Source organism: Spirosoma soli (assembly GCF_042684525.1).
GTDB classification, from domain to species: Bacteria; Bacteroidota; Bacteroidia; order Cytophagales; family Spirosomataceae; genus Spirosoma; species Spirosoma soli.
The window spans coordinates 56,947-97,763 of the sequence record NZ_JBHULN010000026.1; the positions used below are offsets into that span (position 1 = coordinate 56,947).

At 51.8% G+C, this 40,817-nt stretch carries 33 protein-coding genes (1 of these 33 running past the window's edge); 21 read left to right on the forward strand and 12 right to left on the reverse strand.

Annotated features, from left to right (window positions below; translation table 11 throughout):
* Positions 1–794: the 3' portion of an aminotransferase class I/II-fold pyridoxal phosphate-dependent enzyme gene (locus ACFSUS_RS27090; RefSeq protein WP_381527878.1), read on the forward strand. 511 nt of this gene lie to the left of the window's left edge; the window shows 794 of its 1,305 coding nt (coding positions 512–1,305); its start codon lies off the left edge, out of view; the stop codon is at positions 792–794.
* A 144-nt stretch (positions 795–938) separates the two neighbouring features.
* Positions 939–1,124: a histone H1 gene (locus ACFSUS_RS27095; protein WP_381527880.1), complete on the forward strand. Its 186-nt coding sequence runs from the start codon at positions 939–941 to the stop codon at positions 1,122–1,124.
* A 92-nt stretch (positions 1,125–1,216) separates the two neighbouring features.
* On the opposite strand, the gene ACFSUS_RS27100 is transcribed toward ACFSUS_RS27095, so the two are convergent.
* Positions 1,217–1,630 carry a MaoC family dehydratase gene (locus ACFSUS_RS27100; protein WP_381527882.1) on the reverse strand — a complete coding sequence of 138 codons (414 nt, stop codon included), beginning with the start codon at positions 1,628–1,630 and terminating at the stop codon, positions 1,217–1,219.
* A 152-nt stretch (positions 1,631–1,782) separates the two neighbouring features.
* Here ACFSUS_RS27100 and ACFSUS_RS27105 point away from each other — a divergent pair, with 152 nt between their 5' ends.
* The gene (locus ACFSUS_RS27105) at positions 1,783–3,033 is read left to right on the forward strand and encodes an acyltransferase family protein (protein WP_381527885.1); all 1,251 of its coding nucleotides are present in this window, start codon (positions 1,783–1,785) and stop codon (positions 3,031–3,033) included.
* 24 nt (positions 3,034–3,057) lie between these two features.
* On the opposite strand, the gene ACFSUS_RS27110 is transcribed toward ACFSUS_RS27105, so the two are convergent.
* Entirely contained in the window at positions 3,058–3,489 is a 432-nt protein-coding gene (locus ACFSUS_RS27110) for a YybH family protein (RefSeq protein WP_381527887.1), read from the reverse strand.
* Between the two features lie 137 nt (positions 3,490–3,626).
* Here ACFSUS_RS27110 and fabG point away from each other — a divergent pair, with 137 nt between their 5' ends.
* Both fabG and ACFSUS_RS27120 read left to right on the forward strand, forming a co-directional pair.
* A complete protein-coding gene (gene fabG, locus ACFSUS_RS27115) occupies positions 3,627–4,364 on the forward strand; it encodes a 3-oxoacyl-ACP reductase FabG (protein WP_381527889.1) in 738 nt (245 codons plus the stop codon).
* Positions 4,365–4,571: 207 nt separating this feature from the next.
* Positions 4,572–5,450: a diacylglycerol/lipid kinase family protein gene (locus ACFSUS_RS27120; protein ID WP_381527891.1), complete on the forward strand. Its 879-nt coding sequence runs from the start codon at positions 4,572–4,574 to the stop codon at positions 5,448–5,450.
* 165 nt (positions 5,451–5,615) lie between these two features.
* Here ACFSUS_RS27120 and ACFSUS_RS27125 read toward each other — a convergent pair whose 3' ends face one another.
* A complete protein-coding gene (locus ACFSUS_RS27125) occupies positions 5,616–8,804 on the reverse strand; it encodes a choice-of-anchor Q domain-containing protein (protein ID WP_381527892.1) in 3,189 nt (1,062 codons plus the stop codon).
* A 1,182-nt stretch (positions 8,805–9,986) separates the two neighbouring features.
* Here ACFSUS_RS27125 and ACFSUS_RS27130 point away from each other — a divergent pair.
* The 3 genes from ACFSUS_RS27130 (at position 9,987) to ACFSUS_RS27140 (ending at position 13,118) form a co-directional block, all read left to right on the forward strand.
* Positions 9,987–11,183, forward strand: a complete 1,197-nt coding sequence (locus ACFSUS_RS27130) for an argininosuccinate synthase (protein WP_381527894.1) — start codon at positions 9,987–9,989, stop codon at positions 11,181–11,183.
* Positions 11,184–11,346: 163 nt separating this feature from the next.
* Positions 11,347–12,327, forward strand: coding sequence for an N-acetyl-gamma-glutamyl-phosphate reductase (gene argC / locus ACFSUS_RS27135; RefSeq protein ID WP_381527896.1), 981 nt, complete (start codon positions 11,347–11,349; stop codon positions 12,325–12,327).
* A gap of 194 nt (positions 12,328–12,521) precedes the next feature.
* Positions 12,522–13,118 (forward strand): hypothetical protein, encoded by a 597-nt coding sequence (locus ACFSUS_RS27140; RefSeq protein ID WP_381527898.1) that lies wholly within the window; start codon positions 12,522–12,524, stop codon positions 13,116–13,118.
* Between the two features lie 20 nt (positions 13,119–13,138).
* Here the strand turns inward: ACFSUS_RS27140 and ACFSUS_RS27145 are convergent, their stop codons facing one another.
* The 4 genes from ACFSUS_RS27145 to ACFSUS_RS27160 all read right to left on the reverse strand — a co-directional run bounded on the left by ACFSUS_RS27145 (position 13,139) and on the right by ACFSUS_RS27160 (position 18,145).
* Positions 13,139–14,410, reverse strand: a complete 1,272-nt coding sequence (locus ACFSUS_RS27145; RefSeq protein WP_381527900.1) for a replication-associated recombination protein A — start codon at positions 14,408–14,410, stop codon at positions 13,139–13,141.
* A 112-nt stretch (positions 14,411–14,522) separates the two neighbouring features.
* Positions 14,523–15,122 (reverse strand): RNA polymerase sigma factor, encoded by a 600-nt coding sequence (locus tag ACFSUS_RS27150; RefSeq protein ID WP_381527902.1) that lies wholly within the window; start codon positions 15,120–15,122, stop codon positions 14,523–14,525.
* 97 nt (positions 15,123–15,219) lie between these two features.
* On the reverse strand, positions 15,220–16,932 hold the full coding sequence (gene ade / locus ACFSUS_RS27155; RefSeq protein ID WP_381527904.1) for an adenine deaminase: 1,713 nt from the start codon (positions 16,930–16,932) through the stop codon (positions 15,220–15,222).
* 1 nt (position 16,933) lies between these two features.
* Entirely contained in the window at positions 16,934–18,145 is a 1,212-nt protein-coding gene (locus ACFSUS_RS27160) for an acyltransferase family protein (RefSeq protein ID WP_381527906.1), read from the reverse strand.
* A 132-nt stretch (positions 18,146–18,277) separates the two neighbouring features.
* On the opposite strand from ACFSUS_RS27160, the gene ACFSUS_RS27165 reads away from it, so the two are divergent.
* Both ACFSUS_RS27165 and ACFSUS_RS27170 read left to right on the forward strand, forming a co-directional pair.
* Positions 18,278–19,960 (forward strand): UxaA family hydrolase, encoded by a 1,683-nt coding sequence (locus ACFSUS_RS27165; RefSeq protein ID WP_381527908.1) that lies wholly within the window; start codon positions 18,278–18,280, stop codon positions 19,958–19,960.
* Between the two features lie 81 nt (positions 19,961–20,041).
* A complete protein-coding gene (locus tag ACFSUS_RS27170) occupies positions 20,042–20,815 on the forward strand; it encodes an SDR family NAD(P)-dependent oxidoreductase (RefSeq protein ID WP_381527911.1) in 774 nt (257 codons plus the stop codon).
* 85 nt (positions 20,816–20,900) lie between these two features.
* Here ACFSUS_RS27170 and ACFSUS_RS27175 read toward each other — a convergent pair whose 3' ends face one another.
* Positions 20,901–21,989, reverse strand: coding sequence for a DUF4932 domain-containing protein (locus ACFSUS_RS27175; RefSeq protein WP_381527914.1), 1,089 nt, complete (start codon positions 21,987–21,989; stop codon positions 20,901–20,903).
* Positions 21,990–22,270: 281 nt separating this feature from the next.
* Between ACFSUS_RS27175 and ACFSUS_RS27180 the strand changes: the two genes are divergently transcribed.
* Both ACFSUS_RS27180 and ACFSUS_RS27185 read left to right on the forward strand, forming a co-directional pair.
* Positions 22,271–23,125, forward strand: a complete 855-nt coding sequence (locus ACFSUS_RS27180; protein ID WP_381527917.1) for a fumarylacetoacetate hydrolase family protein — start codon at positions 22,271–22,273, stop codon at positions 23,123–23,125.
* Positions 23,126–23,230: 105 nt separating this feature from the next.
* On the forward strand, positions 23,231–24,055 hold the full coding sequence (locus tag ACFSUS_RS27185) for an amidohydrolase family protein (RefSeq protein ID WP_381527920.1): 825 nt from the start codon (positions 23,231–23,233) through the stop codon (positions 24,053–24,055).
* Between the two features lie 214 nt (positions 24,056–24,269).
* Here the strand turns inward: ACFSUS_RS27185 and ACFSUS_RS27190 are convergent, their stop codons facing one another.
* Genes ACFSUS_RS27190 through ACFSUS_RS27200 form a run of 3 tightly spaced genes read right to left on the reverse strand, consistent with a single transcriptional unit; the run spans position 24,270 to position 26,424 of the window.
* Positions 24,270–25,820 (reverse strand): FG-GAP repeat domain-containing protein, encoded by a 1,551-nt coding sequence (locus ACFSUS_RS27190; RefSeq protein ID WP_381527922.1) that lies wholly within the window; start codon positions 25,818–25,820, stop codon positions 24,270–24,272.
* 51 nt (positions 25,821–25,871) lie between these two features.
* Positions 25,872–26,258 (reverse strand): SET domain-containing protein-lysine N-methyltransferase, encoded by a 387-nt coding sequence (locus ACFSUS_RS27195; protein WP_381527945.1) that lies wholly within the window; start codon positions 26,256–26,258, stop codon positions 25,872–25,874.
* A 34-nt stretch (positions 26,259–26,292) separates the two neighbouring features.
* A complete protein-coding gene (locus ACFSUS_RS27200) occupies positions 26,293–26,424 on the reverse strand; it encodes an SET domain-containing protein (protein ID WP_381527924.1) in 132 nt (43 codons plus the stop codon).
* A gap of 200 nt (positions 26,425–26,624) precedes the next feature.
* Here ACFSUS_RS27200 and ACFSUS_RS27205 point away from each other — a divergent pair, with 200 nt between their 5' ends.
* The gene (locus ACFSUS_RS27205) at positions 26,625–28,109 is read left to right on the forward strand and encodes a gluconokinase (protein WP_381527926.1); all 1,485 of its coding nucleotides are present in this window, start codon (positions 26,625–26,627) and stop codon (positions 28,107–28,109) included.
* 204 nt (positions 28,110–28,313) lie between these two features.
* On the opposite strand, the gene ACFSUS_RS29200 is transcribed toward ACFSUS_RS27205, so the two are convergent.
* Positions 28,314–28,595, reverse strand: a complete 282-nt coding sequence (locus ACFSUS_RS29200) for a hypothetical protein (protein WP_456243011.1) — start codon at positions 28,593–28,595, stop codon at positions 28,314–28,316.
* A gap of 275 nt (positions 28,596–28,870) precedes the next feature.
* Here ACFSUS_RS29200 and ACFSUS_RS27215 point away from each other — a divergent pair, with 275 nt between their 5' ends.
* From ACFSUS_RS27215 to ACFSUS_RS27250, 8 genes are all read left to right on the forward strand, one after another.
* Positions 28,871–29,752, forward strand: a complete 882-nt coding sequence (locus ACFSUS_RS27215; RefSeq protein ID WP_381527928.1) for a hypothetical protein — start codon at positions 28,871–28,873, stop codon at positions 29,750–29,752.
* Positions 29,753–29,755: 3 nt separating this feature from the next.
* Positions 29,756–30,550, forward strand: a complete 795-nt coding sequence (locus tag ACFSUS_RS27220; protein ID WP_381527930.1) for a LytR/AlgR family response regulator transcription factor — start codon at positions 29,756–29,758, stop codon at positions 30,548–30,550.
* A gap of 4 nt (positions 30,551–30,554) precedes the next feature.
* Positions 30,555–32,480: a sensor histidine kinase gene (locus ACFSUS_RS27225; protein WP_381527932.1), complete on the forward strand. Its 1,926-nt coding sequence runs from the start codon at positions 30,555–30,557 to the stop codon at positions 32,478–32,480.
* Between the two features lie 218 nt (positions 32,481–32,698).
* Entirely contained in the window at positions 32,699–33,181 is a 483-nt protein-coding gene (locus ACFSUS_RS27230) for a helix-turn-helix domain-containing protein (protein ID WP_381527934.1), read from the forward strand.
* Positions 33,182–33,314: 133 nt separating this feature from the next.
* Positions 33,315–34,187 (forward strand): c-type cytochrome, encoded by an 873-nt coding sequence (locus ACFSUS_RS27235; RefSeq protein WP_381527936.1) that lies wholly within the window; start codon positions 33,315–33,317, stop codon positions 34,185–34,187.
* An 88-nt stretch (positions 34,188–34,275) separates the two neighbouring features.
* Positions 34,276–35,391: a PLP-dependent cysteine synthase family protein gene (locus ACFSUS_RS27240; RefSeq protein ID WP_381527938.1), complete on the forward strand. Its 1,116-nt coding sequence runs from the start codon at positions 34,276–34,278 to the stop codon at positions 35,389–35,391.
* 25 nt (positions 35,392–35,416) lie between these two features.
* Positions 35,417–36,097 (forward strand): short chain dehydrogenase, encoded by a 681-nt coding sequence (locus tag ACFSUS_RS27245; protein ID WP_381527941.1) that lies wholly within the window; start codon positions 35,417–35,419, stop codon positions 36,095–36,097.
* A 424-nt stretch (positions 36,098–36,521) separates the two neighbouring features.
* The coding region (locus ACFSUS_RS27250) for a putative Ig domain-containing protein (protein WP_381527943.1) at positions 36,522–40,817 on the forward strand (4,296 nt) is incomplete at its 3' end.

Consider the following 40,817-nt stretch of genomic DNA (forward strand, 5'->3'; position numbering starts at 1 on the left):
ACCTCCAGCGGGCTACCAAAAAAGCCGCCGAAAAAGGAGGCAGTATCCTGGTAATCACAGAAGGCGTATTTGGTATGTCGGGAAAGGTAGGTAGCCTGGATCAAATTGTTGCCCTTAAAGAAAAATACGAATTTCGTTTATTGGTCGACGACGCGCATGGCTTTGGCACAATGGGTGCAACCGGTGCAGGCGTGGGCGAGATGTTGGGTTGCCAGGATGGCATTGACCTGTACTTCTCAACGTTTGCTAAGTCAATGGCAGCCATAGGTGCTTTCATCGCGGCTGATCACGACATCATCATGTACCTCAAGTACAATATGCGGTCGCAGACGTACGCCAAAGCGTTACCAATGCCTTACGTTGTTGGCGGGCTAAAGCGGCTAGACATGATCCGGAACTCATCGGAGTATCGGGATAAGCTGTGGACTAACGTTCGGGCCCTACAAACCGGCCTTCGTGAGCGTGGTTTTGATATCGGGGATACTCAGTCGCCAGTAACGCCAGTTTTCCTCCACCATATCGAAGGGGGGGTGGCTGAGGTCGCTACACTGACGAAAGATTTACGGGAGAATATGGGCGTATTTTGTTCCATTGTTGTTTACCCGGTTGTGCCAAAAGGAACCATTATGTTACGTATTATTCCAACGGCTGCTCATACGCTTGAAGACGTGGAATATACCCTGAATGCGTTCTCGCAAATTGGAGAAAAGCTTAAGCAAGGTGTTTACCGGGGAAATATCGCCCCTGTGGCTCCAGAAACGCTAGAAGTGTCGGCCGGAGCAGCTACTGAGTAGCATTTTTGTAAAAAAATTGCATTTTTCAGCTATTTTTTTGCCTCGCCTATTGCGCTGTATGGGAGAATTACTAAATTTCAGCCGAAAACCGCGTTTTTAGCGGAATTTGGGCATTTTTTCACACTTAAACCCATACGTATCGCTATGGCACGCTTCGATGAAGTAAAGAATTTGGTTATGTCGCTGGAAGGTGATTTCGAAAAGTTCTACGAAAAAAATAACCAAGCTGCCGGTACCCGCGTTCGCAAAGGAATGCAGGATTTAAAGACGCTGGCGCAAGCCATTCGCTCGGAAGTTCAAGACACAAAGAACAAAGCCGAGAAAGCGTAATTAGTAAGCCTATCCGGCTGGTAAACTGAAATCCCCTGCAGGCACTCGTCTTAGCAGGGGATTTTGTTTTTATTTACCGTGTAGCGTAAACCCTAAATTTTTTCCCGGTGCATCAGCGTAGCAATACCCTTGGTGGTGACTTTATTCGTTTGAACATCACGAATCTCGCCAAGGATTTCAGCCGTGTGTTTGTCTAGATTGATTGATTTTACGGTGAACGTAGCTTCGTAATCCGTTTCTACGAACATTGGGCGCAGGAACTCTAACGTTTGGCCCAGATAAACCGAGCCATAGCCCGGAAACTCCGTACCCAACACCTTCGTGAATATACTGGCTCCCAGCATACCATGAATGATAGGCCGTTTAAACGGGGTCTGGGCGGCAAAATCAGCGTCGAGGTGCAGTGGGTTGTTATCGCCCGTAACGCGGGCAAAATCAATTACATCGGCCTGCGAAAAACGAAAGGCGTAGCGATGAACAGCATCAAGCGTAAATTCAGGAGTCATACGAATGGATTAGTGGTGATTAAACAGGTTTGTTCAGTGCGGCTGGCTGATAGCCGAAATGACTCGTTGCTGCAAAGTTACCCTTACCGCTAACTATTTTCCGGTTCAAGTATGGCTTATTGCACGTAGTTTTGTTGCCGACTTAGTGAATTATGTTTAAAAAACTGTTTTCGCTGGATACGCTATCGGCAAAGCGCGTGTTTGGATTAGATGTGATGCGGGCGGCTGCGATCCTGATGGTTGTAGATGCTCACTCGAACGTTGCCCTAAAAGATTATTACAGCGGAGCACTCTGGCATAACTTCCTGCCCGATGGCGTCGAATTGTTTTTCGTGCTGAGCGGCTTCCTGATTGGCGGCATACTGATCCGATCCTACGAAAAGAAAGGCCGTTTTGACCGTGAGTTGCTGCTCAACTTCTGGACACGCCGGTGGTTTCGTACCTTACCCAACTATTACCTGGTTCTAACAGGACTGATTGTTCTTGCACTGCTACTGGCCTGGCAAAACGGAGTACACCATACGCTTCCCCAGGCGAGCAAGCTGGTCAGGTACTTTGTTTTTCTACAAAATTTTGCCAGCGAGTTACCCAGTTTCTTTCCTGAAACCTGGAGTCTGGCTATCGAAGAGTGGTCATATATTACCCTGCCATTGCTGTTGTGGCTCATGCACGGCTTACTCCCGACCCAATGGCCGCGCCAACGAATTGTACTAGCGACGATCCTGTTCGTTATTATTGGTACAAATGTATTTCGGCTTCTGATAGCGCTTCGGGTACCTATTTCGGCCGGAGAATTGGGCTTTCGGAGCATTGTGGTAGCCCGCCTTGACGCCATTGCCTACGGAGTTTTGGCGGCTTACGTCAAACAGTATTTCCCAGACTTTTGGGCAAACCAGCAGTGGCGCCGAAAACTGCTACTCGTTGGTTTGACCTTAACCGTAATTACTGCGTTTACTGCATCTATTTACATCCTAAAGTACTATGTAGAAGCGGGGGTGTATCCGTCCTATGTGTTTTACAAGCGCACGTTTTACTTTCCCGTTATTGGTCTGAGCATGGCTTTGTTGATGCCATACATGGATGGCTGGCGAGCGGCAACGGGCGGTTGGTCAAAATTTGGTATCGCCCGGTTCATTACGCACATCAGCCTGGTCTCTTATTCCATGTACTTACTTAACCTGACGCCCATCATGGTGAACGTAATTGAACGCTACCCAACGACTTCGTTCACGGTTGGCTGGCTGAAAGTCGCTATATACTGGGTCCTGGTCCTGACGTCGTCGACGCTACTCTTTAAATTCTTTGAAAAGCCAGTTACTGAGCTACGAGAACGACTGTCGGACAAAGAGCCAAAAATTACGGAGCCGGTCAGAGAGCGAACGAGCGAACGGGTGAAAGAGTGACGGGTATAGCTTTTCCCCTTTAGCTTAACTTGAGTGGTCGCTCACGATGACCCAGCGTTTTTTGACTTTGCGCCATAGCAAGGTAAAATAGCCACCAGCATCTCCTACTTTGGGCCGTGTCAGGTGCCAGCGGCCAATGACATAAGCTACGTTCGGAGCCGGAAAGTCCATATGCAGAATGTCGAATTTGAGGGTGCCCATGGACGCCCGGTCAGGATACCGTTTTTTGTAGTTTGCCAGTGTAGCCTGATATCCGTATGTAATGCCCACTTTACCGACAAAGGTTAGCGAGTCGGACTGCCAGTAGCCGTTCATAAATTTCTCGACGCGTCCGTTGTTCCAATCTTCGGTCTGGCGTTTAAGAATGAGCAAAATGGCCCGGCGATCAGCTGATTGCTGACTCATGGCGGGCAAAGCCAACAGACTAAGTAAAACGACAGCGAGAAGTTGTTTCATGATTAGGTTGTTTTCCGTAAAGCTAAGGTATACATGCATTGGCGAAACAAATTTGAGGAATCAATCTTTAGCAAGAAGCTACCATTGGCATTACTGAAAATTCACTACGTTGTTTAGCTATTACCGATTATAATTTCATGAGACTACAAAACCGCATTGCGATTATTACCGGAGCTGCCCGGGGCATTGGCCAGGGAGCCGCCGATCTGTTTTGCCGCCAGGGCGCTACCGTTATCATTTGGGACTTGCTCGATGAAGGCCAAACAACCGCGCAAACATTACGTGATCAGGGATATCAATGCGAGTTTATGAAGGTCAGCACCACCGACGTGCCCGGCATTGAAGCTGCGGCCCGTGAGGTTTATGAGCGCCACGGCCGCATTGATATATTAATCAATAATGCAGGGATTACCCGCGACAAAACGCTGCTCAAAATGTCGTTCCTGGAATGGCAGCAGGTGATTGACGTTAACTTGACCGGCGTATTTAATTGTACGAAGGTTGTTGCGCCTTACATGGTCGAACAGAAATACGGACGAATAATTTGTACATCATCAATTAACGGTGTGCATGGCGCTTTTGGGCAAACCAACTATGCCGCTGCCAAAGCAGGCGTCATCGGCATGGTACGTTCCTGGGCAAAAGAATTGGGGCCTAAAGGCATAACGGCTAATGCGGTGGCTCCCGGATTTATTCAGACGGCCATGACCGACGCAATGCCTGAGGAAGTTCGCAATCAGGCCGTTGCAACTATTCCCGTCCGGCGTATTGGCAAGCCTGAAGACATTGCTAACGCTTACTTATTTCTGGCTTCCGACGAAGCATCCTTTGTTAATGGACACGTATTAGCCGTTAATGGCGGACAAGCCTTGTGAATAGAACGGCAGGAAGTTGGTTGTCTATTGACAGTTCGGTACCAATCGAACACCGTAAACTGACTACCTTTACGTAAGGAACCACCTTAGGTATTTATGAGAATTCGAAAATTTTATGACGAGTACAAGCCGTACATTTTTTCGGATGGTTGGTATTACGTGTTCATCGTTGTCTTCATCATCATACTCTTTATATTCTTTTCCTGAGTGGCCACACTACCGGCCGTTCTGGCCATCATCAACCCGCTTTCTGGTACTACGTCCGTAGCGCAGAAAGCTGTGCTACGAGATAGCTTTATGCGTCGTGCCGAAGCGCTCGGCTATGCTCCCGAAGCTGTACTGACCGAATACCCGCATCACGCTACCGAATTGGCCAAGGATGCCATTCAGCGGGGGATCAACCGGGTCCTGGCCATTGGGGGCGACGGTACCATTAACGAGACGGCCCAGGCGCTACGTCGATCGGCAACAGCCCTGGGCATCGTACCCATCGGATCGGGAAATGGCTTAGCGCGTCATTTGGGTATACCGCTTAATCCGCAAAAGGCCATTGAACGGGCGTTGAACGGTCGGCCGGTTGTGATTGATAGTGGTGAGATCAATGGACATCCTTTTTTCTGCACGGCCGGGCTAGGCTTTGAGGCTTATGTGGCCCATGCCTTTGCCAAACAGCCAATCCGTGGTTTGCCTACGTATATCCGCACGGCGTTTCGGGCGTTTTGGGCGTATCGGCCCGAGCAGTTTGTGATTGATGGGCAGAAAAAAGAATTATTCTCGCTGACGTTCGCCAATGCAGGGCAGTTTGGCAACAACGCCTGGATGGCTCCCACGGCCAACATTGCCGACGGTCGGTTAGAGCTGTGTGAAATCCGGCCTTTCCCGGTTCAGTTAGCGGGCTTACTAACCTGGCGGCTATTCAATAAGACGCTTAATCAATCCGCTTATTGGCATGGACGGTCCGTGACCAAGGCCACTGTACAAGCCGAAGGGCCATTGCTGATTCATGCCGATGGCGAACCGATTACCTTACCAACTGGCCGGGTTGATGTGCTTATATTACCGGGTAGTTTATTAGTACTGCTGTAAAAGCGCTGATAGTTAAACCGTTTTTATGAGCTCTAACTAGATGCAATACTTGTTGCCCAACTTAATACGCCAACTGTCCGCTAGGTGTTTTCGAAGAAGTAGATAAGTATCGTACCACTCAGGGGACTGTGGAGCTCTTGAGTGGTACGATACTTGAACAAATTCTTACTGCTTGAGTAACTTAACTGTTGTCTGTTGAGTAGTACTAGTCACCTTTAGCAACAGTACACCGGTTGCCCCATTACCCACATCTAACCTCATTCGCTGGGGGGAAACGGCCAATGGTACGTGTTGACTACTCACGTATCTACCTTGAACATCAACTACTTGGGCCTGGAGGCTTTGATCGGCTGCTCCAATCACGTCTATCTCGACCGTTGAGTGACTAATTGGATTACCTAGCACCCGCACCTCTAGCTTAGCCACCGGTTCAGCACTAGCTCCCTGACGGGCAGAAGGACACGTGGGTAACTGGTAATCCAGCTTCACTACCTCATAGTCGGTATTATTACGGCCTAGTTGCCGAGCGCTCAGCTTTAACTTCTCTTTCTTGAAGTGTTTAGCCTGTACCGTGACGGGGTTTTCTGACGTCCAGCCCTGGGTCACCGAAGGTATGTGATACTCAATGGGCTGCCCGTTGCCACCCGTAGTTCGTAGCGTCAGCTTGTTTGTAGCGCAATCAAATAAAGGCGCTACTACCTGAAGTGGAGCTGATTGAACTACCACTGTTGCCCTGGTCGGAGCACTGCTACACCCACTCGATTGACAAACCACTGAATACTCGAACGTACCTACGGTGGTAGTCGAGACCGTGATATCACCTGTACCAGCGCTATTATTAGGACCGCTCCAGCTTAAGGTACCCCCCTGGCAGCCGCTGGCCAGCAGGGTGACGTTGCCTAAATACTGCGGTACGCTTACCTGGGCTTGGCCTCCGGGGTAGAGCTGGCCGGTCTGAGTCAGTAGGCTGGGTGGAGCTGGAGCAGCCAGCACACTAACTGCCTGAGTGGAGGTGCTCACGCAGCCCTGGTTGGCTACCGTGTAAGAAACCGAATACGGCCCGCCGACAGCCACCGAAGCGGGGTTGAAGCGAGCCCCTTCGAGACCTGGTCCGGCAAAGCTCCCTCCGGCTGTAGCGGGCACTAAAGGCACAGGGGGAGCGGTCTGGCAGATGGTCGTAGGTAGCCCGGTGAAGCTTGCGTCAGGCAGGGCGTTGAGGGCTAGGCTAGCGGTAGCCGTAGCCGAGCAGCCCGCACTGTTGGTGGCCGTAACGGAGTAGAGACCGGCGGCCGTAGCGGCAATACTCTGGGTAGTCTGCCCATCAGTCCAGAGGTAGGTTAGCCCAGCTGGGGCCGTCAGGGTAGCGGTTTGTCCCTGGCAAATGGCCGTTGCCGAGGGGGTGATACTAACATCTGGGGCGGCCTCAACTGTCAAGGAGAAGGTAGCTGTAGCGGTAAGGTTGTTGGCATCAGTAAGCTGCACACTGACCAGGACCGGTCCTGGAGTATCGGCCCTGAGTGAGATGGTGTTGTCGAGGGGGTTACTGAGGGAGGCCCCAGAGCTGGAGGTCCAGTTGTAAGTGTAGGGCGCCGTGCCACCACTGACCTGGGCTTGCAAGAGGGTAGTGCTGGCTATACACAAGCGGCTTGCGTTAGCGGTCACACTGACTGAGGGCGGGTTGGTGGGCGGCTGGGCTGGGGAGACCGACAGGCTAAAAGCAGTGGAGGTAACGCTGTTGCAGGCGCTGGTAGCTACTAGTGAGTAGGAGCCGGTCTGGGCGGGTTGTACGTTGGTCAGAGTCAGCGTAGCTGAGCTTTGGTTGGTGAGGAGCGTACCATCCTGGTACCAGGCGTAGTTGGTGGCGGAGCTATTAAGCAGGACGGGGACCTGCACAGTAGCCCCCGTAGTAACGATGGATTGGCTAGTTGGTTGCTGGACAATGGCGAGAGATTGATTCGCCGGGCCTTGGTACTCATAAGCTCCAATATCGATGATACCCTCCGAGGGAAAGAACCGAGGGTTACCCGCCAGGTCGGTAGACGGGCCCGAGCGGGTTGTGTAGTAGGCGTTGGTGCCGGCATCAATGGCTGGTGAGCAGGGGCGTAGTTGTAAGGTCTGATCGCTTACAAAGGGTGAGATGGTGAGTGCCGACTCGTCTAAGCAATTAATAAGTTGAGTGTAACCCGTCCCTGTACTGCCACCAGTGGGATGTTTGTATTGAACGTTGACATAAGCGTCTTGACCGCCGTTGTTCCACAGAATGCTGTTGTAGAGCGTAGGGCCCGCATTGAGATATACATAGTTAATATTGAAAGGCGTCGCTTGATTATAAAAAGCCCCTCCCCCCCCAGTGGGAGCAACGTTGCTCTTCAAGGTGCAGTTTACTAACTTTGGGTTGGCTCCTGTATTCACTCCTTGTGCTATAGTGAACATAACCCCGCCTTTAACGGAAGCTGTGTTATTGGTAAAGCTACAGTTGATTAGAACGGGGTTACTTTCGCCATAATAGGAGGATTGTTGCCCTTCCGAAAAATTATACATACTGCCACCACTGGCTGCGGTGTTGAAATCGAATTGACAGTTAGTCAGGCTTGGACTACTTATCCCCCAGAATCCTGAGTTGTAAATAGCGCCCCCTTCGGCTGCTGTGTTGCGGACGAAACCGCAGTTGGTGAATGTAGGCCTAGTGATTCCCAAACCGCCATCGTTAAAGACAGCTCCCCCTTTCCCAGAAGTATAATTGAGGATAAATAAGCAGTTCTGGATCACCGGGGAGCTAGAACCACGCAAATAGCCATCGTTGTACATACCGCCCCCCGCAACTTGGGACGCAAAAGCACCCGGGCTTGATAGAGTTTGAGTGGCGTACCCCCCTGTAATCACTACCCCGTCTAAATGGGTTTGGTCACTGACTTTGGTAAACCGGACAACGTTATTGGTGTTGGCCTGATTGAGTTGATTGTCGTTGTCGATGTCGCCTGATAAAGTTGTACTACTAGGCTGGCTTGGGAGCACAAAATTCACCCGGGCGTCGGGCTCCGGCCCGCTACCTGCGTAGCCGCCAAACACCTGCACTCCTGAAGGTACGATAAAGGATATAGAACGATCGCCTGTCTGGCTGGGCTTATAAAGCCCTCCTGCTAGACGAAAAACCTGGCCTTCAGTAGCATTGGCAAGCTGAGGCTGAAGCTGGTCACCAGGTAAGGCATTGTTCCAGTCGGCGCCGGTCTGCTGGCCAGCACCGGTTGGCGTAACGTAGATTGTCTGAGCCCAGGTACTGAAGGATACGAGAAGTCCTAAACTAATTAACCAGAATCGATGCAGAGCAGCCAGTAAGGTAGTCGTTGTAGTCATAAACAGGTTGTATAAGATATTTGTAAAAAGCAAAGACAGGTAATCAATCCTTTGGTAAGTAGGCCTTATACCAGGCCTGGTATATTGAGCTTCGGCCGGTTTGAGAAGTACTGGCCGAAGAGCCGGGCCTAGCATGGTTAGTTACCCGTAGAAGGTTATTAGCATAGGAAGATAGCGTGTGGACTAGGCGATCCAAGGGGCTTAAAGAAAAATCTACTTGATCAGCCGTAAAAGTAGTCTGGTAGTATAATCCAGCCAAATCAGGCTAAATGGCCATAAAGAGGCCTTGGTATAAAGCAAATCTTATTGTTTAAGTGGATAAGGTCTACATACCTGCTTGGGTTGTTAATGATTATCGGCCTCCTTAAACTAGCTGGCTAGGCTGAAGTAAAATTTAGGGTTATCTACCAGTCACTTATTTATTATATGGTAGGTAGATTTACAGAGGATCGACCGAGCCATACCTCGGTTTAACCGCCCGCTTATCTCAGCGGGCATAAGTAGCCTGATTGAGGGGCTGTTTTGAGGAAGTGCAGTTGCCACAATAAGAGCGCATTTCACCCTGGCAGCAGACAGTACCGTTTCAGCAGCTGCATAGGCAGAGCTGGGCTGCACAAAATCAGGCAGAAGAGTAAAGCTGATACCGAAATGTTTCAGGTAGCTACGTTCTATAAATCAGACGATACCAGTAGGCGTTTTACTACCCAATTAAAGAAGTTAGGCGTGTTCTTTACTATATAATGTATCTAATCGAACCTTCCTGCGAATGGACATTACTGTCACCAGTAAATTGAAGCCATCCTTCTGCCAATGGTTCGCAGTTTGGCAGTGATGGGGGCATCTGAAAAACGTCAATTCAATAGCCAGGCCAATACCTGACAATAGATTAGGCTTTATGAATTCGTCAAAATTTGGAAGGTTTTAGTTATTTCTTTTCCAAGCCATTTTTCAGTTTCGCATTGGGTAATTTACCTTGCAGCTAGCTCATAGACAGAGGGAAGTTTTTGTGCCGTGATGTAATAGTAAGCAAACTAATTCATGAAGTTCATCCGTGTTGTCATAACTCCTTTACATTCATTCTCGCAACATAACGCTAAAAGCCAGATATTTGCCCCGCCAAAACTATCCTGACGGCGGGCAGTCAGCCGCAACGGCCGATGAGCGTCCAACGTCTTCTATCTAATGTCTCAAAAAGTAGTTCTTGCCTTTAGTGGAGGTCTGGATACCTCCTTCTGCGTTAAATATTTGTCGGAAGACCGGGGCATGGAGGTTCACTCCGTACTCGTCGATACCGGTGGCTTCTCCGATACCGAGCTTAAAGCGATTGAAGAGCGGGCGTATTCGCTGGGTGTAAAATCGCACGTTACCATCTCAAAAACGGATGATTATTACCAGCAATGCTTAAAGTTTCTGGTGTTCGGAAACGTATTGAAGAACAACACGTATCCGCTTTGTGTGAGTGCCGAGCGTATTTTTCAGGCTATTGCTGCGGCTGAATATGCCCGTGAGATCGGCGCATCGGCCATCGCGCACGGCTCAACCGGGGCCGGCAACGATCAGGTTCGCTTCGATATGGCGTTCCGGATTATTGCGCCGGATGCCGAAATCATTACCCCAATTCGTGATTTGCGGCTTTCGCGGGAGGCCGAGATTGAATACCTCAAGTCGAAAGGCGTTGAGCAGGAGTGGCATAAAGCCGCTTACTCAATCAATAAAGGACTTTGGGGCACGTCGGTTGGCGGCAAAGAAACGCTTACGTCTGACCAGTTCCTGCCCGAATCAGCCTGGCCAACGCAGGTCACCAAAACGGAGCCCGAAACTATTACGTTAACATTCCAGCACGGTGAGATAAAGGCCATTGGAGAGGAGACGTTCGCCAATCCGGTTGATGCCATTCGTAAGCTAACGGAGATAGCCGGGCCGTTCGGCATTGGTCGCGACATTCACGTTGGCGATACCATCATTGGCATCAAGGGCCGGGTGGGCTTTGAGGCACCCGCCCCGCTCATTTTGCTGAAGGCGCACCATACGCTCGAAAAGCATGTCTTGACCAAATGGCAGCTGTACTGGAAAGAGCAGTTATCAAATTGGTACGGAACCATGCTGCACGAAGGCCAATTTATGGACCCTGTGCTGCGGAATATTGAAACGTTCCTGAGCGATACGCAAGGGCACGTATCTGGTAAAGTGCACGTACTATTGGCTCCTTATCGCTTCCAGGTGCTGGGTATCGAGTCGGACCATGACCTCATGGCGTCGGTATTTGGCTCTTACGGTGAAATGAACAATGCCTGGACGGGCGACGACGTTCGGGGCTTCTCCAAAGTAGCATCCAATCAGGTAATGATTTACGAGAAAATACGGGATCGTAACTCGTAAGTCAACTACGTATTATGCACGAGGGTGTTGGTTGTGCAAATCAACACCTCGTGTTTAATTAATCCTCGTACCAGGCAATGGCATACGTTCTGTTGAAGAGGTCTCTATTATGAGACAAATTCATGGACATAGGCGTTGTCCAGTTTAACGAACACGATTCTGAATGAAAATTAACGTTGGTATCATCGGCGGGGCAGGCTATACCGGGGGCGAACTGCTACGTATTCTTGTTAATCACCCATTTGTAAACGTAGCCTTCGTACATAGCAATAGTCAGGCTGGTAAACCCGTTTGGACTGTCCATACCGATTTGTTGGGCGATACGGACCTGACGTTTGCCAGCGAAGAGCCAACCGCGTTACTAGCGCAGGAAGGGCTCGACGCCATTTTTCTATGCTCTGGTCACGGAGCTTCGGCGGCCTTTATGGCGGAGCACGACATCTCGGACGATGTCACCATCATTGATCTTAGCAACGATTTCCGCGACGAGCATGATGATTTTGTATATGGTCTACCCGAACTTCAGCGCGAGCGAATTCAGGAAGCTACTCGCATTGCTAATCCCGGTTGTTTTGCCACCAGCATTCAACTAGCCTTGCTGCCATTAGCCAAAGCGGGCCTGTTGACCGAGGCCGTTCAGGTGAGTGCCATTACAGGCAGCACCGGAGCGGGGCAGGCTCTTTCGCCCACGACCCACTTTTCGTGGCGGAACAACAACATTTCGATCTACAAAGCCTTTACGCATCAGCACCTCGCAGAAATTCGGCAAAGCCTGACTCAGCTTGATCCCGACTTTAACCATGCCATCAATTTCGTACCGTATCGGGGCGATTTTACCCGAGGCATCATGGCGAATGTGTACACGCCTTTTTCGGGTACACGGGAAGAAGCAAAGGAGTTGTACCGGACCTACTACGAATCTCACCCGTTTACGCACCTCAGCGATGCACCGGTCGATGTAAAACAGGTAGTGAATACCAACAAGTGTTTTTTACACCTCGAACTGCACGACGGCCAGCTACTGATTACGAGTGTAATTGACAACTTAACCAAAGGTGCGTCGGGGCAGGCTGTGCAAAACATGAATTTGGTGTTTGGCTTACCCGAAGATAGCGGCCTTCGGCTCAAAGCAGCAGGATTTTAATCGAAATCGGCAAAACAGATAGCTGGCGGGCTAACGTTACCGAATACATAGACTTTCATACACAAGCCGTTTTCGTTACGTCAATTTCCAGCCATTGGCCTATGCATACTTATCTACGGCTCATACATTTAGTAAGCTGCCTGGCCTTTTGCTGGATGTGTATTGGCTGTAAGGCTACGTCGTCATCTACAACGTTGGAACCGAGCTTCTATCAAATCTTTCGTTCGGCTAAGCCCGAGTTAGCCAAACGGAAAGTGTATGTAATGGACACTGGCGATACGCTCCAGTTAGTGCTTCCTCAAACTGGGGAACGGCGCTCTGTACCGTCCAGAACATACGAGAAGTGGAGTTTTTATCGTACTGAGATCGACGTTGACGTATTTACGCTGCCGTTCAAAATCCGGCCGTCTCAGGCAGGTTTACCGCCCCAGCTAAACTCGAATTTCAACGCGGCTGTGTATCTGGGTCGGCGGCTGGATTTCCATCAGTACCGCTGGCAGTCAATTACACCTACGCTGGGCGTTCGGCAATTACGTAGTCAGGGGTTTGGCTATGGCCTGTTTGCCGGTATTGGCTCGGCCACGATTAATGACCTTGTTACGAGCAATCGAGTCGGTTACGAATATGAGGGCGTGATTTTAGATGCGGGGCTGGCTGGGATTTATGACGCACGAGTGTTTAACGTAGGTCTTGCTGTCGGGTTTGATTATTTGATTGATCAAAACCGACAGGCTTGGGTGTACCATAACAAACCCTGGATTGGCGTATTATTTGGCCTTAATCTGAATTAAGCCGCTATGTGCTTTTTGGCTCAATAGCCATACCATTCACCCCACCATTTTTGTAAATTTCGTCGGATTTCGGCCTCCCGGGCGTTTTGACCGGGTTCGTAGAGCTTGTGTCCCTGTAAGTCGTCGGGGAGAAAATTCTGCTGAACAAAATTGCCTTCGTGGGCGTGAGCGTACTGGTACTCTTTACCATAGCCAATCTGCTTCATAAGCTTGGTCGGCGCGTTACGTAGATGCAGCGGTACGGGTAAATGCGCTGTTTTCTCTGCTAACGCAATGGCATCGTCGATGGCTACGTAACTCGCGTTACTTTTAGGCGATGTCGCCAGATAAACCGCCACCTGCGACAAAATAATTCGGCCTTCGGGCATGCCGATAGCTTTTATGGCCTGTACTGCCTCCGACGCCATAATCATAGCCGTTGGGTTAGCATTGCCAATGTCTTCAGATGCCAGAATTAGCATTCGCCGGGCAATGAAAACCGGATCTTCACCCGCAATGATCATTCGGGCCATCCAGTACAAGGCTGCGTTCGGATCGGAGCCGCGTAATGATTTAATAAATGCGGAAATGATATCGTAATGCTGTTCCCCCGACTTGTCATATCGGGCAATGTTCTGTTGGGCAACGGTCGTTACGACTTCGTCCGTGATTACCAACGGGTCGGCAGAAACATGAGCCGAGGCAACTAGCTCAAGTAGGTTTAATAGTTTACGGCCGTCGCCACCCGACAGGCGTAGTAAGGCATCATACGACGCTACGGTTATGTTCTTTGACTGCAAAAAGGCATCGCGCGCGATAGCTCGGTCAACAAGCTCGATAAGCTCGTCGCGGCTCAGGCTTTCTAGGATGTACACCTGGCAGCGCGATAACAAAGCGCTGTTTACTTCAAACGAAGGATTCTCGGTGGTAGCTCCTACGAGGGTAATCTGCCCTTTCTCAACCGCGCCTAACAAAGCATCCTGCTGGCTTTTATTAAAGCGGTGAATCTCATCGATAAACACGACTGGGGGAAAGATTCCGGTTGGCCGGCTCAATACGTCCCGGATTTCTTTAACGCCTGAATTGATGGCGCTCAAGGCTACGAAGGGGCGCTTAACGGCTTCGGCCAGCAGCAAAGCCAGCGTCGTTTTACCAACGCCCGGTGGTCCCCATAAGATCATAGAGGGTAATCGTCCGGCGTCGACCGCTCGCCGTAAAGCACCACTGGGACCTATTAATTTACGTTGGCCAATAACATCGTCGAGGGTGCGGGGGCGAACCCGCTCGGGTAGGGGCGTTGAGTCCGTATTCATTAAGCGAAGTTACCCGAACAACCTGGCCCGCGCAACCACTGCTGGGGTAAAACAAAAACCCGGTAGCCATTCGTTGGCTACCGGGTTCGATCAAGTTTAGGAATAGTCAGGGTTAAAGCGCAACATTCTCGGGCGTTACGTACCGTTTGAGGTTACTCATTGCGCCGAAGATAAGGTTGTATACAGATTGGATATTGATTTCCATGAGGGCCGAAATCTCTTCGTTGCTCATGTTCTGAAAATAGCGGAGATGGACGGCTTCGCGCTGACGCCGGGGTAGTTTTTCGAGGGCCTGATGCAGGCAATCATTCATGTAAGAATCTTCCTCGTGGGCAATTAGTAGGTTCTCATGAGACTGATCGGCACCGGGGAGGGTATCGCCTACCCGTCGGCCGTTTGTAATCTCATCCTGACTAACTAGCTTCTGCTCAGCGGTTAAGTGACGAACCAGCTTCCGTTTGATGGAGGCCATCAAATAAAATCGTACTGAAGTGGTTGGGCCAATGGTGGTGCGGTGCTTCCAAAGCTCGACAAACAAGTCGTGGATGCAATCTTTGATTAGTGCCCGGTCGGTGGCAAAATGAGCGCAGTAATGGTAAAGGGTTTGCACGTAATTCTGATACAACCGAGCGAACGCGTTTTCATCGCCACCACGAAACTGATTCCATAATGTTTCGTCATCGGGGCCGGTTTGTGTACGAGAGCGAGCCATGAGCGGGTAGGTAAGAGGTAAGGATTAAGAATAGCCTTGGGATGTGTAAACATATCTATAAAAAATAGAATTTAAAACGGTAGATTAATAAAATTTTTTAATGGCCCTTTTTCACTATTTGAAGGGGGGTAAATTGAAAAGCCCCGCCATCGAATAAGCCTTTGTCACTTAATTTAAGATAAGGAATCACCAGTAACGCCATGAAGGAGAGCGTCATAAATGGAGCAGCTAAGGTGCTACCTAACTCTTGTTTCGCAAACTGGTCAAGGGCTGTGTACTGAGCCGCGATGTCGTAACCATCGGTGTCTGTCATCAGCCCCGCTACCGGCAGCGCCAAAAGTTGCGTCTCTGGCGTCGTTGTCAGATGGAGGAACTTACGACGGCTCATCAGCTCATGGTCATGTTCGTGAGGTATTGTACCAGCCACGGCGGCTAATCCTCCTTGAGCTTCAATAACCAGATTGACCGCCTGGCTGATGCTTTCGTCGGTGCAGCCTACCGCCGTAATGTTATGCGAGTCGTGGCCAACAGAAGAGGCAAGCGCTCCGTGTTTTAAGCCGAAGTTTTTGATGAATGCAATCGCCGGTGGAACATCCTGGTATCGATTCACGACAACTAGTTTGAGAATATCACGTTCGACATCCGCTACGACCTGACCGTTACGTATGCTAGGCTGTACGGATACACCGTTCGTAATTAATTGCCCATCGAGTGCTTCAATGACGCGGATACTCGTTGTTTCAGCGACGATATCGACCGCGAAATCGGCGGCTGTTTTGGGCGAACAGTTAAACTGATTGACGTGCTCACTGCGCAGGTCCGGGATCTTCGACTCGCCATCTTCGGCCACAACTTCTCCGTTGATGACGGTCTGTTGCACCCGGAAGTCTTGTAGATTGTTGATGACGATATAATCGGCTGCATCACCTTCGCGGAGTAGGCCGACCGGTAAACGGTAATGCAGTACTGGATTCAGGCAGGCAGCCCGTAGAATATTCCATAACGAGTGGCCTTTTGCCAACGCTCGTAACACCAACTGGTTGATGTGCCCTTCGGCCAGTGTATCCGGGTGTTTATCGTCGGAGCAGAACATAATCTGCATTGGGAATTCGGCCAGAAGTGGAATCAGGGCTTCAAAGTTCCGGGCTGCGCTGCCTTCCCGAATAAGAATATTCATCCCGCGCTGGGCTTTATCGAGCCCTTCTTCATACGTAAAGCACTCGTGGTCGGTGCTGATACCGGCGTCAATGTATTGTTGAGCGGCATCGCCTGTCAGACCAGGTGCGTGACCATCAATTGGTTTATTAAAGGCATTGGCCAGAGCAATCTTGGCCATTACGTCCGGGTCCTGGTGTAGAACACCCGGAAAATTCATCATTTCGGCCAGGTAGCCGATTTCTTTCATGGCCAGTAGATTACGAACATCACGGACGCCAATGGTAGCCCCGGCCGTTTCGAAGGTCGTGGCCGGAACACAGGAGGGGGCACCGAACATGAATTTAAAAGGTACGCGCTTGCCTTCTTGGATCATATATTCGACGCCGGCAACGCCCAGTACGTTACCGATTTCGTGAGGGTCTGATACCGTGCCGACGGTACCGTGCACAACGGCTAACCGGGCAAACTGAGGTGGAGTGAGTAATGAGCTTTCAACATGAACATGCGCATCGATAAAACCGGGTAGGATGTACGGTTCGCCGGGCCGTTCGCGCCCGAGACGGTCGATTTGTGCGATGCGGCCTTTTTCAATAGTGATGTTGCCGTAGAAAATCGTTTGATCAAAGAGATTTAATATGTTGGCTGTGGGCATGTTAAATGCGGATAAAGAGTTTACGGCGGTACATCCACCGCAGAATCAGGTAAAAAATAAAGAGCGTAACGACTCCAACAAGCAGCGGTTCGTAGGCAGGGCCCAGCATCTGAAAAGGAGCGTGGCCCAAATGGATATACAGCGAATCAATAATGAAACGGTCGATCAGGTGAACGAGGCAGTAAATTGCAATGGAATTCATCCCAACGACCACTAACGGAAAGGCCCATCGGCGCCCGGACTGCGCAACATCAATTATGTAGTAGAACGCAGCTAATAGCATAAAACACCACCCACCACTAAACAGCACCCAGGCAGGTGTCCAGATGCGCTTAACGATGGGACATATACCAACAATCTGCAGTAACAGACCCGCTATAATTCCTATCCCCCCGGCTACGACAAACCGCTTGAGTTTGTCCAACTGTGTCATCGCTGCTGACCGCAGCCACCACCCTGCCTGTAACCCGAGCAGCATGGTACCCAACGTGGGAATAAAGCTGAGGGTAGCATAACCACCCTCGTTGAAGCTGAATGGCGTTTCGCGGGGGAACAGGTTCAGAAACCATCGATCAAACGCCCAGGCAAGGTTGCTGTTTTTGTTAAAATGAGCCATCAAACCGCTGTAGTGTTCGGGCCAGTTCGATGGTACACCAACGGAGGTATACTTAAAACTAGCGCCTGGGGCCGCATAGAGCACGAACGCCAGCCAATAAACGAACAGAATGGAACCCAGCGCAATCCAGCTGGTTCGAGGGCGGGTGTGACCCAGCAGAAAAAGAAAAGGATAACCAAGGCCAATCTGTGTCAGGGTATCCTCAAACGTGAAATAGGTTTGATTGGCGTGCGTTGAGCGCAAGAAAATGCCTAGTAAAATCAGGATCAGCGACCGTCGGAGCGCATGACCGAACTGAGCGGCAAACGATTGCCCCTGTGCCGCTCGGCTAGCCAGCGAATACGGCAGTGCCACACCGACCAGAAACGAAAACGACGGTTGAATGAGATCGTGAAGCGAGCAGCCTGCCCATTCGACATGACTTTGCTGATCCGCCAAAAAGGCCCAGAGTTTGTTGTTGGGGAACGATTCGTGCAACCGATGAAATTGTAAAAGCTCAGCGGCCATCAATGTCATCACGAAGCCCCGGTATACGTCCAGTGACATAAGACGGTCGGCCAGAAAGCCCGTTTGCTTGGCGGATACGGATGGCACCATGGTTGGGTAGGAATCTTGACGTCAAAACTTGGGATTGGCATTCACATTCGCAATAAAGTTGACCAATCTTTTTAGTAGGGGTGGTATATTTCGGACTGAAGCGTCTCTTTACGTATAAAAACAACTTTTCTGATGCCTGCTCGTGTGTTAAAAGTTCATCCCGCCGATAACGTAATCGTCGCTCTGCGCGATCTGTCGGCTGGCGAGCGAATTGAATTCGAAAATGATATATATGAATTGCCTTACGCGGTGGGGGCTAAGCACAAATTTGTAACCGAAGATCGTCAACCCGGTGATCCTGTTACTATGTATGGCGTGTTGGTTGGTAAAGCAACACAACCAATCCGACGCGGTGAGCCCATTACTACGTTTAACCTCAAACATGATGCTGACCGGTATGGTCTGGATAAAAAACAGCCGTATGCGTGGCAACCGCCCGATGTATCGCGTTGGCAGGGACGTACCTTCATGGGATACCACCGCGCCGATGGGAGCGTAGGCACCCGCAATTATTGGCTTGTGGTGCCGCTGGTTTTCTGCGAAAATCGGAATGTTCTCGTTTTAAAAGACGCTTTCGAGCGCGAACTCGGTTACTCTCAACCCGAAACGTACCGCGAACAGGTTCATGAGTTAGTAAGTCTGTATAAGGCGGGGGAAATAGGCGTTATCCATAAAATGCAGCCCTTCGTCGACGAGTCGCAAAACAGAACCCTGACTCACCCTGCCCAAAACCGTCAGGCGAACCGACCGTTCAAAAATATTGATGGTATCAAGTTTTTAACGCATGAAATGGGTTGTGGTGGTACCCGTCAGGATTCGGCTTATCTGGGGGCTTTACTGGCGGGTTTCATTAACAATCCTAATGTAGCTGGTGCTACGGTGCTGAGCTTAGGTTGCCAGCATCTACAGGCCGACGCAGTAGAGAAAGAGATTCGGCGTCAGAACCCGAGCTTTGATAAACCGCTTCTGATCTATGAACAACAGGCCGGCACAGAGTATGCCCTGATGGCGCAGGCCGTTAAAGAAACGTTTTTGGGCCTAATCGAAATCAACAAGATCGAACGCCAACCAGCTCCGCTCAGCGCTTTAACTGTTGGCTTAAAGTGCGGTGGCTCGGATGGCTTTTCGGGCATTTCGGCCAATCCGGTATTGGGGCATCTGTCAGACACAGTCGTTGGCTTGGGCGGGAAAACCGTATTGGCCGAATTTCCGGAGTTGAACGGCGTAGAGCAGGAACTCATTAACCGAACCGCCGATAACGCTAAGGCTCAAAAGTTCATTAACCTCATGGGAGGTTATTCGGCTCAGGCTGAGGCTGTCGGCTCTGGTTTCGACATGAACCCTTCGCCGGGGAACATTAAAGATGGCTTGATTACGGATGCCATTAAATCAGCAGGTGCTGCTAAAAAGGGCGGTACCGCTCCTGTCACCGACGTATTGGATTACGCTGAACCAGTCACGACACCGGGACTAAACCTGCTTTGCACCCCGGGAAACGATGTTGAGGCCACAACGGGCATGGCGGGCTCCGGCACAAACGTAATTCTGTTCACAACGGGGCTCGGCACGCCTACCGGCAACCCAATTTGCCCGGTTGTGAAGGTGTCCACAAATACGGTACTCAAAAACCGGATGCCTGACGTGATTGACTTCGACTGTGGACCAATCATCGATGGCCAGCAGAGTATTGAACAAAGTGCCGATGCGCTACTGGAGTATATCGTTCGGTTAGCCTCGGGGGAAGAAATTACCCAGGCTGAGCGGCTCGGCCAGGATGACTTCATTCCCTGGAAACGATCTGGTGTATCATTATAAAACAATGAGTGAAAGAGCGAATGAGTGAAAGCATACCCGCTCTTTTACTCATTCGCTCTTTCATTCATTCACTCTTTACCTATGTTCTCACTCAAAAACAAGACGGCTCTTATTACGGGCGGGGCCAGCGGTATCGGCTTGGCTATCTCACAAACATTCGCCCAGGCGGGTGCCATGGTGCACATCCTGGAGTTGAATAGTGAACAGGCTCAGCAGGTGGCCGAGCAGTTAATTGCTGATGGTGGCCGGGCCGAAGCTCATGCCGTAGACGTATCGAATCAGGGGCAGGTTCTGGAAACCATAAATCAGATCGCTGCGAAGGGCCCAATCCATATTTTAGTGAACAACGCTGGCGTGTCGCATATCGGAACGGCGGAGACTACAACTGAAGCCGACTTTGACCGGATTTTTCGGGTCAACGTAAAAGGTGTGTATAACTGCCTGTTTGCCACTATTCCGCATTTCAAAGCCAACGGTGGGGGCGTTATTCTGAACATGGCATCTATTGCGGCTACACTAGGCCTCGCCGATCGCTTTGCTTACTCCATGAGCAAAGGAGCCGTGCTGACAATGACCTTATCGGTGGCAAAAGATTATCTTAAAGATAACATTCGCTGCAACTGCATTTCGCCCGCGCGGGTGCACACGCCCTTCGTCGACGGTTTTATCGCAAAAAGCTACCCGGGTCAGGAAACTGAAATGTTCGAGAAGTTGTCGAAAACACAGCCCATCGGTCGTATGGCTCAACCGTCAGAAATTGGCGCGTTAGCCTTGTACTTATGCTCCGACGAAGCTGGTTTTGTAACAGGCTGCGATTATCCAATCGACGGGGGCTTTACCCGACTGAACACGTAGCGGTAGGGATATAACACACAGGAGCGGAGGTTGCACTAAGAACAAAAAGTTTTCTCTGTGGCCTCCGTTCGTCTGTGTTGTATCCCTATTTGTTAATCTTCGCCAGAGACGCAATCAAGTCGGGGAAGAAAGCCTCAAACGTCGGGTATCTCTTCCGGTTCTGCTCATAATACGTTAGCTGATTAACAAAGTGGGGCAAATAGCGCCACTTGGCATCACGTACTTCTGTAGCTCTGGCGGCCGCCGGATCGTTCATGGCTAACGCGATCCTGACTTCACCCGCTCGCACTACGTACTCGCAGAACTGTGTGTGCCAATCACGATATTGTTGCTGTCCCTCAATGGGTTCGTATAGGTTATTAAAGCGTTCAATCTGCGTTTTGTAGCCAGTCTGATTAGCCAATGGATTGACGAACGAATGACCAAACTCGTGCACAGACAGGCGTCGAATTTCGGGGGCGTTGTTGAAGCCCGGCGAAACTATCCGCTGGTCTTCGCCAATTGTGGGTTTTGAAAGCGGAGAAGTAATATTATAAATGTCCATTCCGTCCTTCGACGCTATTTCCCAGCCCATACCCCAATCTGTATTGAAGAAAGGATTCAGAATAATGTGATAACCGTGTTTGGTGGCACCGTAGTAGGCTTCCAGAACAGGTATAAACGACGCATCGGGCAGGTTCTGAGAGGCCTCGGTCAGTGCTTTCTGGTAGACGTACTGGTTTTCGGCTACGAATTTATCGAATTGAACGTCTCTATAAAACTGGTTAAGCTGGCGCATGAAGCTATCAACCAGGTACTGCGCAGAATCCTTGTTTGGATGAAGTTCACGAAGAATAACTTCACTGACAGGTGCTTTGCGTTGGGCGTTTGGAACGTCAGTGTAATAAAAACTAAGCAGATAAACACCTGTGCCAATTTTATCTTCCAACCGCTTGTATGGAGTAAAGATGGGGTGGTTTTGGGCGCTCTGAAAATGGTGGTATGACCGGCGCATGAGCACACTCGTTGCCATAAAATTTGGATTAGTCAACGTGTCTTTTAGCCAGTTTGTAGTGTTTTGAACGGCGAGAGCATTGAAAATTTCAACATTTTTATTGATTTTAACCGTAACCCTTTTCTGCGCGAAGGCTAACTGGGCGATCAATAAGAGAAGATTAAGATAAAGCGCTTTCATGAACTAATGGAGTATTGAAAGTCGCAATAATAGTAGGTTCATAGGGTAGATTCAATAGGTGCTCTGTGTAGCCTTTTTTCCTCTGTGTTTAAAAAATATTAAGCTGATTGCTAAACCGAATTAGCGGATAGAAGAGCGCCAAGCTAAAGGCTATAGGATAAGGCCGTTCGGTAATTCGATCAAATTATGCGGGTTGTCAGGCGGTTTTAGTTTGTAAGCTGACGAAGTATGGTTAAAATAGCCGCTCAAGGTTCTTTTAACCGAAAGTATACGTTCTCAGCATGAAATTATTTCGCTTCGGCGCCCCCGCTCACGAACATCCCGGTGTAGTATTGCCTACAGGTCAATCCATTGACGTCACTCACTTCGGTGAAGATTATGACGAATCTTTCTTTGCCACTAACGGTCCTGAGCGACTAGCGCATTGGTTAGAAAGTCACGCTCAAAACTGCCCGGAAGTTTCGGCTGATCAGCGCTTTGGGCCGTGCGTGAAACGACCCTCCAAAATTGTTTGTGTCGGACTGAACTACGCCAAACATGCGGCCGAAACGAATGCCCCCATCCCTGCCGAACCAATTCTTTTCTTTAAATCAACAACGGCGCTCTGTGGCCCCAACGACGACGTTATTATCCCGAAACGCTCCGAGAAAACGGATTGGGAGGTTGAGCTAGCCATTATCATCGGTAAAAAGGCCAGCTACGTTGAGCTCGATGACGCCCTGGATTATATTGCCGGTTATGCGCTTCACAACGATTACAGCGAGCGGGCGTTTCAGCTCGAACGAGGTGGTCAGTGGGTAAAAGGGAAAAGCGCGGATACGTTTGCACCACTAGGACCGTACCTTGTCACGAAAGACGAAGTGGCGGACCCGAACGCGCTGCATTTGTGGCTGTCTCTCAATGGCGAACGACTACAGGATTCCAATACCGACGATATGATTTTCAACGTACCGACGCTGGTTAGTTACATCAGTCAGTTCATGACGTTGTTGCCCGGCGATGTGATTTCAACGGGCACGCCGGCAGGCGTTGGTTTGGGGCTTAGTCCACAACGTTACTTAAAGCCGGGTGATGTGGTGGAACTGGGCATCGAAGGGCTAGGCGAGCAGCGGCAAGTAGCAAAGTCATTTGTCTGACCGGCATTGAGCAGATTTTGTTAGTCGCTTTTCTGAAAAACAAAATCCAGTAAATCCTTCCCATCCTCTACATCTCGCCGAGCCGCCGACGCGGTTCAGACAGTTATGATTATTGACGCTCACCAGCACTTCTGGCACTTTGACCCTGTCCGTGACAGCTGGATCACGGACGATATGGCTGTCATAAAACGTGATTTTTTGCCCGCTGATCTAGAGCCGGTTCTGGCTGAAAATGGCATCGCTGGTTGTGTAGCCGTGCAGGCTTCGCAGTCTGAGAGCGAGACAATGTTTCTGGTCAGCATGGCCCAGAATTACGATATTGTGAAGGGCGTTGTTGGGTGGGTCGATTTGCAATCAGTGCAACTGTATGAACGACTGGAAGCTCTGTCGCAATTTGAAGAGATTAAAGGATTCCGGCATGTTGCCCAGGCTGAGCCAGATGATTTTTTCATGCGTCCTGAGGTAGTAAAGGGTATCCGGCAGTTAGCCGCGTTCGACTTTACCTACGATATTCTCATTTATCCCAGTCAGCTGAAGGCCGCTATGCATCTGGTCCGAGCGCTGCCCGAAGTTAAATTTGTGATCGACCATTTGGCTAAGCCTTACATTAAGAAAAAGGAAATTACCCGCTGGGCAAATTTCATGACCGAAATTGCCAAGAACAAGAATGTATCCTGTAAGCTGTCGGGAATGGTTACCGAGGCTGATTGGCAGGAGTGGAGTAAAAAGGACTTCTTCCCGTATCTGGATGTTGTTTTTGAGCAATTTGGCCCTGATCGGCTGATGTTTGGTTCCGACTGGCCAGTATGTCTGGTGGCAGCAAACTACACGCAGGTCAAAACGCTCATTGAAGAATACGTTGATCCCTGGGGAGACGAAGTCCGAGCCAAAGTATTTGGCGCTAATGCGGTGGCGTTTTACAACTTGTGAAGTTGTCTAAACGTCTTGATGTCTTCAGCACATAGACACGTTTAGTTTTTCGCTTTAAAACTAATCCCTAGTTGAAGGAGCCAGTTGTAGCCCGGACGGCCACGTCCGGGTAGCTGTCAGGCTAAGAAATGGTTAGCACACCCGGACGGCTACGTCCGGGCTACAACTGGCCGCGACCAATAATCCTAAACAACTTCTTAAGTACATCAGGACTCTACTTCAGCTTGTTTTCGAGCAGCAGGATACCCGCACCTGGCTTTGCCCATTGATTCATCAGGTCGGCGTATTTAGCGTTGGTGGGTCGGAAAAACGAGCCTAGTAAAATATCATCATCGCCGTCCTGGTCTACATCGCCAGCGTCTATTCGGAGCCAACGCCCCTGGTTGGCCCTCGTAAAGGTGCGCGGGGCGAAGCTAAGATTTCCTTGATTTTCAAAGTAAACAAAGCCCTGATTTGGCTCTTGCGAAAAATCAGGGTAGTGGGCAATGGCCGCTATATCCGCATCACCATCCTGATCGAAATCGCGAATGACCGTTTGCGTTGCTCCATGCATTGGATAAAACCAGGCTTGCCGAAAACGGAATTGGCCGTCGTTGAGAAAAATGCGGACACCGTGGTAGGGTTTCAATACGATGGAGTAATCGGCGTTATCGCCGTTGGTGTACACAAGATCCAGGTCGCCGTCGAGATCAATGTCGTTCAGTTCGAGGTAGCTCGAACCGTAAACGGACGGAAAGCGCAGCACGGTTTTCTTGACAAACGAGCCATTTTGCTGATTGTAATAAACCGCAATCTGTTCATCGCCCTGCGACAGTAAAGCAACTACATCAGGCCATTTATCCTTATTTACATCCTGAATTATGGCTGTTCGAACACCGGGTACGCTGTCCAGAAGATGTTCAGTGTAGCCGCTGGCTGTTTTCTCGTGCCAGCTGAGTTTGCCCAGGTAATTACCAAACTGACAAATCACAACGTCTTCGCGACCGTCTTGATTAAGGTCGGCGGGTATGGCGGCTACAGGACGTTGTAATCCTTGCAGAACAGGAGTCGGTTGTTTATCTGTGGGGTTGAGGTGACTCCATGCGCCGGTCAGTCGGTCGTTCGGGTTTAACATACCAACTGTTAGTAGCTCAGTACTGCCGTCGCGGTTTGTGCGTAGGTCGGTAACCGGGCTGCTTAACTGAACAGAATCTGTCCGCCGTAGGTCTTTGTTAAGCGCGTAAAGATGACCGCGTCCATCACCCGCCCAAATCTGATGACGTATAGAATCATACTTCAGCAGGGTCACGAAACCGTCTATCGCGTATTTTGATAGCTTTGGCTGAAACAAGGACAAACTTAGCTGAACCGGTTTACGGGCAGGTTGCGGTAGAGGTTTTTCGGGAGCCGTGGTGATATAATACGTAACAATCTTTTGCCAGTCGGTGGAGTCAAGCATTGGACTCTCCGGGAAGATTTTCGCCTGTAGAATTCGCGTCATCTCCTCCATGTTGCCGATGCTGGCCAGCGCGTTCATCTGCTGATCCGATTGCCCCATACGAAGTGCCATCTGAGGCAGGACGCCATTCCGCCAGGTAACCTTGTCGAGCAACGAGGGGTCGGGTGCCAGATGACAACTACCGCAGTACGTTTGGGCAAGTTGCCGACCACTTAATTGAGTAGGAACCGGTGGAGCGGTATTCGTTTCGGTGGTTGAAGCCGACTGGCAAGCTTCAAATGCGAGTAAACTAGTGAAAATAAAGGCGGTCAGCCAAGAGAAACGCATGCTTAACACTTTTCACAAATATACCATAAAACTGCCCATCCCCTTATCGTATCAGGCAGTTAACGCACAGGAGTGAAGTACCCGCAGGAAATCGTCGTTCTCCGACGAGCGGATTGCTGGCAACGGTTGGGGCAGGCTGAGAAGCAAAGGGGGAACGTCATACAAACTCAGTCGTAGATCGGCCCGGTACGAGTTGTCCTGTTTTATGTTTCGCCGACAATTGGGTGCTCCACATCGACAGTCAAAGCTTTCGAAATGACCGAAGTAACAATAATAGTCCTCCACAATTTCGTCGCCTGGTGAGATGTCGCGGAGCGCAATACTAATGTTATCGAATTCCAACAAGCCTGTCGAGTTTGAAGCACAGGAATGATTTACGTACTTGCCTTCGTCCCAGGGGATGATTACCCGGTTTATATAATCCAGGTAACTATATATTCAGTTTCCGCTGCTGAAGCGGATCTAACGAACGCTAATCAGATAAGGGAATTTTAACGTCTATGTTATCGGCAATCCAGAGAATTTCGCCCCGTTTGAAATGACGTTTTGCAAACAAGCCTAAGCCCTTAGGTATGCTGGCTATGTAGGTGTCGGAATGTATCATGCGTTCTTTACTAACCTTCTGACTAGTGTTTCAGTCAAAATATGGGCTATCACAAACTAGAGGTAATAATGTTTTATATAGCGACCATCTATTAATCGAGCAGTCTGGTCGTGTATTATTACCGTGTGTTTTTGATAGTAAAACAGCTGACGAATCTCAAAAAAGCGTTGTTTTGGTGTTTCGTTATTTTTCTTCTTACTATGGATTGTTTGCTCGGCCTGGATTTGGGTACAACTAACATTAAAGTACTTGCCGTAACGCCAGACACTTGGGAAATTATTGCTCAATCGTCTATTCCACTACCAACTTTGTCGCCCCAGCCGGGCTATATGGAACAAGATCCGGAAGTGGTCTGGAAAGGTGTCGAAGAAGCGTTAACCGAAGTAAGCATACATGTTCGAAGAAAAAAGCACACCATTAACCGAGTCTGTGTAAGCGGAGCTATGCACAGTTTGCTCGCTGTTGACAAACACGGTAAGCCGCTGATGAACGCCCTGCTCTGGTCCGACAACCGGGCTGAAGAGAAAGCGGCTGAACTTCATGCCCAATCAGCTTCTCTGGGGCGTGGTATTTATGAACATACCGGAACGCCAATCCACCCCATGATTCCGTTGTGTAAATTGGCATGGTTCAAAGAGCAACAACCTGAGTTGTTGCAGCAGACGGCCAAGTTCATTTCGCTGAAAGAGTACGTATGGTGGAAGATGACAGGCCAGTACCAAGTTGATTATTCGATAGCTACGGCTACTGGCCTGTTCGATGTTAAAAGCCGTTCGTGGTATCAGCCGGCCCTCGACTTTGCGGGTGTTAAAGCCAGTCAGCTTTCTGATTTGAAGGAGACTACCTATACGGTGCCCTACGAGCCAGGCGAAGAAATAAAGATTGGATTACCAGCGGGTGTCAAGTTAACCATCGGCGCGTCGGACGGTTGTCTGGCTAACCTGGGAGCGGGCTGCATTGGTCCTGGTATTACCACCATCACTATCGGAACAAGCGGGGCCGTTCGACGCACCGTCAATGAGCCCTTACGTGACCCACACGGCCGGTTGTTTTGTTACTACCTCGACGAACGTGCCGACGGAGATTCGGGCGCAAAGAAACCATACTACGTGTTTGGCGGGCCAACCAATAACGGGGCAAACGTGCTGCAATGGGTAGCCGAAAAGCTGACTCAGCAGGAAACCGAAGACGTAGTGAAACAGGCTGAACGCATTGCGTTAGGTGCCGACGGACTTTTATTTTTACCTTACCTACATGGCGAACGAGCCCCGCTCTGGGATGCCTCTGCACGAGGTGCTTACCTGAACGTAGACTATCAGCATACACGAGCGCATTTTATTCGGGCTGCGCTCGAAGGCGTTATGTTTAACTTGCTAAGCATCGAAGAAATGGTGACGAAGCAAACGGGTCCTGCCAAAGAAATTTACGCTAATGGTGGATTTGCAAAGTCAGATTCCTGGGTGCAAATGATGGCCGATATTTTCGGCGTACCGGTGCGGCTCAATGAAAGTAACGAAAGCACGGCTATGGGTGCCATACTCTTAGCTTCTGACACAGAATCGCCTTTGGAAAGACTCGCCGATGAAGTGTTGTTTGGCGAAACCTTTAAACCAGATGCCGAGCGCCACAAGGCGTATCAACAGGTGTACAAGCGCTGGAAAGAGGCTGTGAATTTGGTTGAGTGAGGTAATGTTTGCTTGGGGTACTGCATAACAGATACAAACGTTTCTTGATATGTAGTCACATAGGTAGTTCCCGGTAGAGTAAACCCGGCACCTTTCTGAGAGGGAGAATGTCACTTTTAGTCTAAGAAAGTTAGCTTTGTTGCCGTCTATCCTTACTCAACCCATCAATAATGGCGATGCCAGCTGGCTACACGTCTGAGTCGCTTATACGCACTCTGGTCTGTCTGATGAGCCTGCTGGTGGCCTCATCGGGCGGTCCTGGTCCGCAAAGTAAAAGCCCTGACGGGACTGACGGCCCATGAGCCGCTGTGCAACTACCGCCTGAAACGAGCCACCCAGCTGCTGCGGGCCGGCGTCCCGGTGAGTGAGACCGTCTCTCGGGTAGGCTTCGAGAGTCGGGCCTACTTTAGCAAGTGTTTCCGGGAGCCCTATCAGCTTAGCCCCAGCGACTTCATGATGCAGGGCTAATTCAAAGGCCTTCCCCACATTTTTTGGTGTTTGGGCCTAAAACGGACCATTTGTTATCGTTTTGCCCGAGGGCAACGGTCTATTTTTGTATCGATATACAACCCCCGAATTAATCATGTTCACTGCTTTATTTCGGTTATTCGTGTACCTAAACCCGTCGTTCATGACCATTTATCGGTATGGATAAATCCAACTAGTTACTTTTAAGAAGATAAGCTCCATACCGTTGGCCCACCGGTATCCCTGGTGGTTTGACAAATTGACGTAACTTGAGTAGCCTTTTCAGTCTACCCATGCTGAGTACGATAGCCCCGATAAAAATCTCCCTGTTCATTTACCTGCTGTTGATAGCCGTGTTTGCCTGTACACCCACCGATCATCAAGACAGTACGACCAGCGCCGATACCTTGTCCGTTGGGGCGGCCCCTGCCCGTCCCAAACGCCGGTGTCGACAAGTGGTATGGCATGCCTATAACACCAACTACTACACCTATACGTTTGATTCCAGCGAGCGGTTAAGTACGTGTTCGGCCGTTGAACACACGTTTAATCAGAAGGATTATCCCCTGAACCAGCAACTAATTTACACCAAGGCGGGCGTACTGGACCAGGTACGCGATGAGCGGGGCTTCAGTCGATACCGTTACAAGAACGGACAATTGGTAGGAATCGACTTTTTTCAGGATGGTCAGCCCATTTACCGCTATCAGGTCAGTACCAATGCGAATGGCCAGATTACAAGGCTACTGGGAATGCCGTTGAACGACAGTGGCCTGATGGCGTACTCGACCCAATACCAGCTGGATGAACAGGGGCGGTATGTGCAACTCGACGTGCGAAACGACCGCAACATCCTGTACTACCGGGTCATTCAGCGGGACTTCAATTCGTCGGTATCCGGTCCTTATCAGTTAATACGGGGCGTGCCCTATGATTTGAACCGCTACCCCTGGATTACTTGGGGAGAGGAGTTTCCTATTAGCAGCGAAGTAGCCCGGCACGTAGACATTTACCGGTTCGCGCCCCCCGAAACGCCCACCCAACTAATCAAACGGGCGGACGTGTCGGTTACCTGGCGAACGGACACCCTGGGCTACGTAACCGGGCAGTTCAGCACCGATGCGCTGACGGGTATCCGGGATACTGTTTCAATCGACTACCTCAACTGTCCCTGACCTATGGCTGACCCGATTAACATCCTGATTATTGAAGATGAAGCGGTGCTCTCCATGGACCTGACCGATTTGCTGGAAGAAGAAGGCTATTTCGTGGTTGGGACGGCTAACAACGGCCCCAAAGCCCTGAGCCTGCACCAGCAAAACCGGCTTGATCTGGCCCTGTGCGATATTCATATCAAAGGCGGTTGGGACGGCATCGAAACGGCCGAACGCCTGCTGGCCGAACGGTCCATTCCCATCATTTTCCTGACCGCCCTAACCGACAAGGCCACGCTCGACCGCGCCATGCGGCTCTACCCATCGGCTTACCTGATCAAACCCATCACCGTACCCGGCCTGCGGGCCGCCATTGAACTGGCGCTGCGAAACTTTACCCAGTCGGTGACGACTCCGCCCGAACCGCTGCCTTCTCTAACCAGTCTGCCTGCGCGCAAAGATGACGCCCGGTCTGGCGAGACCCGAACCGAACCCATTCTGCGGATTGACGACGCCGTGTTTATCAAACATAAATACCAGTTCGTCAAAATCAGCCTCGATGACATCGACTATATCGAAGCCGATGGTTCCTATACGACGTTGGTGACCGCTCAGCACCGCTACGCTCTGCGGCTGACCATTAGCCACGTGCTGGACCGGCTTAGCTTCCCCCGCCTGATTCGCATTCACCGCTCCTATGCGGTCAATCTGAACCGGGTGAGTACCTTCAACGAGCGGGAAGTATGCCTGCCCACCCTGAGCCTGCCGCTGGGCCGACTCTACAAGCCCGACTTTTTGCGCCACTTCGACATTCGGTAATCCTATGCGTACCGGTCTGTTCCTTTTTTTGTTGTCGCTATGTATCAGCAGTCGGGCCCAAACCCTACCGCTGATTGATTACGATAGTCTCTTTCAACGGCGGATGGCGGTTCTGTCGCCCGTGCAGCGATTGGTATGGGCCGAAAAGTATGCTGTATTTCTGATCGAACATTCCCGCTTCGGTGAAGCCAGGACTTTGTTACAGGCTTCGTTAAAAGTAGCGCAACAGGCTCATTTAACCGCCTGGACCGCCCGATTCTACGAGCTGTCAGGGTCTGTTGAAGAAACCAACGGTAATCTTGTCCGGTCCGTTGATTTTTTCCTCCAGGCACTGGCTATCTACCAGGCCACCTATGCTTTTGAACAGCAGCAAAAACTGTGTGTTCATCTTATCTCAGTTTTTACTAGCTTTCAAGATTTAGCCAAAAGACAGGTATACAGTCGGCAGGCAGCTACGTTACAACGTGAGTATCGTCAACTGTCCATACTGCCGTTTATGTACGCAGATAAGGCGGATGATTTCGTAATTGCCGGAAAACTGGATTCTGCGCTGGCTTATGGTCGAAAAGCTATGACCATTTTATGGGTGACCCGGAAATGGCAACAATTTTATGGTTACCTGGATGGCTATGGCGTTCTATCAACGGATGGGGGTATGTACCGCGAAGCGGAAAAAACCTTTCGCCAGTGCCTGACTTACAGCCTCCAGCAGGGCGATCAGCGACGCGAACTCTACGCCTACATCCACCTGCCCGAACCGTTGCTACACCTGGGCCAGCTGGGCGAAGCCGAACACTACGCGAAACTGGCCTTGAGCCGGATCGAACTCGATCCCGAACGCCAGGATGAACACCGAACGCAGGTCTATGAGTCCCTAACGCACATTGCCGAAGCCGGGGGCCAGTTCAAACAGGCACTGGCCTACGAACGACTGAGCAATCAGTACCGGAATGCCGTGCGGAGTGTGGAGAAAAACCGGCAGATTGCCGAAGTAGAAGCCCGCTACCAAACCGCTCAAAAACAGACCCGCATTAACCAGCTCAGTATTGATAACCAGCGTCAGTTAACCCAAATCAGTTGGCAGGCGGCTGGCCTGATCGCCCTGATTGCTCTGCTGGCCCTGGCCCTGTGGCAGTATCGCGTCATCCGGCAGGCGAATGCCCGGCTGAGAGCCTCCAGCCAGCTGGTGTCCGAAAACAACCGGCAGATTAGCCAGCAGTCCGACCGGTTGGGCGTGCTGATGCAGGAGTTGCACCACCGGGTCAAAAATAATCTGGCCATCGTCTCGAGCCTGATGCGGATGCAATCCAGACGACTCGACGACCCACGGGCGGTACAGGCCGTACAGGATGGACAACGGCGGGTAGAAGCCATCTCGCTGATTCACCAGCAGTTTTATCAGACCGAAAACCTGGCCGATGTGCCTATCAAAGCCTACGTGACCGAACTCACCGAGAACCTGTTGCTGGGCTACGGTTTTGACCCCGACACCTTCGACTGTCAGGTCGAAGTAGCTGATATCCATTTGGATGTGGATGTGGCCGTACCGCTGGGCCTGGTTTTGAACGAAGTGCTGACGAATGCCTTCAAATACGCGTATACCAACGTAGCAAAACCTAAGCTGAACGTTCGGCTCCAGCCAGTAACGGATGGCCCGGCAACCGGACTACTCGTTGAGGTCCAGGATAATGGTCCCGGACTGGACGGTCCCGGACTGGATGGGACCGACGCTCGGCTGGAGCGGTCCGCCGATGCGGGGGCAAGCCCGACTGTTTCCTGGCGAAAAGGCTCTTTTGGCCAACGACTGATTCGTGAACTGACCGGCCAGCTAGGGGGTGAGATGAGTCTGACGACCCGAAACGGCACCTACTTCCGGCTGTGGATTCCGACCCCGGCCGGGACTGGTGCGGCCAATCCCGGCCGGGATTGAGTCTCCTGGCCTGGATTGGCCGGGCTCGTCATTATAGCCAGTTATACCAATTGTCTTTTTTGGTTTACTACCAAAATCCGGTCGTTCATGTACCGGATTTTGTCGTTTATGCCCCTTTCCGGGCGGGGTGAAAGATTACCCGCCAGTTTTACACAGACGCATTAGCAAAGCTATTCCGGATTGAGACCCATTTATTGTTCACAGTCAATCAATCAAGTATGATAACCAACTCGTTTGTTGGTCTGTCCCATCTCAACCAACTGATCGGTAAACAGCGGCAACGGGAGTGGGTCCAGACCAGTCGGCGTACTCCTAACCCGGCATCGCTCCCGCCCCCCGCCGAATCGGCCGATCCCTTTCTGAGCCACCTGTATGCCCTGATCGAAGCCAACCTGAGCGATTCCGGCTTTGGCCTCGATCAGATGCTAAGTGAACTGGGCATGAGCCGCACTACCCTGTTCCGCAAGGTAAAAGCCCGGACTGGGCAAACCGCCCATGAACTGCTGCGTAACTACCGCTTGAAACAGGCAACCCACTTCCTGCGGGCCGGTGTCTCCATCAGCGAAACCGCCTGGCAGGTGGGCTTCGAGAGTCGGGCCTACTTCAGTAAGTGCTTTCGGGAGCTCTATCGGGTGAGCCCCAGCGACTTTATGACGCAAGTCAAATTAGACGACCTTTCCACGCATTTCTTAGTGCTTTAACCCAAAAATGGATCATTTGTCATCCTGTTTGGATCATTTGTTATCGTCTGACGGGGTGGCCACCCTCTACTTTTGACCCAGACTTAGCTCATTCACGTACCTACTGAATTTCACGTATCTACTCTCTTTAACCATGCTCAAAAAAATACTCAAATGGACCGGCATCGTACTAGGTAGCCTGGTTCTGCTGCTCCTCGTCTTTTATGGTGTTGTGTATACACAAACCGAAGCAAGTATTAATAAAGTGTACAACGTAAAGCTTCAGCAGCTGTCCATTCCCGACGACTCGGCCTCGTATGTCGCGGGTCGGCACATTGCTGAGATCCGGGGGTGTGTGGGTTGTCACGGGGCTAATCTGGCGACGGGTGAAGTATTCGCCGACGAAAACTCGCCCATTGGGTACATCCAGGCGTCGAATATCACGGCTGGCAAGGGGGGCATTCAATACACCGATCAGGACTGGATTCGGGCGTTGCGGCATGGCTTGGGGAAAGACAACAAACCGCTTTGGTTTATGCCCTCGCACGAGATCTGTGGCTTGTCGAATCAGGACATGGCGGCTGTGATCAGCTACGTTAAAAAGCAGCCGCCGGTCGATAAAACGACTCCGCAGAAATCGATCAAGCCACTGGGCCGGATTCTTACGTTTGTGGGCGAGTTCCCGTTACTACCCGCCGAAGAAATCAACCACAACGCTACGTATGTAGACGACGTCAAAATGGTGGTCAACGCCGATTACGGAAAATACCTGGCCGTAACGTGTACTGGTTGCCACTCAGCCAATTTCAAAGGAGCTCCTTCCCGTTCGCCCGAACAGCCGCCCATCCCCGACATTTCATCGACCGGACACCCGGGCAACTGGACCCAGCAGGAATTTGTCCAGGTGTTTCATACCGGCAAAACTCCCGAGGGCCGGGTATTGAGCAAGTACACGCCGGTTAAATCCTTTACGTATTCCGACGATGAATTGAAAGCGATTTACCTGTTTCTGCACGAGTTGAAGTGAACAGAATGGAAGGCGTAGCAGCCAATCCGCTGTGCCTTCCAGGCGTACGAATGATGTGTTATAGCGAATCCTAGACAAAACCCGATCTATGCATCCCCTTCTTCTTTACCCTCAACGCTTTACGTATACTGAAGATAGTTCTGTGTTAACAGAAACGGCCCTGACACCTGCTGTCCAGAAAAAGTTTGAACGACTTTGGCACCTGGTCGGCAACACCCCCATGCTGGAAGTATTCTATACCGATCAGGGACAGCCCCGTTCGCTCTACGTAAAATGTGAGCAATACAACCTGACCGGCAGTATGAAAGACCGCATGGCGCTTCATGTCCTGCATCAGGCGTATCGGGAAGGCAGGATCAGACCGGGCGACCGTATTGTGGAAGCCACCAGCGGTAGTACGGGGATTGCTTTTTCGGCCATTGGGCAGGCGCTGGGGCACCCCGTTACGATTATCATGCCCGCCGGGGTTAGCCAGGAGCGGATTGACATCATTCGGAGTCTGGGGGCCGACGTCGTGCTGTTCTCCAAAGAAGAAGGCGGTTTTATGGGTGCCCTTCAACATTCGGAAGAAATGGCCGCCTGCGACCCGTGCGTTTTTTTGCCCCGCCAGTTCTCCAATACCGATAACACGGATGCCCACCGCCTGACCACGGGCAAAGAAATCTGGCGCCAGCTGGAAAGCGTCGACGTTATACCGGATGCTTTTGTGGCCGGTGTCGGTACGGGGGGGACGGTCATGGGCGTGGGCCGTTACCTGAAATCCCGAAACCTTGACATTCGCGTTCATCCGCTCGAACCCGCCGAATCGCCTACGTTATCGTTAGGCTATAAAACCGGAACGCACCGGATTCAGGGCTTCTTTGATGAGTTCGTTCCCGGTATTCTCCAGTTAGACGAGCTGGATCATGTGGTGCAGGCCAACGACGGCGACGCGATCCTGATGGCCCAGAAACTGGCCCGGCAACTGGGGGTCGCGGTGGGGATTTCGTCAGGAGCGAACCTGGTCGGGGCCATTAAGCTACAACAAGAGATGGGCCCCGACGCCCGTGTGGTGACGGTTCTGTGCGACTGCAACAAAAAATACCTGAGCACCGACCTGGTTCGGGAAGAGTCGGTCAAGCCGGGCTACATCGCTCCCAGCATTGAGTTTACGGATTATCGCCCCATCAGCCGCCTGCTGGCTGACCGACCGAGTGTGTTTTAAAGGTATCTCATCACCCCATACGATCATGAACGTATTACTTATCGGAGCCTCGGGCACCATTGGCAAAGCTGTCGCCGACCTTTTTATCGAGCAGGGGTTTACGCTCATCGGCGCATCCCGTTCCACGCAACCTGGCGTTGATTTCACCGACCTGGCCAGTATCGATGCCTTTTACGAGCAGGTCGGCGAACTGGATGCCATTTTGATTATTGGCGGTGATGCGGCTTTTGCCCCACTGGATCAACTAACTGATTCCCAGATTGAGCTGACGCTATCGAGCAAGCTGATGGGCCAGATTAACATGGCACGTAAAGGAATTGCTAAGCTGCGGCCCAATGGGGTGTTTGTGATGACGGGAGGCATGCTGGCGTATACGCCCTGGCCCGCAACGTCGATGGTGGCCATGGTCAATGCCGGCCTGGAAGGCTTTGTCCGGGCGGCTGCCCTGGATATGACCCAGGACCGCCGGCTGGTGATTGTTCATCCCCCGCTGGTGGCCGAAACGGCTGGTTTATTTGGCTTGGATAGCACCCAATACCCAACGGCGGCTACCGTAGCCAGGGCCTATCTGGAAGCCGTGGAGAGCGAGAATGGAACGGCAGTGTTTGTAAGCGGCTACGCTCCAGCTATAAGCTCCAGCCTGATCGACAGTAATACCGATGATCAGGACAGCCGTGATCCCAGTCTGACCAACTACATTATTTAAAATAATTGCCTACCGGATGGGCTTGGCGAGTGCGGTCCGCCGGTTGAGCGTAGTCTCCAGGCTACGCTGGGCCGTTATCCGGTCTCTGACCGGTGCTATCTCTGACCGGTCAGAGACCGGATAACACTTGAGCGAAGTTTGAAACTTCGCTCAACGGTCACTCGCTCAACCGCGCTCACCCAATCAGCCTCTCAAGGCTAACCAATCGGTCTTAAACGTATCGTCTTTGGCAAAAATGGATCATTTGTTATCGTCCGACGGGGTATTGGCACTCTACCTTTGGCCTGGCCATCGACGCGGCTAATCTGCTTTGCTTCCTGGAAGAACCCAGAACGGCCGATGTCTTCACCCGCAGCGTAAAAGCAGTGGGTGAAGACATCCGATTTACTTGAGTACATCCCAGTTCCTTTCACTGAATACGCTTATGAAACCACCTTTCCGCTTCCCGCTTCCCGCACTCCAGCGGCTTGTTTATTCAGCCACCTCCCTGCTCGTGGGGCTGACTTTTGTTCTGTCTAGTCACTCCGTACTAGGCCAGGGCATATACGCCACCCCTGGGCTCTACAACTACACCGTTCCAGCGGGCGGTCCTTTCCAGATTCGCGTAACGGCCCGGGGGGGCGATGGGGGCGAGCTGGGTAATGGCGGCAGTGGGGCCACGATTGCCTCCACCGTCACGGTTCAGAGTGGCGACGTATTAACTGTAATCGTTGGTCAAAGCGGCCGATCCACTGCTAATTACAGTGGTGGTGGGGGTGGTGGCGGGTCGGCGGTCATAGTGAACCGTAATGGAACCCGTGCCGTGTTGGTGGCCGCGGGTGGTGGCGGTGGTGGCGGGTCGGTAACTTCTCCTCCTTTTGGAACATTTATGTATCCAGGCGGGGGCGGGCAAGGCCTGGGGGCAACGAATGCAGGTAAGGGGGGCATAACTAACCCAAACGATGATAATGCCGGTGGTGGTGGCGGGGGTGGACTGGCCGGCCCGGGTAGCAACGGGGGTGGGGATACGGGTGGCAATGGGGGCGGGGCCGCCAGTTTGACAGCTGTGAGTGCTGGTGGTGGGGTGTTTCATGACACTTTCCAAGTCAATGGAGGCAGTGGTTTTGGTGGTGGTGGGAGCTTTGCGGGCGATTTCGGATCTATAGTAGCCAGGGGTGTGGGTGGTGGTGGTGGTGGCTACGGCGGGGGAAACGGCGCAATTTCCGGGAGTTTCACCGGGGCAGATCGCGATAATCCAATTTACCATGCCACCGGCGGATACTCCTATGTGGCTATTAGTGCCATGAATACCTCGATAACCCCGGGAACGGCGGGAGGCAGTCAGAACGATGACGGCCAGGTTACAATTACGTTTCCCCAAAACACCGCCAGGGCAACCCTTAGCCCCGACCAGAGTACTTGCCCGGGCCTTTTTCGTACACTACAGGGCACGGTTAGTGCTACGGGGAGTTGGACACTGGTACTTAGCGATGGCACAGTAGGTACAGGTAGTGGGACAACCTTCTCAATTCCAGTCAGGCCGGTCAGTTCTACAACTTATACCATTGCATCGTTGAGCGACCAACGGGGATTTGCTCCGGTCAGCAACCTGACGGGGCAGGCAGTTATTACGTCTAATCCCGGTCCCACCGTTAGTTTAACCAGTAATGGCCTCATCGGTTGTTCTCCATATAATGTAACGCTGACTGCGTCGGGGGGGACCTCCTATACGTTCAGTAGTGGGAATACGATCCTGCCGGGCGATCCCGCCAGCAACATTCGGGTTGTTCATGATCCGGGAAACTATTCAGTTCTGGGGATTGATGGTAATGGCTGTGTGAGTTCGGCCACTACTACTGTCAACCAGTCGACAGCACCGCCACAGCCATATACGTTCACTCCCGAGGGGAGTGTCCTTTTCTGTTCCTTTCCCAGCACGCGGATAGGAGTAGCTGTTTTGGGAGCAACAGCTATTAAGTCCTATACATTCATATACGGAAACACAATCATTCCTGGGGACCCAGCCGACCCATATCGATACGTTACAAGTCCTGGGGAGTATACCGTACTGGTGACGGGTATTAATAATTGCACGGCCTCAGCCACCCAGACGATTACCAAAGCGAATGAGGTCCTGCCAGTAGTGAGTTTAGCCAACAATGGCCCGCTTACCTGTGCCCAATCCAGTGTGACGCTGACGGCAACCAGTGATCAATCGGGCCCCTATACGTTCAAAAGCGGAAGTACTACCCTGGATGAAATGGGGTCTAGAAACACGCGCACCGTCAGCAGTCCGGGGGAGTATACCGTAGTCGTAATGGGGTCCAATAGCTGTACCAGTTCAGCAACCACTACGGTGACCCAGTTGCCGTTGACTCCGCCCACGGTGAGTTTAACCAACAACGGCCCCCTTTCCTGTGCCCAATCCAGTGTGACACTGACGGCAGTCAGTAATACGGCTACGTCTTATGTCTTCACCAATGGCAGTACTCCCCTGGCCGGTTCGCCAACCAGCAAGACGCGCGTCGTCAGCAGTCCAGGAGTATATTCGGTGGTGGTAACCGATGCAAATGGGTGTACCAATTCGGCCAGTACGACCGTCACTGCTACCAGTTCCCCCATCGCCGTTGTTAATCCGGCCACGACATCTTTCGTGGTGAATCAGGCGGTAAGCCAAGCTTTCACGGCCTCGGGGGGCGTTTCCGGATCGCCGGGCCGTCCCTACAGCTTTAGTGTGGCCAGCGGGAGTCTGCCACCGGGCCTGAGTCTGTTGGCTGATGGCCAGTTGTCAGGCAGCCCAACCCAGACTGGCAGTTTTACGGCCGTCATTCAGGCCACCGATGCCAATGGCTGCTTGGGAGTTGGCGTTCCCTACGAACCGATTGTGTCGCTCTCTGCCGTCACGGGTCCGGCCGCCACGTACGCTACCCCTGGTCTCTACACCTACACGGTCCCGGCGGGTGGTCCTTACCGCGTCTGGTTGACGGCCCGGGGCGGAGATGGGGGCGCGGAGTCGCTCGGCGGCACTGGGTCCCGTGTTGAGGGGTCTTATTTTGTTCAGAGTGGTGATCTCTTAACGGTGATTGTTGGCCAGAGTGGCAGGCTCTTCAGTAGGGGCGGTGGCGGTGGCGGTGGCGGTTCAGCGATCGTGTTGACCCATAGCGGTGTCCAAACGCTGCTGGTGGCTGCTGGCGGTGGTGGCGGTGGCGGGCAAGCAACCATAACGCCGGGTGGTGGTGGCCAGGGCCTTGGCCCCAGTACCGGTGGCGTGGGTGGCCGATCGACTGCTAATTACAGTGGTGGTGGTGGCGGTGGTGGCCTGAATGCGCCAGGGGGCAATGGGGGCAGCGGTTTTGATCCGGGCGGCACGGGCGGTGGAGCCGCCAGCTTAACGGCTCCAAGTGTCGGCGGGCCGTATAGAGGTTCTGAAGATGGGTCTGGAGGTAGTGGTTTTGGCGGTGGTGGGGGCGTGGGCGGAGGTGACTCAGTGCCAGGGAGACCGGTCGGTGGTGGGGGTGGAGGTTATGGTGGTGGTGATGGCGGAGATAATGGAGCTCCGGTTGATGGAGCCACGGGCGGCTATTCGTATGTGAGTCCCGCTGGCAGTAACACCAGCGTAACGCCGGGTATCGGCGGAGCCAGTCGGAACCGGGAGGGCGTAGCCACCATTGGCTTTGGCCAAAATACGGCTACCGCAGCCATCACAACCACCAACCTGGCGGTCTGCCAGGGCACGCCCTCGCTCATAGAGGGCACCGTTAGCGCTACAGGCAATTGGACCCTGGTGCTGACTAACGGCCTGACGACCACGGGCAGCGGAACCCGTTTCTCGATCCCTGTCAGCCCGGCCAGTCCCATTACGTACACCATTGAATCGCTGCTCGATGACCAGGGCTTTGCCCCGGTCAGTAACCTGAGTGGTCAGGCTAGTGTTACGTCAATCAAACCGGTGCCCACGGTGAGTTTAACCAATAACGGTCCGCTGACCTGCACTCAGCCCAGTGTTACCCTGACGGCCTCGGGAGCGACCGCCTATACCTTTACTACGGGCAGCCTGAGTCTGGCTGGTGATCCGGCCAGTAATAACCGGGTCGTGACCAGTCCGGGCACTTATTCAGTGGTGGGCGTCTCTCCGAACGGTTGCACGAACTCGGCCACCACAACGGTGACCAGTGTTGCCACGGTTACCGTGGTCAATCCGGCCACGGCGCTTTTTGTGGTGGGTCAGGCGGTGAGTCAAGCTTTCACGGCCTCGGGGGGCGTTTCTCCTCGCAGCTTTAGTGTGGCCAGCGGGAGCCTGCCGCCGGGCCTGAGTCTGTCGGCTGATGGCCAGTTGTCAGGAAGCCCAACTCAGACCGGTAGTTTTCCGCTCATCATTCAGGCCACCGATGCCAATGGCTGCCCGGGCCTTGGTACTCCGTACGAAGTGAATATAACGCAGCCAGTCGACATGAGTTTGACCGCCACATATACTACCCCTGGTCTCTACACCTACACGGTCCCGGCGGGTGGTCCTTACCGAGTCTGGTTGACGGCCCGGGGCGGAGACGGGGGGGCGTATTCGATCGGCGGCACGGGGGCCCGTGTTGAGGGGTCTTATACGGTTCAGAGTGGTGATCTCTTAACGGTGATTGTTGGCCAGAGTGGTAAGTTGGGCCTCGGGGGCGATGGTAACGGTGGCGGGGGGGGGGGCGGGGGCGGTTCAGCAATCGTGTTGACCCATAACGGTGTCCAAACGCTG

Coding starts and splice junctions, on each gene's coding strand:
- ACFSUS_RS27095 (WP_381527880.1), top strand. CDS start 939: ATGGCACGCTTCGATGAAGTAAAGAATTTGGTTATGTCGCTGGAAGGT.
- ACFSUS_RS27100 (WP_381527882.1), bottom strand. CDS start 1,630: ATGACTCCTGAATTTACGCTTGATGCTGTTCATCGCTACGCCTTTCGT.
- ACFSUS_RS27105 (WP_381527885.1), top strand. CDS start 1,783: ATGTTTAAAAAACTGTTTTCGCTGGATACGCTATCGGCAAAGCGCGTG.
- ACFSUS_RS27110 (WP_381527887.1), bottom strand. CDS start 3,489: ATGAAACAACTTCTCGCTGTCGTTTTACTTAGTCTGTTGGCTTTGCCC.
- fabG (WP_381527889.1), top strand. CDS start 3,627: ATGAGACTACAAAACCGCATTGCGATTATTACCGGAGCTGCCCGGGGC.
- ACFSUS_RS27125 (WP_381527892.1), bottom strand. CDS start 8,804: ATGACTACAACGACTACCTTACTGGCTGCTCTGCATCGATTCTGGTTA.
- ACFSUS_RS27130 (WP_381527894.1), top strand. CDS start 9,987: ATGTCTCAAAAAGTAGTTCTTGCCTTTAGTGGAGGTCTGGATACCTCC.
- argC (WP_381527896.1), top strand. CDS start 11,347: ATGAAAATTAACGTTGGTATCATCGGCGGGGCAGGCTATACCGGGGGC.
- ACFSUS_RS27145 (WP_381527900.1), bottom strand. CDS start 14,410: ATGAATACGGACTCAACGCCCCTACCCGAGCGGGTTCGCCCCCGCACC.
- ACFSUS_RS27150 (WP_381527902.1), bottom strand. CDS start 15,122: ATGGCTCGCTCTCGTACACAAACCGGCCCCGATGACGAAACATTATGG.
- ade (WP_381527904.1), bottom strand. CDS start 16,932: ATGCCCACAGCCAACATATTAAATCTCTTTGATCAAACGATTTTCTAC.
- ACFSUS_RS27160 (WP_381527906.1), bottom strand. CDS start 18,145: ATGGTGCCATCCGTATCCGCCAAGCAAACGGGCTTTCTGGCCGACCGT.
- ACFSUS_RS27165 (WP_381527908.1), top strand. CDS start 18,278: ATGCCTGCTCGTGTGTTAAAAGTTCATCCCGCCGATAACGTAATCGTC.
- ACFSUS_RS27170 (WP_381527911.1), top strand. CDS start 20,042: ATGTTCTCACTCAAAAACAAGACGGCTCTTATTACGGGCGGGGCCAGC.
- ACFSUS_RS27175 (WP_381527914.1), bottom strand. CDS start 21,989: ATGAAAGCGCTTTATCTTAATCTTCTCTTATTGATCGCCCAGTTAGCC.
- ACFSUS_RS27180 (WP_381527917.1), top strand. CDS start 22,271: ATGAAATTATTTCGCTTCGGCGCCCCCGCTCACGAACATCCCGGTGTA.
- ACFSUS_RS27185 (WP_381527920.1), top strand. CDS start 23,231: ATGATTATTGACGCTCACCAGCACTTCTGGCACTTTGACCCTGTCCGT.
- ACFSUS_RS27190 (WP_381527922.1), bottom strand. CDS start 25,820: ATGCGTTTCTCTTGGCTGACCGCCTTTATTTTCACTAGTTTACTCGCA.
- ACFSUS_RS27200 (WP_381527924.1), bottom strand. CDS start 26,424: ATGATACATTCCGACACCTACATAGCCAGCATACCTAAGGGCTTAGGC.
- ACFSUS_RS27205 (WP_381527926.1), top strand. CDS start 26,625: ATGGATTGTTTGCTCGGCCTGGATTTGGGTACAACTAACATTAAAGTA.
- ACFSUS_RS27215 (WP_381527928.1), top strand. CDS start 28,871: ATGCTGAGTACGATAGCCCCGATAAAAATCTCCCTGTTCATTTACCTG.
- ACFSUS_RS27220 (WP_381527930.1), top strand. CDS start 29,756: ATGGCTGACCCGATTAACATCCTGATTATTGAAGATGAAGCGGTGCTC.
- ACFSUS_RS27225 (WP_381527932.1), top strand. CDS start 30,555: ATGCGTACCGGTCTGTTCCTTTTTTTGTTGTCGCTATGTATCAGCAGT.
- ACFSUS_RS27230 (WP_381527934.1), top strand. CDS start 32,699: ATGATAACCAACTCGTTTGTTGGTCTGTCCCATCTCAACCAACTGATC.
- ACFSUS_RS27235 (WP_381527936.1), top strand. CDS start 33,315: ATGCTCAAAAAAATACTCAAATGGACCGGCATCGTACTAGGTAGCCTG.
- ACFSUS_RS27240 (WP_381527938.1), top strand. CDS start 34,276: ATGCATCCCCTTCTTCTTTACCCTCAACGCTTTACGTATACTGAAGAT.
- ACFSUS_RS27245 (WP_381527941.1), top strand. CDS start 35,417: ATGAACGTATTACTTATCGGAGCCTCGGGCACCATTGGCAAAGCTGTC.